This is a genomic window from Pseudomonas sp. ICMP 8385, assembly GCF_002699915.1.
Classification (GTDB): Bacteria; Pseudomonadota; Gammaproteobacteria; order Pseudomonadales; family Pseudomonadaceae; genus Aquipseudomonas; species Aquipseudomonas gessardii.
In genome coordinates, this window is the sequence record NZ_LKBY01000113.1 from 57,172 (window position 1) to 111,296 (window position 54,125).

At 60.7% G+C, this 54,125-nt stretch carries 64 protein-coding genes (2 of these 64 only partly in view); 44 read left to right on the forward strand and 20 right to left on the reverse strand.

Going from position 1 to position 54,125, the window contains the following annotated elements; genetic code table 11:
• The 8 genes from AO268_RS20675 to AO268_RS20710 all read left to right on the forward strand — a co-directional run.
• Window positions 1–700: the 3' end of a sigma-54 interaction domain-containing protein gene (locus AO268_RS20675; protein ID WP_099169681.1), read on the forward strand. The gene continues 827 nt to the left of window position 1, outside the view; the window shows 700 of its 1,527 coding nt (coding positions 828–1,527); the start codon falls outside the window, past its left edge; the stop codon is at window positions 698–700.
• A gap of 39 nt (window positions 701–739) precedes the next feature.
• A complete protein-coding gene (locus AO268_RS20680; RefSeq protein ID WP_076963320.1) occupies window positions 740–877 on the forward strand; it encodes a type VI secretion protein TagU in 138 nt (45 codons plus the stop codon).
• 15 nt (window positions 878–892) lie between these two features.
• Window positions 893–2,020 (forward strand): type VI secretion system-associated FHA domain protein TagH, encoded by a 1,128-nt coding sequence (tagH, locus tag AO268_RS20685; RefSeq protein ID WP_099169682.1) that lies wholly within the window; start codon window positions 893–895, stop codon window positions 2,018–2,020.
• A 5-nt stretch (window positions 2,021–2,025) separates the two neighbouring features.
• The gene (tssJ, locus tag AO268_RS20690; protein WP_099169683.1) at window positions 2,026–2,511 is read left to right on the forward strand and encodes a type VI secretion system lipoprotein TssJ; all 486 of its coding nucleotides are present in this window, start codon (window positions 2,026–2,028) and stop codon (window positions 2,509–2,511) included.
• 1 nt (window position 2,512) lies between these two features.
• Window positions 2,513–3,844 (forward strand): type VI secretion system baseplate subunit TssK, encoded by a 1,332-nt coding sequence (gene tssK / locus AO268_RS20695; protein ID WP_099169684.1) that lies wholly within the window; start codon window positions 2,513–2,515, stop codon window positions 3,842–3,844.
• A gap of 4 nt (window positions 3,845–3,848) precedes the next feature.
• Window positions 3,849–4,715 carry a type IVB secretion system protein IcmH/DotU gene (icmH, locus tag AO268_RS20700; RefSeq protein ID WP_176561399.1) on the forward strand — a complete coding sequence of 289 codons (867 nt, stop codon included), beginning with the start codon at window positions 3,849–3,851 and terminating at the stop codon, window positions 4,713–4,715.
• A 15-nt stretch (window positions 4,716–4,730) separates the two neighbouring features.
• Entirely contained in the window at window positions 4,731–8,138 is a 3,408-nt protein-coding gene (tssM, locus tag AO268_RS20705) for a type VI secretion system membrane subunit TssM (protein ID WP_099169685.1), read from the forward strand.
• Between the two features lie 64 nt (window positions 8,139–8,202).
• Window positions 8,203–9,099 (forward strand): serine/threonine-protein kinase, encoded by an 897-nt coding sequence (locus tag AO268_RS20710; RefSeq protein WP_099169686.1) that lies wholly within the window; start codon window positions 8,203–8,205, stop codon window positions 9,097–9,099.
• Window positions 9,100–9,141: 42 nt separating this feature from the next.
• Here the strand turns inward: AO268_RS20710 and AO268_RS20715 are convergent, their stop codons facing one another.
• Window positions 9,142–9,369 carry a hypothetical protein gene (locus AO268_RS20715; RefSeq protein WP_236309728.1) on the reverse strand — a complete coding sequence of 76 codons (228 nt, stop codon included), beginning with the start codon at window positions 9,367–9,369 and terminating at the stop codon, window positions 9,142–9,144.
• A 419-nt stretch (window positions 9,370–9,788) separates the two neighbouring features.
• Here AO268_RS20715 and AO268_RS20720 point away from each other — a divergent pair, with 419 nt between their 5' ends.
• From AO268_RS20720 to AO268_RS20730, 3 genes are all read left to right on the forward strand, one after another.
• Window positions 9,789–11,888: an EAL domain-containing protein gene (locus tag AO268_RS20720; RefSeq protein WP_099169687.1), complete on the forward strand. Its 2,100-nt coding sequence runs from the start codon at window positions 9,789–9,791 to the stop codon at window positions 11,886–11,888.
• Window positions 11,889–12,352: 464 nt separating this feature from the next.
• Window positions 12,353–12,859 (forward strand): alkane oxidation protein activator PraB, encoded by a 507-nt coding sequence (gene praB, locus AO268_RS33255; protein ID WP_099169688.1) that lies wholly within the window; start codon window positions 12,353–12,355, stop codon window positions 12,857–12,859.
• Between the two features lie 129 nt (window positions 12,860–12,988).
• The gene (locus tag AO268_RS20730; protein WP_099169689.1) at window positions 12,989–14,428 is read left to right on the forward strand and encodes an outer membrane protein transport protein; all 1,440 of its coding nucleotides are present in this window, start codon (window positions 12,989–12,991) and stop codon (window positions 14,426–14,428) included.
• 42 nt (window positions 14,429–14,470) lie between these two features.
• Here the strand turns inward: AO268_RS20730 and AO268_RS20735 are convergent, their stop codons facing one another.
• The 11 genes from AO268_RS20735 to nirS form a co-directional block, all read right to left on the reverse strand.
• Window positions 14,471–15,931, reverse strand: a complete 1,461-nt coding sequence (locus AO268_RS20735; RefSeq protein WP_099169690.1) for a cytochrome D1 domain-containing protein — start codon at window positions 15,929–15,931, stop codon at window positions 14,471–14,473.
• The gene (gene cobA / locus AO268_RS20740; protein WP_099169691.1) at window positions 15,928–16,761 is read right to left on the reverse strand and encodes a uroporphyrinogen-III C-methyltransferase; all 834 of its coding nucleotides are present in this window, start codon (window positions 16,759–16,761) and stop codon (window positions 15,928–15,930) included. The genes AO268_RS20735 and cobA overlap by 4 nt, the downstream gene beginning before the upstream one ends.
• A 67-nt stretch (window positions 16,762–16,828) precedes the next feature.
• Window positions 16,829–18,007 (reverse strand): heme d1 biosynthesis radical SAM protein NirJ, encoded by a 1,179-nt coding sequence (nirJ, locus tag AO268_RS20745; RefSeq protein ID WP_099169692.1) that lies wholly within the window; start codon window positions 18,005–18,007, stop codon window positions 16,829–16,831.
• 14 nt (window positions 18,008–18,021) lie between these two features.
• Window positions 18,022–18,540 (reverse strand): siroheme decarboxylase subunit beta, encoded by a 519-nt coding sequence (gene ahbB, locus AO268_RS20750; RefSeq protein ID WP_099169693.1) that lies wholly within the window; start codon window positions 18,538–18,540, stop codon window positions 18,022–18,024.
• Window positions 18,515–18,958 (reverse strand): Lrp/AsnC family transcriptional regulator, encoded by a 444-nt coding sequence (locus AO268_RS20755; protein ID WP_099169694.1) that lies wholly within the window; start codon window positions 18,956–18,958, stop codon window positions 18,515–18,517. The genes ahbB (AO268_RS20750) and AO268_RS20755 overlap by 26 nt, the downstream gene beginning before the upstream one ends.
• Complete coding sequence (gene ahbB, locus AO268_RS20760; protein WP_076963277.1) at window positions 18,951–19,466, reverse strand: siroheme decarboxylase subunit beta; 516 nt, start codon at window positions 19,464–19,466, stop codon at window positions 18,951–18,953. Before ahbB (AO268_RS20760) ends, AO268_RS20755 begins: the two co-directional genes overlap by 8 nt.
• Complete coding sequence (locus AO268_RS20765) at window positions 19,463–19,921, reverse strand: Lrp/AsnC family transcriptional regulator (RefSeq protein WP_076963276.1); 459 nt, start codon at window positions 19,919–19,921, stop codon at window positions 19,463–19,465. The genes ahbB (AO268_RS20760) and AO268_RS20765 overlap by 4 nt, the downstream gene beginning before the upstream one ends.
• Window position 19,922: 1 nt before the next feature.
• Window positions 19,923–21,095, reverse strand: a complete 1,173-nt coding sequence (locus AO268_RS20770; protein ID WP_099169695.1) for a cytochrome D1 domain-containing protein — start codon at window positions 21,093–21,095, stop codon at window positions 19,923–19,925.
• Window positions 21,092–21,418 carry a c-type cytochrome gene (locus tag AO268_RS20775; RefSeq protein WP_090412681.1) on the reverse strand — a complete coding sequence of 109 codons (327 nt, stop codon included), beginning with the start codon at window positions 21,416–21,418 and terminating at the stop codon, window positions 21,092–21,094. Before AO268_RS20775 ends, AO268_RS20770 begins: the two co-directional genes overlap by 4 nt.
• Before the next feature lie 16 nt (window positions 21,419–21,434).
• The gene (locus AO268_RS20780; protein WP_099169696.1) at window positions 21,435–21,749 is read right to left on the reverse strand and encodes a c-type cytochrome; all 315 of its coding nucleotides are present in this window, start codon (window positions 21,747–21,749) and stop codon (window positions 21,435–21,437) included.
• A gap of 24 nt (window positions 21,750–21,773) precedes the next feature.
• Window positions 21,774–23,342: a nitrite reductase gene (gene nirS / locus AO268_RS20785; protein ID WP_257154423.1), complete on the reverse strand. Its 1,569-nt coding sequence runs from the start codon at window positions 23,340–23,342 to the stop codon at window positions 21,774–21,776.
• 302 nt (window positions 23,343–23,644) lie between these two features.
• Here nirS and AO268_RS20790 point away from each other — a divergent pair, with 302 nt between their 5' ends.
• From AO268_RS20790 to AO268_RS20815, 6 genes are all read left to right on the forward strand, one after another.
• Entirely contained in the window at window positions 23,645–24,421 is a 777-nt protein-coding gene (locus AO268_RS20790; protein ID WP_099169698.1) for a CbbQ/NirQ/NorQ/GpvN family protein, read from the forward strand.
• Window positions 24,405–24,971 carry a cytochrome c oxidase subunit 3 gene (locus AO268_RS20795; RefSeq protein ID WP_099169699.1) on the forward strand — a complete coding sequence of 189 codons (567 nt, stop codon included), beginning with the start codon at window positions 24,405–24,407 and terminating at the stop codon, window positions 24,969–24,971. The genes AO268_RS20790 and AO268_RS20795 overlap by 17 nt, the downstream gene beginning before the upstream one ends.
• 2 nt (window positions 24,972–24,973) lie before the next feature.
• On the forward strand, window positions 24,974–25,189 hold the full coding sequence (locus AO268_RS20800) for a cytochrome C oxidase subunit IV family protein (RefSeq protein ID WP_099169700.1): 216 nt from the start codon (window positions 24,974–24,976) through the stop codon (window positions 25,187–25,189).
• A 107-nt stretch (window positions 25,190–25,296) separates the two neighbouring features.
• Window positions 25,297–25,815, forward strand: a complete 519-nt coding sequence (locus AO268_RS20805; protein WP_099169807.1) for a sigma-70 family RNA polymerase sigma factor — start codon at window positions 25,297–25,299, stop codon at window positions 25,813–25,815.
• Complete coding sequence (locus AO268_RS20810; RefSeq protein WP_099169701.1) at window positions 25,812–26,747, forward strand: FecR domain-containing protein; 936 nt, start codon at window positions 25,812–25,814, stop codon at window positions 26,745–26,747. The genes AO268_RS20805 and AO268_RS20810 overlap by 4 nt, the downstream gene beginning before the upstream one ends.
• Window positions 26,748–26,969: 222 nt before the next feature.
• Window positions 26,970–29,360 (forward strand): TonB-dependent receptor, encoded by a 2,391-nt coding sequence (locus AO268_RS20815; protein ID WP_099169702.1) that lies wholly within the window; start codon window positions 26,970–26,972, stop codon window positions 29,358–29,360.
• A gap of 20 nt (window positions 29,361–29,380) precedes the next feature.
• Here the strand turns inward: AO268_RS20815 and sctU are convergent, their stop codons facing one another.
• From sctU to sctN, 8 genes are all read right to left on the reverse strand, one after another.
• On the reverse strand, window positions 29,381–30,439 hold the full coding sequence (gene sctU / locus AO268_RS20820) for a type III secretion system export apparatus subunit SctU (protein WP_099169703.1): 1,059 nt from the start codon (window positions 30,437–30,439) through the stop codon (window positions 29,381–29,383).
• Window positions 30,436–31,224, reverse strand: coding sequence for a type III secretion system export apparatus subunit SctT (gene sctT / locus AO268_RS20825; protein WP_076963265.1), 789 nt, complete (start codon window positions 31,222–31,224; stop codon window positions 30,436–30,438). Before sctT ends, sctU begins: the two co-directional genes overlap by 4 nt.
• Entirely contained in the window at window positions 31,221–31,487 is a 267-nt protein-coding gene (gene sctS / locus AO268_RS20830) for a type III secretion system export apparatus subunit SctS (protein WP_076963264.1), read from the reverse strand. Before sctS ends, sctT begins: the two co-directional genes overlap by 4 nt.
• Window positions 31,488–31,489: 2 nt before the next feature.
• Window positions 31,490–32,143: a type III secretion system export apparatus subunit SctR gene (gene sctR, locus AO268_RS20835; protein ID WP_076963263.1), complete on the reverse strand. Its 654-nt coding sequence runs from the start codon at window positions 32,141–32,143 to the stop codon at window positions 31,490–31,492.
• Window positions 32,140–33,072: a type III secretion system cytoplasmic ring protein SctQ gene (gene sctQ, locus AO268_RS20840; RefSeq protein WP_099169704.1), complete on the reverse strand. Its 933-nt coding sequence runs from the start codon at window positions 33,070–33,072 to the stop codon at window positions 32,140–32,142. Before sctQ ends, sctR begins: the two co-directional genes overlap by 4 nt.
• Window positions 33,069–33,506: a type III secretion system needle length determinant gene (locus tag AO268_RS32780; RefSeq protein WP_176561400.1), complete on the reverse strand. Its 438-nt coding sequence runs from the start codon at window positions 33,504–33,506 to the stop codon at window positions 33,069–33,071. Before AO268_RS32780 ends, sctQ begins: the two co-directional genes overlap by 4 nt.
• Before the next feature lie 689 nt (window positions 33,507–34,195).
• The gene (sctO, locus tag AO268_RS20850; protein ID WP_099169705.1) at window positions 34,196–34,663 is read right to left on the reverse strand and encodes a type III secretion system stalk subunit SctO; all 468 of its coding nucleotides are present in this window, start codon (window positions 34,661–34,663) and stop codon (window positions 34,196–34,198) included.
• On the reverse strand, window positions 34,660–35,982 hold the full coding sequence (sctN, locus tag AO268_RS20855) for a type III secretion system ATPase SctN (RefSeq protein WP_099169706.1): 1,323 nt from the start codon (window positions 35,980–35,982) through the stop codon (window positions 34,660–34,662). The genes sctO and sctN overlap by 4 nt, the downstream gene beginning before the upstream one ends.
• A gap of 193 nt (window positions 35,983–36,175) precedes the next feature.
• Here sctN and sctW point away from each other — a divergent pair, with 193 nt between their 5' ends.
• The 27 genes from sctW to AO268_RS20990 all read left to right on the forward strand — a co-directional run.
• Complete coding sequence (gene sctW / locus AO268_RS20860) at window positions 36,176–37,051, forward strand: type III secretion system gatekeeper subunit SctW (protein WP_099169707.1); 876 nt, start codon at window positions 36,176–36,178, stop codon at window positions 37,049–37,051.
• Complete coding sequence (locus tag AO268_RS20865) at window positions 37,032–37,307, forward strand: TyeA family type III secretion system gatekeeper subunit (RefSeq protein WP_076963255.1); 276 nt, start codon at window positions 37,032–37,034, stop codon at window positions 37,305–37,307. Before sctW ends, AO268_RS20865 begins: the two co-directional genes overlap by 20 nt.
• A gap of 9 nt (window positions 37,308–37,316) precedes the next feature.
• Entirely contained in the window at window positions 37,317–37,688 is a 372-nt protein-coding gene (gene sycN, locus AO268_RS20870) for a type III secretion chaperone SycN (RefSeq protein ID WP_076963254.1), read from the forward strand.
• Window positions 37,685–38,050, forward strand: a complete 366-nt coding sequence (locus AO268_RS20875; protein WP_076963253.1) for a YscX family type III secretion protein — start codon at window positions 37,685–37,687, stop codon at window positions 38,048–38,050. The genes sycN and AO268_RS20875 overlap by 4 nt, the downstream gene beginning before the upstream one ends.
• 11 nt (window positions 38,051–38,061) lie before the next feature.
• Window positions 38,062–38,400, forward strand: a complete 339-nt coding sequence (locus tag AO268_RS20880) for a type III secretion protein (protein WP_269668759.1) — start codon at window positions 38,062–38,064, stop codon at window positions 38,398–38,400.
• On the forward strand, window positions 38,384–40,510 hold the full coding sequence (gene sctV / locus AO268_RS20885; RefSeq protein ID WP_099169709.1) for a type III secretion system export apparatus subunit SctV: 2,127 nt from the start codon (window positions 38,384–38,386) through the stop codon (window positions 40,508–40,510). The genes AO268_RS20880 and sctV overlap by 17 nt, the downstream gene beginning before the upstream one ends.
• Window positions 40,507–40,941 (forward strand): LcrR family type III secretion system chaperone, encoded by a 435-nt coding sequence (locus AO268_RS20890; RefSeq protein WP_076963250.1) that lies wholly within the window; start codon window positions 40,507–40,509, stop codon window positions 40,939–40,941. The genes sctV and AO268_RS20890 overlap by 4 nt, the downstream gene beginning before the upstream one ends.
• A gap of 42 nt (window positions 40,942–40,983) precedes the next feature.
• Window positions 40,984–41,262, forward strand: a complete 279-nt coding sequence (locus AO268_RS20895; protein WP_099169710.1) for an LcrG family type III secretion system chaperone — start codon at window positions 40,984–40,986, stop codon at window positions 41,260–41,262.
• Window positions 41,263–41,272: 10 nt separating this feature from the next.
• Complete coding sequence (locus tag AO268_RS20900) at window positions 41,273–42,202, forward strand: virulence-associated V antigen (RefSeq protein ID WP_176561401.1); 930 nt, start codon at window positions 41,273–41,275, stop codon at window positions 42,200–42,202.
• Between the two features lie 9 nt (window positions 42,203–42,211).
• The gene (locus AO268_RS20905) at window positions 42,212–42,718 is read left to right on the forward strand and encodes a SycD/LcrH family type III secretion system chaperone (protein ID WP_076963248.1); all 507 of its coding nucleotides are present in this window, start codon (window positions 42,212–42,214) and stop codon (window positions 42,716–42,718) included.
• On the forward strand, window positions 42,699–43,865 hold the full coding sequence (gene sctE, locus AO268_RS20910; protein WP_076963247.1) for a type III secretion system translocon subunit SctE: 1,167 nt from the start codon (window positions 42,699–42,701) through the stop codon (window positions 43,863–43,865). Before AO268_RS20905 ends, sctE begins: the two co-directional genes overlap by 20 nt.
• Before the next feature lie 10 nt (window positions 43,866–43,875).
• On the forward strand, window positions 43,876–44,766 hold the full coding sequence (locus tag AO268_RS20915) for a YopD family type III secretion system translocon subunit (protein WP_306474143.1): 891 nt from the start codon (window positions 43,876–43,878) through the stop codon (window positions 44,764–44,766).
• A gap of 122 nt (window positions 44,767–44,888) precedes the next feature.
• Window positions 44,889–45,332 (forward strand): type III secretion system chaperone, encoded by a 444-nt coding sequence (locus AO268_RS20920; RefSeq protein WP_076963246.1) that lies wholly within the window; start codon window positions 44,889–44,891, stop codon window positions 45,330–45,332.
• A 7-nt stretch (window positions 45,333–45,339) separates the two neighbouring features.
• Window positions 45,340–45,585, forward strand: coding sequence for a T3SS regulon translocated regulator ExsE family protein (locus AO268_RS32450; protein WP_141562834.1), 246 nt, complete (start codon window positions 45,340–45,342; stop codon window positions 45,583–45,585).
• Window positions 45,582–45,992, forward strand: coding sequence for a YscW family type III secretion system pilotin (locus AO268_RS20930; RefSeq protein WP_099169712.1), 411 nt, complete (start codon window positions 45,582–45,584; stop codon window positions 45,990–45,992). The genes AO268_RS32450 and AO268_RS20930 overlap by 4 nt, the downstream gene beginning before the upstream one ends.
• A gap of 347 nt (window positions 45,993–46,339) precedes the next feature.
• Window positions 46,340–47,155 carry a helix-turn-helix transcriptional regulator gene (locus AO268_RS20935; RefSeq protein WP_076963316.1) on the forward strand — a complete coding sequence of 272 codons (816 nt, stop codon included), beginning with the start codon at window positions 46,340–46,342 and terminating at the stop codon, window positions 47,153–47,155.
• Window positions 47,156–47,273: 118 nt separating this feature from the next.
• Window positions 47,274–48,107, forward strand: a complete 834-nt coding sequence (locus AO268_RS20940; protein WP_076963243.1) for a T3SS regulon anti-activator ExsD domain-containing protein — start codon at window positions 47,274–47,276, stop codon at window positions 48,105–48,107.
• 22 nt (window positions 48,108–48,129) lie between these two features.
• Window positions 48,130–48,552, forward strand: coding sequence for a YscB family type III secretion system chaperone (locus AO268_RS20945; RefSeq protein ID WP_076963242.1), 423 nt, complete (start codon window positions 48,130–48,132; stop codon window positions 48,550–48,552).
• Window positions 48,540–50,369, forward strand: a complete 1,830-nt coding sequence (gene sctC, locus AO268_RS20950) for a type III secretion system outer membrane ring subunit SctC (protein WP_099169713.1) — start codon at window positions 48,540–48,542, stop codon at window positions 50,367–50,369. The genes AO268_RS20945 and sctC overlap by 13 nt, the downstream gene beginning before the upstream one ends.
• Window position 50,370: 1 nt before the next feature.
• Window positions 50,371–51,675 carry a type III secretion system inner membrane ring subunit SctD gene (gene sctD / locus AO268_RS20955; RefSeq protein ID WP_099169714.1) on the forward strand — a complete coding sequence of 435 codons (1,305 nt, stop codon included), beginning with the start codon at window positions 50,371–50,373 and terminating at the stop codon, window positions 51,673–51,675.
• On the forward strand, window positions 51,638–51,844 hold the full coding sequence (locus tag AO268_RS20960; protein ID WP_076963239.1) for an EscE/YscE/SsaE family type III secretion system needle protein co-chaperone: 207 nt from the start codon (window positions 51,638–51,640) through the stop codon (window positions 51,842–51,844). The genes sctD and AO268_RS20960 overlap by 38 nt, the downstream gene beginning before the upstream one ends.
• Window positions 51,844–52,098 (forward strand): type III secretion system needle filament subunit SctF, encoded by a 255-nt coding sequence (gene sctF, locus AO268_RS20965; RefSeq protein ID WP_076963238.1) that lies wholly within the window; start codon window positions 51,844–51,846, stop codon window positions 52,096–52,098. The genes AO268_RS20960 and sctF overlap by 1 nt, the downstream gene beginning before the upstream one ends.
• A 2-nt stretch (window positions 52,099–52,100) precedes the next feature.
• A complete protein-coding gene (locus AO268_RS20970; RefSeq protein WP_083743067.1) occupies window positions 52,101–52,451 on the forward strand; it encodes a YscG family type III secretion system chaperone in 351 nt (116 codons plus the stop codon).
• Window positions 52,448–53,029, forward strand: a complete 582-nt coding sequence (locus AO268_RS20975; protein ID WP_099169715.1) for a YopR/YscH family type III secretion effector — start codon at window positions 52,448–52,450, stop codon at window positions 53,027–53,029. The genes AO268_RS20970 and AO268_RS20975 overlap by 4 nt, the downstream gene beginning before the upstream one ends.
• Window positions 53,029–53,367, forward strand: a complete 339-nt coding sequence (gene sctI / locus AO268_RS20980) for a type III secretion system inner rod subunit SctI (RefSeq protein ID WP_076963235.1) — start codon at window positions 53,029–53,031, stop codon at window positions 53,365–53,367. The genes AO268_RS20975 and sctI overlap by 1 nt, the downstream gene beginning before the upstream one ends.
• Complete coding sequence (gene sctJ / locus AO268_RS20985) at window positions 53,364–54,113, forward strand: type III secretion system inner membrane ring lipoprotein SctJ (protein WP_099169811.1); 750 nt, start codon at window positions 53,364–53,366, stop codon at window positions 54,111–54,113. The genes sctI and sctJ overlap by 4 nt, the downstream gene beginning before the upstream one ends.
• Window positions 54,113–54,125, forward strand: the beginning of a protein-coding gene (locus tag AO268_RS20990; RefSeq protein ID WP_099169716.1) for a Yop proteins translocation protein K. Its footprint extends 629 nt past the window's final position; 13 of the gene's 642 nt are visible here — the first part of the coding sequence; its start codon is at window positions 54,113–54,115; the stop codon falls past the right edge of the window. Before sctJ ends, AO268_RS20990 begins: the two co-directional genes overlap by 1 nt.

Consider the following 54,125-nt stretch of genomic DNA (forward strand, 5'->3'; position numbering starts at 1 on the left):
TGCCGACCGGGATCGTCCCGGTCTGTTCGATACCGCCGACGGCGGCACGTTGCTACTCGATGAAATCGGCGATATGCCGATGTCGCTGCAAGCCAAATTGTTGCGGGTCTTGCAGGAGGGCGAAATACGTCCGCTGGGTGCCAGTACCGCCCATAAAGTGAATGTGCGGATCATTGCGGCAACTCACCGTGACCTTGGCGCAATGGTCGCCCAGGGGAGTTTCCGTGAGGACCTCTACTATCGATTGGCCCAGTTCCCGATCGAACTGCCGGCCCTGCGCCAACGCGAGGGCGATGTACGGGCGCTGGCTCGGCATTTCGCAGGCAAGGCCTGCGCCGCCCAGGGGCGAGCGCCGGTGTCCTGGTCGAACCAGGCCCTGGATCAGCTGTCCAGCCACAGCTTTCCCGGCAACGTGCGCGAGCTCAAATGCCTGGTGGAACGTGCCGTGTTGTTGTGCGACGACGGGGTGATCCTGCCGCAACACCTCTTGCTACCACTGGCGTCACCCGCACAGGCCACCGACGCAACGCTGCGCCAGCGCCTGGAGCGTGTCGAGCGGGGCTTGCTGATTGATTGCCTGCACAAGAACCGTGGCAATCGCACCCGTGCTGCCCGTGAGCTGGGGGTCGCCCGGCGCACCCTGTTGTATCGCCTGGCACGGCTGAATATCCCCTGCGGTGACGTCAAGGGCGAGTGCTGAATGTTCCGCGCGCGAATTTATTTCAATGGGAGAGGCGTGATGAGTGTTTTTCGATGGCCGGCAGTGGGGATGGTTCTACTGATGTGGGCGCTGAGTGGTTGCGCGGCGAACTACGTGTTTGACGACGATGACTATCGGCCGCTGGGTGACCCGCGGTCCAACCAGCGCGGGCAATAAGCCAGGAGTCCCTGTATGCAGTTGGTATTTGAGGTCTGTGGCAATGGGCAAGACATGCCCGGCTCGACCCGCAGCAAAATCTTTGATGGCGCTGGAGGGGTGATCGGCCGTGGTGCCGATTGCGATTGGGTGATTCCCGATCCCAGTCGCCAACTGTCCAATCATCATGCCTTGGTCAGCTTTCGTGACGATCAGTACTTTCTGACTGACATCAGCACTAATGGCATTCGCCTGGGAGACGGCACCGTGCGCTTGCGCAAGGGCCAGGCCCGGCCGATCAGCCAAGGCATGGTGTTGCGGATGGGGCCGTTTGATCTGCGCACGCAGTTGCTGGAGGCCGCTGACACGTCGAATCATCACGACAACCTGATCCCCGATGACGCGTTCCTGCAGTTGGATCCTGTGCGTGCCCTGGATGACCAACAGGCCCGGCCACTACCGGAACCGAGCTGCGCGCCCTCGAACTGGGCGGACACCAGTACGGTGGAACGTCACCATGTGCCTGTGCCGACCCTGGTCGAGCCTGCTGTGCAGGTGTCTGCGCTTGTAGAAACTACCCCGCCAGCCCATGACCATGGGCTGTTCTGGGAGGCGTTTGCCCAGGCGCTGGGCGTGTGCCTGGACCCTCTCGACGAGCCTGGGCGGCAAGCGCTGGCCATCAAGGTCGCGGGCTTGCTCAAGCAGGCAATCGAAGGGCTGCAACAGAACCTGCACACCCATGCAGAGCTGAAAAGTGCGCTGGGCGCCTCGCTCGGTCATACGCCAGCCCGCGACCTGGGGCCGTTGAGCGAGGGGGGTCAAGCGCTGGAGGCCATGTTGCAGGGGGCTGGCGAACTGACGATTACCCAGGCATATCGCGATTTACAGGTGCACCAGGTTGCACTGCTCGCCGGCTGTCGGGCGGCCATGCGCGGCGCCCTGGCGGCATTTGCACCTGGCCAGTTGCTGGTCCGTTTTGAACAGCAGGGCAACACCCCGCGAATCCCCACCAGCGGTGCTTATTGGCGGGCCTATCTGCGCCATTATCAACGCCTGGTCGAGGACGACGATTGGGAAGAGCGCCTACTGAACGAAGACTTTGCCAACGCCTACAGGGAACAGGTGCGCCTGGTTTCCACCCTTCATAGCCCTTGTTCTGGATGAGCCCCATGCCACGCGCCACCTCTGTTCTGTTATTGGCTGTGATGGGGCTGTTGCCCGGTTGCAGCAACCTGTCTCCCTATTCGACGCTGACCAAGCTGGACCTGACGCTGACCGCCAGCGATCGGGTCAACCCGGATGTGAATGGCCGGCCGTCACCGATCGTGGTGCGCCTGCTGGAACTCAGAAACCCCGTGGCCTTCGAGAATGCCGATTTCTTCAGCCTGTATGGGCGTGCCGAAAACACCTTGCCCAAGGACCTGGTCAGCAGCGAAGAGTGGGAATTACGCCCTGGCGAGCAGGTCGCGCTGAAGCTCCGTGCAACGCCAGGCAGCCGTTACCTCGGCGTGCTGGCGGCCTACCGGGATTTGCCCCAGGCACGATGGCGCCATGTGGTGCCGCTGGCCGTCGAGTCGCGGACCCAGGTCGATCTGCTGCTCGACGAAGCCGGCGTGCGTGCAACGGCTTTGCAGACCGCCAAGGCAGGTGACTGACATGCTGATCGATAAAGTGATCTGGCAGGAGGGCATGTTGTTGCGCCCTCAGCATCTGCAGCACAACGACCGCTACTACCACCAGCAACTGGCCCGCCGCAGTCAATTGGCACAGGGCTATGCCTGGGGCTTCCTGACGTTGGAAATCGACCCGCAATACCTCGATATGGGCAAGGTAGTGGTCAGCCAGGCCAGTGGTGTACTGCCTGACGGCACCCTGTTTGAACTGCGTGAGCCGGCCTCGCCGCTGGTACTGGAAATCCCTGCCAATAGCGGCAGCCAGGCGGTGTACCTGGCTTTGCCGATGGTCGCCGGCAATGCTGTCGAGGTGCGCCAGCCGGCGCAGGCTGACGTCGTGGCACGCTATACCGCGTACGAAGCCGAAGTGGGAGACGCCAATGCCGGCGAAGACACGCGCTGTACCATCACCTGCGCCCGCCCGGACTTCCGCTTGCTGCTTGGCGATGATCCTGGGGGGCAGACCTGCGTCAAACTCAAGGTCGCACAGGTCCAGGATTGCAGCGCCCAAGGCGTTGTTGCGCTTGATAGCGTGTTCTCCCCGACGTTCATGCACCTGCACGGCTCGCCGTTTTTGTTGTCTTGCCTCAAGGAGGTGATCAGCCTGTTGGCGTTTCGCGGTGACGCGATTGCCGAACGCTTGCAGGATGCTGGCCAGGCGGCCGGTGCGCAGATGGGGGATTTCCTGATGCTGCAGTTGATCAACCGGACCGAGTTGATCCTGCGTCACGACCTGGACCAGGCCCGCCTGGGCCCTGACCAGTTGTACCAGGCCCTGCTTGGGTTGTTGGGGGAGCTTTCGACATTTTCCAGCGAGACCAAGCGCGCCTGTTTTGAAGGGCACTACCGGCATAGCGACCAGGGGGCGAGCTTTCGTGACCTGATGGCGGCCATTCGTTCGGTCCTGTCGATGGTGCTGGAGCAACACGCCATTGAACTGGTATTGCAGCCCCGTCAATACGGTGTGCTGGTGTGCCCGGTCAATGACCTGAACCTGCTGGGCTCTGCCACCTTCATTTTGGCCGCCAGTGCCCGCGGCGATTCGGAGGCACTGCGCCTGCGGCTGCCGGCGCACCTCAAGGTCGGGCCGGTGGAGCGGATTCGCGAGTTGGTCAACCTGCACCTGGCAGGTATTAGCGTCAAACCGTTGCCCGTGGCGCCACGGCAGATTCCGTTCCATGCCAGCAAAACCTATTTCATGCTCGAACTCAGTGCCCGTGACCTGGAGCAGTTGGAGCATTCAGGCGGATTCGCCTTCCATGTCAGCGGCGAGTTTGCCGATCTTGAATTGAAATTCTGGGCTATCAGGAACTGAATCTATGACGATGGACAAGGCATACCCACAGGATGACAAGACGGTCCTGCTGGATCGGCATGGATTCGGCCCGGCGCAGGGCGCCATGACCGATTTCGAGACGCCACCGCGCTTTGAACAGCTTGAAGACCGGATGATCCATGCTGCCCATTTGCAGGGCGCGCAGCCCTTCAGGCTTGGCCTCAACCCCTTGGTGACGGCGGCCTGGGACCTGTTGTCGGAGGTGGTCCGGCTCAAGGGCGGCTCGGCCCGTGAAGGCCTGCACTCGCTCAATGACCGACTGTCCTCGGGCATCACGCTTTTTGAACAGCGGGCCCGCCACGACGCAATCCCCGACAGCCAGATTATGGCGGCCCGCTACGTGTTGTGCAGCGTCATTGACGAGGCCGTGGGCACCACGGCGTGGGGGCGCCAGAGCGACTGGTCGCAAATGAGCCTGTTGAGCAGCTTCCACAACGAAACCTTTGGTGGCGAAAAATTTTTTGAGCTGCTGGAGCGACTGTCCAGGGACCCGTTCAAGCACCTGGCGATGCTGGAGTTGATGTACCTGTGCCTGGCACTGGGCTTTGAAGGTAAGTACCGGGTGATGGAACGCGGGTTGCTGCAGTTGGAGGGCATTCGTGACGCCTTGTACCGGCAGATCATCCATGTGCGTGGGGACGCGCCGCCGGCCACGGATCCCCGGCCACCGTCCAGCCGCAAGCCGGGGCCGGCGCTGCGTATTGTTCCGGCCACCTGGGTCTGGGTATTTGTCGGGGTGGGCCTGGGCATGATGTATGCGGGGTTCGCCTGGGTGCTTGGGGAGCAACGCGAGAGCGTGCTCCAACCCTATCTTCAGACCACCCCAGACATCACCCGGACACCGAAGTAACGCAGGGAGCGAATCATGAAACCTCTATTCAAAACGCTGGTTGCGGCCCTGGCGCTGACCTGGGTCTGGAGCCTGCTGCTGGTGCTGTTACTGGCCTGGGCCGTGTGGTGGTTCGGGCCGCTCCTGGCGGTCGACGACAAACGTTTCTGGCTCGGTGCGACTTCGCGCTTACTGACCATCAGTGGCTTGTTCCTGGCCTGGGGCCTGTTGATGGTCTTCGTCAATCGGCGTAACCCTGGGCAACTGCCTGGCGATGATGGCGGCCCGGAGCAGGCACCGCCAAAACAGCGCAAGGGGTTGGTCGAGCATGAGCAGAACAACGTGCGTGGCCGCTTCAAGGAGGCGCTGCAAGCCCTCAAGACATCGCGCCGCTATGGCAAGCGCAGCGAACGCTGGCGCAGTGAGTTGCCCTGGCACCTGGTGATGGGATGCAGCGCCAGTGGCAAGACCCGTCTGTTGCAGGCCGGCGGGCTACAACTGCCATTGGACCGCACGGATGCCGGCGACCCACACGCAGCTGGCGGCATACGTCATTGCGAGTGGTATTTTGCCGAGGAAGGGGTACTGGTCGAAACCCCGGCGCGCTACCTGGCGCACACCGACAGTGAGGTCGACAGCAGTGGCTGGGCGACGCTGTTGAACCTGTTGAAAGCCCGTCGCCGTGCGCGCCCGCTCAGCGGCGTACTGCTGACAGTTTCGGTGGACACCTTGCTCAATGGCAGCGAGCAGGCACTGAGCGTTATGGCGCGCCAGTTCAACAGTCGCCTTCACGACCTGCAGCAGACCTTACATGTGCAGTTGCCGGTCTACCTGGTACTGACGCAGGCGGATCATTTGCCCGGGTTTGTCGAGTTCTTCGAGCGAACGGAGGGCCAGGCCAGTGATGGCCTGTTGGGCGAGCACATCGTACCTGGCCAGGCGGGAACCGATGTTGGCGAAGTGCGCCAGGCCTTTGAAGCCTTGCTGCAGCGTTTGAGTGGGGAATTGATACAACGCCTGCATCTGGAGCGCAGTGGTGAGCGCCGGGGGCGTATGTTGGATTTCCCCCGGCAGGTGGCGCTGATCGGGGAGCGGTTGTGCCTGTTTATTGAACTGGCGTTTTCTGCCCATCGTTACCAGCGCGTCAACGCCTTGCGCGGTTTTTACCTGACCAGCTCCGGCAGTGAGTCGGGCGCCGGGCAAAGCCGTCCACGGTTTATCCAGGGGCTGTTCAGCCGGGTGGTGTTCGGTGAGGTCGACCTGGCCGGCCTGGACCACCGGGAACGGGTGCGCATCCGTCGGCGTCAGCGCGGCTTGGCGCTGGCGGCCTTACTGGTACTCGGCGCCGCAGGTTCACTGTGGATGTACAGCTATTCGCAGAACCATCAACGCCTGGAGCAACTGCGTGAATTGGCACGCACGCCTGTCCGTGGCCACGCTGCAGCAGACCAGACCCTGGCGATCGTGCCGCTCCTGGATAGCCGACTGGCAGCCACCCAGGTTTTTGCGTCACCGCAGGGCGCGGGTTGGATGCCGTTCACGGGTTTGTATCAAGGCGACAGGAGCCGCCCGGTGCTGGACACGGCCTACCAACAGGCATTGCTACAACACTTGATGGCCCGGGTCCGCGAGCTGTTGGGGCAGCAGGTGCGCAGCAGCTTGCACGACCGCCAGCAGCTACTCCTCAGCCTGCGCGCCTACCTGATGCTCAACCTGCCAGAGCGCCGGGACAAGCAATGGTTGGCGGATCGGGTCGCCGAATTGTGGTCGTTGCGTTACCCCACAGACCCGTCGCTGCAGAAGCGTTTGAACCTACATTTTGCCCAATTGCTCGAACAGCCCTTTGCAATGCCGCTCGACGAAACGCTGGTCGCCCAGGCTCGCCAGGTGTTGAAAGCACAGCCCCTGGCTGGCGTGGTCTACCGTCTGCTGCGTGAGCAGGGCAGCGAGCTTGAGCCCTATCGTTTCACTCAACACCTGGACCCGCAGGAGCAAGTGTTCACCGGCATCGACCAGGCCATTCCGGGCTTTTTCACCCAGCGGGGCTACCGTCAGTTCTTTGCGGTGCAGGGTAGCCGGATGGTCGATAGCATCGTGCGCGACAACTGGGTGCTGGGGGAGGGCACGGAACTCAATGCCCTGGGCCTGCGCCAACTGCTGGTCGAACTGGAGCAATGCTATTTCAGTGACTATGCCCAGGCCTGGAGTGCCGCATTGGCCCAGGTGCGTTTACAGGACAGTGAGACGTCGCGGCAAATGGCCGAGCAACTGGCGAGCCTGACCTCACCCCGTTCGCCGTTATTGCAGTTATTGCAGCAAATCAGGGAAAACACCCGTTTCTCAAGCCCTGTCGAGCGCCTGGACGCACTCCAGCCGGATTCGCCAGTGGCCCAGGCCGCCTTGGACAATGCCACGCAACGGCTGCCCGACACCGCACAGCGCGCTTTGCAGCGTCGGTTTGAAGCCCTGCATCAATTGCTCGATGAACAGGACAACCCAGGGCCTGAGTTGTCGCAGGTGCTGCAAACCCTCAACCCGTTGCAACTGCAATTGGCCGCCCTTGGCCGGGATAACCAGCCTGACCGGGCGGCCTTTGAGATGGTCAAGCGGCGCATGCAGGGGCAACGGGACGCCCTGGGTAACCTGCGCAATGCCACGGAGCGCCTGCCGACGCCCCTCAACGGCTGGTTGGCGGGCGTAGCGGATGACAGTTGGCGCCTGGTGCTCGACGCGGCCTACCGGCACCTGAACCGGCGCTATCAGAGTGAGGTGTATGGGTTCTATTCCTCGGCGATCAAGCAGCGCTATCCGTTCAGCGCCCATGCCAGTAGCGATGTCGCGCTCAATGATTTTCGCGAGTTCTTCAAGCCGCAAGGGTTGATGGCGCGGTTCCTTGACGATGACCTGCGGCCCTTTGTCATCGGCGATGGCAACCGTTATCGGTTGCGCAGCCTGGATGGCCGCAGCCTGCCGATGTCACGGGCGTTGCTGGACCAACTGGCCAAGGCTCGCACCATACGCGAGGCGTTCTTTGCCGATGATCCGGGGGAGCCGGGGGTGCGCTTCACCCTGGCGCCCTACAGCCTGGACCCCACGGTCAGTCGGGCGATCCTGCGGTTCGGCGACCAGCAGATGGAATACCGCCATGGGCCGATTGTACCGATGCTGTTCCAGTGGCCCACCGATGTCGAGGGCGGCCGTAGCAGCCTGGTGCTCGAAGGCATGGCGCAACAGCCATTGGGCATTGAAAAAAACACCGGGCCATGGTCGCTGTTCCGCCTGTTCGATTTGCTGCAGGGCGAACCCTTGAATGGGCGTGATGCGCGCTTGCTCAAGGCCGATATCGGCGGCCTGCGCGCCCACTACCTGTTGACCAGCCAGCGGACGCCGAACCCGTTCGAGATGGCGGCGTGGCGGACCTTCCGCATACCGGAGCAACTATGAGCCCACGGCAAGATACCTGTCGCAACGCCGGGCGTACGGCGCCAATCACGGCGGCCCGACGCTGATGGAACAGCTCCCCCAGTCCTGCGATCCGCCCCCGGGGCCGCCACTGCCGGCGTTATTGGCTGGGCGCTATCGTCTTGAACGGGTGCTCGGGGTGGGCGGCATGGGGGTTGTCTATCGCGCCCGTGACTTGCTGCATGAGCAATTCGGTGAACCGAGGTCCCAGGTGGCCCTCAAGGTTCTCGGCGAGCACCTGGCCCCGTCACAGGACGCTCACCTGTTGCTCTACAGCGAGTTTTCCCTGACCCGCTACCTGCGGCACGAGCGTGTGGTGCGAGTGTTTTCATTTGAGGTGGATACCACGGGCGAAGTGGCATTCTTCACCATGGAGTTGATGAGCGGCATGACCCTGGACCAGTTGCTGCTCAACTGCCCGCGCGGGGTGCCTTGGCAGGCATTGCGCCCTATTGCCTTGGGGCTGCTGGAAGCGTTGGGTTATATCCATCGGCAAGGTGTATTGCACGGCGATGTGAAGCCCGGCAATGTGATGTTGGGCGCTGACGGGGTGCGCCTGTTTGACTTTGGCCTTGCCCAAGCGCTCGGGCCGCCGCTGTCCGAGCTGCCGGCCTTGAGTCCACAGCGTTTCACGGCCTGGACACCGGCCTATGCCGCACCGGAACTGCTGGAGGGCGCGCCGCTGTCAGCCAGTTCGGAGGTGTATGGCGCAGCATGCCTGTTGTATGACCTGGCACTGGGTGGGCGTGCGGCGCAAGGGGCGGGCCCGAGGCCGCGACTGGCGCCCCCTCGGCAACTGCCCCGGCGTTGCTGGCCAGCGTTGCGGGTGGCGCTCAGTGTCGACCCGCAGCGCCGAACCATCACCGCTGACGAATTGCAGGCGGCCATGCAGTGTGAACATTCGGTGGTGGGTCGTTGGTTCGCGGATCGTGCCGTTAGATGACGGGGTGATCAGCGGCAGCGTCAGTTCCCAGGCAAACAGATTCTAGGACGACGCTTGTTCGTAGCGGCTTTTGCGCCGGGCGCGTTTACGCAGCCGATTGGCCGTCCACTGTTGCAGTGGGTCCAGCAGGAAAAAGAACAGGTAGGCGGCGAGTACCAGGGTCAAGTCGATCCAGGTCTTGCTGATAGGCCCTTCCACGGCTTCGACGCCAGCCTTGATCAAAAACAGTACGGCGACCCCGCACAACCACAGCACTACGGTGAAAACCAAAGGTCGCGCGCGATTTGAAAACCTGCCTTGCATGTTCAATCCATCTCCCTGAGAACGCTGGGTCAGTCGGTGTACCGACCCCCATGGGTGTAAAAGTGGTCTGCGGATCGAGTCATTCGATACCGGCCTGTGGGTCGACAGACCCGTACAGCTCATGACCTGTCTGCGGTGCAGTTGGTTCCGAAAACCTGCGGCACCCGCGTGGGCGGCAAGGCCCTGAAGGGCAGTATTGTTTCAAAAAGCCTGGAACATTACACCCTCATCTGCATGCCTGCTGACGCCCAGGGGCAACGCCTCGACGCCAAATGTGGCAAACCCCTTTCATTGGCGGGGCCTGGGCGTGTAGCGTTAAGCCCTCGTCGCAGGCTCCGGTTGAGGGGGGGCCCCCGGTGTGACGGCCCGCGGGCAAGGAGACAATCATGGCGCAAACGCTGTTCAAGCTCTTCTTTACCCAACGCCTGGCCGCCCTGGCGAGCACGGAGTCGCTGCGAGCCATCCGTGAAGGCCTGTTATGGATCTTGCCGTGCCTGCTGGTCTCGGCAGGGTTCCTGCTGTTATCCGAATGCGCCCGGATCCTGGGGTTTTCATCGCCAATGGTGGCATTCCTGGCGGGCCTGCATGCCAAGATCAGTTCTGTGATCCCGCTGCTGGTGGCGGCTTCCATCGGCTATATGCTGGCGGTCCAGCACCGATTGCCACAGTTGCCGGTGGCGTTCCTGTGCCTGATGTACGTGGTCATTGCCACCTTTGTCCTGCGTGACTATCCACGTGCGGCGGCGACCTTCATCCTGTTTATTGCCATTGCCTCGCCGCTGATCAATGTGCCAGCGATTGCCTGGTTGCATCGCTACCGCTGGACCCGCCTGGTCAACGAGGACCTGGTGGGGCACAACCTCAAGGGCACCATCAATATGGTGGTGCCGGGGGCAATCACGGCATTGCTGCTGGTGGTGACGTTGTCGTTGCTGTTGCAGGTGCCCCCGGTGGCGCAATTCCAGGGCCCACAGATGCTCGAGGCGCTGCAGTCGCCCTATGGCAGTGGCCTGTTTGTCACGGCGATCAATTCGCTGCTGTGGTTTTTTGGTATTCATGGGGTGTATGCGCTCCAGCCGCTGTTTGATGCATTGGACCAGGCGGTGGTGCTCAACGGCATGGCGCAGGCGGCGGGGGAGCCTATCCGCTACGTGCTCAATGGCGGCCTGCTGGGCAGCTTTGCCTTTATTGGCGGGGCCGGCGGTTCCCTGTGCCTGCTGCTGGCGATTCTGCTGTTTTCCAAGAGCCAGTCCATGCGCCTGCTGGCTATGGCCAGCCTGCCGCTGTCGCTGTTGAATGTCAGTGAAGTGTTGCTGTTCGGCTTGCCGATCATCCTCAACCCGCGCTTGTTTATCCCTTTTTTGGCGGTCCCGGCGCTCAACACCCTGCTGGCGTTGTTTGCGGTGCAGGCCGGCTGGGTCTCGCCAGCGGTGGCCAGCGTGCCGTTTACCGCGCCGGTGCTGCTCAATGCCTACCTGAGTACCCAGGGCGACCTGGCGGCGGTGGCCCTGCAACTGCTGTTGCTGGGGGTCGGGACCTTGGTCTATGCGCCCTACGTCTGGGCGATCCACCAGCAGGCGGTGGAGGGCGGCACCGTTTACCTCAAGTCATTCGACATGACCTTTCGCGGGCTCGAAGAAAAAGGACGCCTGCAGGAGTTGGACCCGGTGCTGACCTCTCACCGGGCCTTGGCACGGCAGGCCCGTGAATTGAGCCGGATCCAGCAGATCAGCGACTACGAGTTCTACCTGGAGTACCAGCCCCAGGTGTCCTCCCTGACCGGCTTGTGCACGGGCTGCGAAGCGCTGATGCGGGCCCGGGATAGCCAGGGCAAGGTGCACTCGCCCTGGGAGTTCCTCCAGTGGCTGGCCCAGGCCCGGTTGATGCCGGATGTGGACTTGTGGGTGGCCTCCCAGGCGGTGCGTCAGTACCAGCAGTGGCAGAAAACCGGTTTTGCGCTGCCGATCACCATCAATGTCTCCAGCGCCACCCTGACGACCCCGGCGTATGGCCGGCAATTGGTGGACATCCTGTCCCAGGCCAACGGCCAGGTGTCGGTGGAGATCACCGAGGATGCCCTGGTGGGGGATATCCAGGTGACCCGGCAGATGATCGAAAAACTGCAGGCCATTGGGGCCAAGGTTTATATCGACGACTTCGGTACGGGCTTTTCCGCGCTGAGTTACCTGCACCAGTTCCCGGTGGATTTCATCAAGATCGACCGCAGTTTTGTGGTGGCCCAGCAAGACCCCAAGGGCGCGCAGGTCTTGACCGGCATGCTGCGCTTTTGTGAAGCGCTGAACCTGGGGGTGGTGGTGGAAGGGGTGGAAACCGCCGAGCAATTGGCCTTTCTCCAATCGGGCGGGGGCCATGGGGGGGCAGAGCTGATTATCCAGGGTTGGTATTTCAGTCAAGCGCTGCCCGGCGATGCACTCCAGCGTTTCGTTCTGGAGCGGGCGCTCAAGGCGAATGGGGCCGGTATGTAGCCTCTTTTACCCGTCTCTCAATGGCAACGTAGGACTTCTCGCAAATGGAAAATGCCCTCTGGCGCGGGGGCTTTTTTCATGTAGATTATTTAATACGAGTTATGAAAAATCTTTTTGAAAATATATTCATCATAGTGTGATTGACGCTTCTTCTTTTGCTCCTGGCAGGATATTTAATCGAACTTTTAAATGTTTATTTGGGAGTTAAACCGATGGCTGCGCTGCGCTTTTTTATTGGCTATGGCTTCCCTATATAAGTCAGATAGTTCGCGATGCTTTAAATCTATTCGAGCCTGTAGTTGCAAGAAACTGTTGGCTTAAAAGTTATCCAGATAAATGCACTCTATTGTGCAGTTGATTGAATTGAAGTTTGGCTTGAAAGAGCGGGCTACGGTTTAACCGTGACTTCTCGATCATGGCCATTACCCCGGCGAAATAACTCGCCATCCATGTGAGGAAAAATAATGAAAAGCTTGAAAAACCTTATCTCGCTGTCTGCTTTTGCTATTTGCCTGGGCGCCGCCTCGATGGCCAGTGCTGTGACCGTTGCCCCAGCGGGCGCCGCGTTCAGCACCCCGGCGGGGGCCATTTCGGTTTCCTCGCCGGCCTCATTTGGTGTTCCGGTGTCCTGCACCATCAACTTCTCCGGCTCGGTTGCCTCCAATGGGGCTTCCGCGACGATTACAAACGCTACCGTCAGTGGCAGCAACCCTTTATGCGGCCTGCCTACTATGTTGGGCTTGCCTTGGACCCTGACCCCAACCGGTACCGGCTCAAACGTGTTTGCCGGGACCGTGTCGGGTGTCAACTTCAATATTTTGGGTAATTGCGCAAGTTCGCCTACCACGATTGCGGTGACGTTCAATAACTCCACCAACACGCTGAGCATTCCTTCGACGCAGACCGTTGGCAAGTGCAAGATCAGCGCACTTAACGTGAAGCCAACCCCGGCCTTCACGGTTTCTCCATAAGTCTCACCCGATACGGAATGTTATGAGCATCCGTTGAAAAAGACAGGTGCCTTTTATAGGCACCTGTTGCTGTCGTTCATATCGAGATCGTCAGCCATGGGTGAATAACAATAAATAGGAGTCGCGTGCATGAGTCATAAGAAACAACCGATCCAAGTATTGCTCGGCCTGATACTGTTAGGGGGGCTTATGGTCGCAGGGTCTATCCAGGCGGGCGGCTTTTTGACACCCACTTATGGCGCTTCAGGATGGGGGCGCGCATTTGGCGGAGGCTCGCTGTTCCAGAACGATCCATCGGCAGCCTATAACAACCCGGCGGCCATGGCGTTCATTGATAAACCCCTCTCGCAGTTCACCATCACCTACGCCAATATCGACATCAAATACAGCGGCGCTGCCTATGACTACGCAGGCAATCCCGGCTCCAGCATCGTCTACGATCCCGATACCGACCTCACGACCTCGACCCTGCGCACCGGTAACGGTGGCCAGGGCGGGTTCGAGGCCTGGGCCCCGACCGGCTTTATGGTGGTCCCGATCAACGAGCGCTTTGCCTTTGGCCTGAGCCAGGTGGTGCCCATGGGCGCCCGTACGACCTGGGACGAGGACTGGAAAGGCCGCGACTTTGCGGTAGACACCAAAATCGAAACCGTGGGCTTGACCGGCTCGCTGTCGTTCAAGGTCAATGACCAGTTTGCCGTGGGCGGTGGTGCCATTGTTCAGCACACCAAAGGCTTTGTGAGCCAGAACGTCGATCTGTATGCCGCCGCCGCACAGTCGCCAGACCTGGGCTATCTGCCGTTTCCGGCAGGCCAGGGCCACGCCTTGATACGCGTCAAGGTCGACAACACCTCCCTGGGCTGGTTTGCGGGAACGACCTGGAAGCCCACGTCACAAGACACCCTGGGCCTCAACTATCACGCCAAAATCAAGAACCGACTGGAGGGGCAATACAACATTTACGCCGACCCCCTGTCGACCGACCTGATGACTCTCCCCGTGTCGGATGGCAAAACCCTGGTCGAACTGGCGTATCCCGGCCTGCGTCTCTACCCCGGTGGCGCCAATGCCTCTGCTCAGTTGGACATTCCCGCCCATGCCTCCCTGGACTGGGTCCACCAGTTTTCTGAGCGCCTGACCCTGGGGGCCAGCGCCACCTGGATCCAGTGGTCATCGTTCAAGGCGCTGACCTTGAAGTCCGATGGCAGCACCCTTGTGTCGATCCCGTACAACTACAGGAACAGCTGGATGTATGCCTTCGGTGGCGACTACAAGCTTACCGACGACTTTACCGTGCGCACCGGGCTGGCCTTTGACCAGACGCCGACCCGTAACGCGACCCGCGACCCACGTATCCCGGATGGTGATCGGATCTTTGCCTCCCTGGGCTTTAGCTACAACATCCGGGCCATTGCGGGCTTGAGTATCGACGGTGCTTATTCGCGGCAGTTTGTGCAGACGGTGAAACTCAAGAGCAAGAACGTTGACCGCCTCGGCGCGGCCTCGCTGGATGGCAAGTCCGAGGCCAAGGGCGAAGTGGTCAGCGTGTCGGCCACTTACGCCTTTTGACCAGCCACGGGGCCCCTGGCAGGAGCCGGCCGGGCTCCTGCATCAATGGGAAGTCCCTTCGGCAAACTCGATCTTGTTGCCCACGTTGTACTTGCCCGAAGGTTTGTTCATGGGCAGACGCTTGACCTCCTGCAACGTCTGGCTGTCATACACAATCAACGCGCCCTCGCGGTCCCAGATGCTCAACAGCAGATAACGCCCATCCTGGGTGAATTCCACATGCGCTGCGGTCTTGCCCGGCATGGGCCGCAGGGTATGGGCGATTTCCAGGGTCTGCTTGTCGATCAAGTGAATGGCATCATTGCCCGGCGCAAAAAACACATCACTCCACACATAGCGCGAGTGGCTGTGGCTGCGCATAAAGAACCCCGGTCCAAGGGTGGGAATCTCCTTGATCAGCTTCCAGGTCTTGAGGTCCAGCACCGAGATCTGCCCCTTGCTGATATTCGGCGTGGCAAACACCCACTGCCCGTTGCGTTGCCAGTAAGTCCCCGAGCCCAGGTGCGGCATGCCCGACAGCGCGATATCGGTGACCACTTTGCCGCTATCGAGGTCGATCACTTGCCCGCCACCGGCCTTGCGCGAGGTGGCGAGCAGTTGCCGGTAGTCGGGGGAAAAGGAAAAGTCATCGAGTACATCCTGGGCCTGGATGCGCCGGGGCTCGAAGTTCGGGGTAGGGGCTGCGTAGGACAACTCCCAGACCTCATTCACATCCTTGAGGGCGACGATAAAACTGTTGCGCGGCGGCGCGGTGTACACCGCGCTGACCCGCGAATGCGTCGGCAGGGTCTTGACCAGCGACAGGTCGCGCGCGTCCAGCACCACCAGGTTGCCTGGCAGGTAATTGCCCACCAGCACCCAGCGCCCGTCCTTGCTCACCGCCAGGTTGCGGGTATTGAGGCCGGCGCGGACCTCGGCGATCAGCTTGAGGTTGTGCAGGTCATACAGGCTGATCCAGCCATCGCGTGAGGCGAAGTACACAAAGCGCCCGTCCGGGGAGAACTTCGGCCCGCCATGCACGGCAAAGTGCGAGGCAAAACGGTCGAGCACTTCAAAGCGGTCGCCGTCGAGAATAGTGATGTGATGATCGCCGGACTCCACCACCACAAACAGGTTCAGCGGGTCGGCGTGGTGCTGCGGGGTGCTCGGCAGTTGGCTGAGGTCGGCCAATTGGCGATGGCTGCTACGGATATCCTGTTCGTTCCAGGTCGCGGGCGTGGCGGGCGGCTGTTGCAGAAAACTCACCAGGGCGTCGATCTGTTGCGCCGTCAGCAGCGGGGCGAATGCCGCCATCTGGCTGGCCGGGCGGCCATGTTCGATCACTTGGCGTATCTCGGCCGGCTTGATTCGCCCCAGGCTCTCGGGCAACAACGCCGGGCCGCTGCTGCCGACCCGGTTGACGCCATGGCAGCTCTGGCAGTGCTGCTGGTAATCGGCGGCGGCATCGGTTGCACCATGGGCGGCGCTGGCCCAGAGCAGCGGCACCAGCCACAGGCGTTTCATACCGCCACCCTGGACACCGCCAGGTGCGCGGGCGCGAGGCTGGCGGGGTAGTGCAGGGCGGCGTCGGCAAACAGGTCGACCACCTGCCCGATCACCGTCAAGGTCGGCACGCCGGGTTCGCACATCAATGCCAGGGCCGGTAGCAGGCGCAGGGTGCCGCGATGTACCTGCTGGTCGGCGCGGGCACCGTTGCAGATCAGCGCCGCCGGTGTATCAGCGGGCAGGCCGGCGCCGATCAGGCGCTCGGCGATCATCGCCAGGTTCGACAGGCCCATGTAGAACACCAGGGTCTGGCTGCTGTCGGCGAGGCTGTCCCAGGGCAACTTCAATTCGCCGTCGCGCTGCAAATGCCCGGTGACGAAGCGGCACGAGTTGACCAGGTCACGGTGGGTCAGCGGGATGCCCGCGTAGGCGCTGCAGCCGGAGGCCGCCGTGATGCCGGGCACCACCTGGCACGACACACCTTGGGCCAGCAGGTATTCCAGCTCTTCGGCACCGCGACCAAACACGAACGGGTCGCCCCCCTTGAGCCGCACCACTCGCTGGCCCTGCTGGGCCAGTTCGGCCAGCAGCTCGTTGATCTGTTCCTGGGGCAGGCTGTGATAGCCGCTGGCCTTGCCCACGTAATGCCGGGCACAGGTCAGTGGGATCAGGGTCAGCAGTTCGGCGCTGATCAGGCGGTCGAACACCACCGCATCGGCCTGCATCAAAAGGCTCCAGGCGCGCAGGGTGAGCAGGCGCGGGTCACCGGGGCCGGCGCCGACCAGGGCGACTTCGCCGGGGTGGAAGGGGCTGTGCAGCACGGAGGGTAACGCGTGGGATGAGTGCATGAGACTTCCTTGGTTCATCATCAGGTTGGCGGCCCCCGGTTGTGTCACCAGGTGGCCGGCCGGTGGTTCAGCGTGCCGAGCAAGGAATCAGGGTGGGTGGCGTTCGGGCGATTTCCGCGTCGCTGAGGTAGCAACCGGGGTCCGGGCCCCAGAGGTCGCCACCGGCCCAGGCGCGGGTACGCGTGTTGCCGTTGCAGATGCCCAGCCAGCGGCACTCGGTGCAACGGCCACCGATCTGGCGTGGGTATTGGCGCAGGCGCAGCAGCAACGGGTCGGGGCGCTCCAGCCAGATCTCGCGAAACGAGGTATGGCGCACATTGCCCACCGAGTGTTGCCACCAGTACGTGTCCGGGTGCACTTCGCCGGTGTTGTCGATATTGGCGATGCCGCTGCCCGAGGCATTGCCACCCCAGGCGTGCAGCAGGTGTTCGAGTTGCGGGTAGTGTTCCGGCAAGTGTTGGTGCACCCATTGCAGCAACAGCACGGCGTCGGCGTCGTTGTTGCCGCTGACAAAATCGCTGGCCACCCCGTTCTGGATGTCCTCCCAGGCCTGCTGGAAAATCATCAGCATGGCCTCGCGGCTCATCTGCTGGTGCGCATCCAGTTGCCGGCTGCGTTTGCCGCGCCCGCTGTAGTTGAGGTGCGAGAGGTAGAACTTCTGCACATCGTATTCACGCATCAAGGCCAGCAATTGCGGGAGTTGCGCGTGGTTTTCCTGGGTCAGGGTGGTGCGCAGGCCCACGCGGATACCGGCCTGGCGGCACAGGCTGATGGCATGCATCGAGCGCTCGAAACTGCCCTCGCTCTGGCGGAACGCATCATGGGTGGCCTTCAAGCCATCAATGCTGATACCCACATAGTCAAAACGCGCCTCGGCGATCTGCTGGATATTGCCTTCATCGATCAGCGTGCCATTGCTCGACAGGGCGACAAAAAAGCCCTTGGCGCGGGCATAGGCGCTGAGCTGGAACAGGTCCTCGCGCAGCAAGGGCTCGCCGCCCGAGAGGATCAACACCTTGACTCCGGCCTCGTGCAGGTCATCGATCACCTTCAGTGCCGCCTCGGTGTCCAGCTCATCGCGGAACACGCTGTCGGCGCTGGTGGCATAGCAGTGCTTGCAGGTCAGGTTACAGCGGCGCAACAGGTTCCAGATCACCACCGGCGCGCGCGGGCTGCCGGGTTTGGCGCTGCGTGGAGGCGGGCATTGGCCGGCCAGGGTGCGCAGGTAATGACTGATCCTAAGCATAAGAGGTTCCTTCTTCAGCGCGCACGTGCAGGAGCGAGGGGAGAGCTCAGGCGCAAACCGGTTTTTTTCAGGATGCGACTGCTCACCAGCATCTCGTCCGCCCGGCTGGCATCGCCCAGCAGGAAGCGCAGGTGTTCGCGGTAACTGTCGATTTCTTCGCGGCTGCGACCATGGACCATGGCGAACAGGTTGTACGGCCAATCCGCGCGCCGGGGGCGGCGGTAGCAGTGGCTGACAAAGGGTTGGGCGCCGATCAGCTCGCCCAGACGCGGCATCTGTTCGTCGCACACATCCCACACGGTCATGCCGTTGTGGCGGTAGCCCAGGCGATAGTGATTGGGCACGGCAGCGATCCGGCGGATCGCGCCTTCACCCTGCAAGCGCTTGAGCAGGTCGAGGGTGGATTCGACGCTGATGCCCAATTGCTCGGCGAGCCAGGTCCAGGGGTCTTCCACCAGGGGCAGGCCGGTTTCGGTCAAATGGATCAGGCGCTGGGCCAGGGTTTCGTCAAACCGGGAAGTACAGACCGACATGGTAGGTGTGCTCCTTGGGCAGGTTAAGCACCTCAAGCCCGGTGATGGCGTGGATGTGTGACAGGGTCTGGTCGAGGTCGTCGCAGGTGCCGCAGGCCAGCACAAACCACATGTTCCAGGGATGCTCGCGGCGGTAGTTGTGGGCCACTTGCGGCAGGTCGTTGAGTTGCGCCGCGACCTGTTCAAAGCGGGCTTCGGGCACCGCCAGGGCGGCCAGGGTGAACGCGCCGCCCAGGCGCTCGATATCGAACATCGGCCCGAAGCGCGTCAGCACGCCGTCTTCGAGCAGCAGGTGCAGGCGGTCGAGCAGTTCGTCGGGCGTGCTGTGCAGCTCTGCGGCCACCGCCTGCCATGGGTGGCGCACCAGGGGGAGGCCCCGTTGCAGGCGGTTGATCAGTTGCCGGTCGAGTTCATCCATGGGCCCATACCTGTGACGGCGGCGGTGCGAAACGCCCGCCGCATTGCTTGAACATGCGCGTGCTGAACAGCAGGTGGTGGGGCAGGTCACTGAGCAGATGCTGTTGCAGCAGCTCTTCGACCTGCGCCTGTACCGCTTCGCGCTCACGGCCATGGACCATGCAGAACAGGTTGTAGCGCCAGTGCGGCAAACGCCGTGGCCGCTGGTAGCACAGGGTGATGCCCGGCGCGTGGCCCAGGCGCTGGCCAACTTCATCGATCAGCGCATCGGGCACATCCAGCACCAGCATCGCATTGGCCACATAGCCCAGGGCGCGATGGTTGAGCACCAGGCCGACCCGACGGAACAGGCCCTGCTCCTGCCACTGTTGCATCTGTTGCAGCACTTGCAGGTGATGGGCGCCGATCTGCTCGGCGAGGTTTTCATAGGGCCGCGAAACGCGCGGCAGCCCGCGCTCCAGGCACTGGCGCAGGTCAAGCAATTGTTCATGGTTCAGCGGGGCGATCACGGATGGACTCCCAGGGCAAAACCCAGGTCGATGCGATAAGAGGTGAGCATGGGCAGGTCCAGGGGGATCAGGCCGGTGTCCTTTTCCAGCTCCTCCAGAATCTGTTCCAAATGACGGCGATTGGGCCCGGTCAGTACAAACCACAAGTTGTAGTGATGCTCGCGGGCGTAGTTGTGATTGACCTCGGGGTAGCGGCTGATGCGCGCCGCCACCTGCTCCAGGCGCTCGGCGGGCACCGCCAGGGCGGCCAGGGTACTGGCGCCGGCGCGGCTGTGATCGAACACCGGCCCGACCCGCGACAGCGCGCCCGCCAGTTCCAGGCGTTGCAGGCAGGCCAGCAGCTCGCGTTCGCTGCAACCTAAGGTCTGGGCCATTTCCAGGTAGGGCTCGGCACACAGCGGCATGCCGTGTTGATAGCGGTCGATCAGGCGTGCGGTCAGTTCATCCAGTTCCATCTCAGTACCCCATTTTTTGCGCGCGGCTGCTGAAGAAGATGCCGCTGGGGCTGTCGGCCGGCAGGGTCTTGAGCAAGGTCAAACGATAAGGATCCCAGACCTGCACCTGCTGGCCGTCGCGAACCGACAGCCACAGCTGCTCACCGCGCCCGGTGAATTCCATGTGCAGCACACCGGGGCCGGGGCGCAGGTCCGCGACCACCTGGTGGGTTTGAGTGTCGAGTACCTGCACCCGGTCGTTGTCCGGGTAGGCGAAGTTGACCCACAACTGGCGCCCGTCGGGCCGTGCGGTGACAAAAATCGGCTGGCCGGCCACGGCGATGGCAGCGGTCTGTTGCCAGGTGCGCGCGTCCATCACCAGCACCTGGTGGCGGCCCACGGCGGGCACGAAGGCCTGGTTGCTGGCCACGGCCCAGCCTTCCAGGTGCGGCATCTTGTACACCGGCAGTTTTGCCTGGCCGCGGCCGTAGTCGGCGAGCACGCGCTTGACCCCCAGCTCGGGGTGCCATAGGTCGAGCTGGGCCATGCCGTCCTCGCCAAACAACCCGGCCATGTAGTAACGGCCATCGGCGGTGATCAGCGCGTCATAGGGTTGGCGGCCAATGCCGGTGAAGCGGGTGATGGCCGGGGTGTTGCCCTGGCTGAAATCGGCGCTCCAGATCTCGTCGGTATCGAACAGGCTGAACACAAAGCGTTGCCCCGGCGCATCCACCAGGCCCACCACCCGCGAGCGCTTGCCATCGGCCAGGGGCGTGGCCGGGATATCGGCGACCTGTTGCAAGGTCGCGGCGTCGAACACCTTGACGCCGCCGGGCTGGTAGTTGGACACGGCAATCAGACGCCCATCCTGGCTGATCGCACCGCCGATGCTGTTGCCGCCCTGGATCAGGCGTTTGTCGATGCGCTGGGTCAGCAGATCGACCTTGGTCAGCCCGCCGTCACGGCCAAACAGGTAGGCGTAGCGCTGGTCCCGGGAAAATACCGCCGAGGCATGGGACAGGTCGCCCAGCCCCTCGACCCGGGCCAGGCGGGCCTGGTTGCTGCTGTCGATAATCAGCAGGCTGCCGCTGGCGCGTTCTATCACCAGGCCCAGGTCGCCGCTGCCGCGCAACGGTGGCTGGACACAAGCGGTGAGCAACAGGCCGGCAACGCAGGCAAGCAGGGGACGGATCATGGTGCGGGGGTTCCTTGCAGGAGGCGATCGACCAGCCAGGCAATATCGCCGGCATCGAGCAACGGCGCCCAGCCAGGCATCGCCAGGGCAGGGCGGCCATAGGTCACGGTGGCAATCAGGGTGTCGCGGGTTTGCCCGGCCAGGGCTTGCGGGGTCAGGGCCGGGCCCAGGCCGCCGGTCAGGTGCAGGCCGTGACAGGCGCCACAGTCCTGGGTCAACAGGTGTTCCAGCTGGACCTGGCGCGCTGGCGCCGGTGCTCCGTGCACCGGCGCGGGAATGAGGAAGAGCAGCGCCATGGCCGAACCGATCATCGAGACTTGCATGGCGTGCTCCTTGTGCTTATTTCAGGCTCAACACCCATTGGGCGAGGGTCAGGGCTTCGGCATCGGTGACTGGGTTTGGCGGCATCGGGATCGGCCCCCAGTTACCCTGGGTGCCGTTCTTGATATGGCCGGCCAGGGTCTTGTCAGCGTCCTTGACCCCGGCGTTCTTCGCCGCGACGTCCTTGAGCGCCGGCCCCACCATCTTGCTGTCGATGGTGTGGCAGGCCGCGCAGGGTTTGCTCTTGAACAGCGCCGCGCCATCGTCGGCGACAGCGGTGGGCAGGCTCAGTGCCGCGCCCAGGGCCACGAGTGCAAGCAGGATATTTTTCATTGGGTTACCTCTTGTTGATGAAGCTCAATAAATGTCGAATTGGGTGTTGTAGACATTGAACTTGCCGGTCGGGGTAATCAGGCGCTTATCTTTGATCACGTTCTTGAGCTTGAGGGTCTTGTCATCGACCACCACCAGCGCCGACTCCTCTTCCTGGCCGTTCCACACCGAGAACCACACTTCATCGCCCGCCTTGTTGTATTCCGGCTGCACCACGCGCAGGGCGCCTTGCTTGATGCCCGACCACTGGGCAATCGGCAGCACGGTGTAGCCGGCGTCGAGCTTGTCGATATTGAACACGGCCACCGACTGGCTGAGCTTGGTGTCGGGGTTGAGGGTGGTGTCGACGTACAGGTGCCGCGAGTTGGGGTGGGTCTTGATAAACAGCGAGCCACCGCCCTGGCCATTGAGCGAGGTCACCTTCTTCCAGGCGTACTGCGGGTGCTTGACCGGGTCGGTGCCGATCACCGAAACCCCACCGTCCCCCAAGTGGCTGGTGGCCCATACCGGACCGTATTGCGGGTGCACAAAGTTGGCGCCACGGCCAGGGTGCGGGGTCTTGCCCACATCCACCAGGGCGGTGAGCTTGCGCTCCTTGGAGTCGATCACCGCGACCTTGTTGGAGTTGTTCGCCGCCGTCATGAAGTAGCGGTGGGTGCTGTCCCAACCACCGTCATGCAGGAACGGCGCGGCGTCGATGGTGGTGATGGTGAGGTTCTTGATGTCCTGGTAATTGACCAGCATCACCTTGCCGGTTTCCTTGACGTTGACGATGAACTCCGGCCATTCGTGGGAGGCGATGATCGCCGCCACACGCGGCTCGGGGTGGTACTCCTGCTTGTCCACGGTCATGCCACGGGTCGAGACGATCTGCTTGGGCTCCAGGGTCTCGCCGTCCATGATGGTGAACTGCGGCGGCCAGTAGGAACCGGCAATCGCGTACTTGTCTTCATAGCCCTTGAACTTGGAGGTCTCCACCGAGCGGGCCTCGATGCCCACCTTGATCTCGGCGACTTTGGTCGGTTCGGCGGGCCACAGGTCGATCATGTCGATCTTGGCGTCACGGCCGATCACCAGCAGGTAGCGGCCCGAGGCGGAAATCCGCGAGATATGCACGGCGTAACCGGTGTCGATCAGCTTGACGATTTTCTTGCTGTCGCCGTCGATCAGGGCGATTTTGCCGTCGTCACGCAGGGTCACGGAGAACAGGTTTTCCAGGTTCAGCGTGTTGAGTTGCTTCTTCGGACGGTCTTCGGGTTTGACCAGCACCTTCCAGGTCTTGAGCGTCTCGGCCATGCCCCATTCCGGTGGCGTCGGCGCGGTGTGCTGGATGAAGGTGGCCATGCTGGTGATCTGCGCCTTGGTCAGCGCATTGGAGGTGCCCCAGTTCGGCATGCCGGCGGGGGAGCCGTAGGTGATCAAGGCTTCCAGGTACGCCTGGCCCCGGGCCTGGGTGATGTCCGGGGTCAGCGGCTTGCCGGTGGCGCCTTTGCGCAACACCCCGTGGCAGCCGGCGCAGCGCTCGAAGTAAATCTGCTTCGAGGCATCGAACTCGGCCTGGCTCAAATCGGGAGCGCCGGGGCTTTGGACCATGGCCGCCGCCGGCGCGGGAGCCGCGGCGAAGGCCTGTGTTGAAAGGGCCAGGGCCAGCGCGCAGCTGAGCCTGGCCAGCGTCAGTACGTAGGGTGTTTTGTTGCGAGTCAGCATTCCATATCTCCTCAGGCAAGACCTTTGCGATCTGGGTAGAGCGCAGGTTCTTAGTGCCAGCAGAGACTATGTCGCGGCGGGTGGATGACCGCTTGACGGCGATCAAGTTTGCCTTGAGTACGGCTTGCCAGGTTGTCGCAGGCCCCCGTAGCGTGGCCGTCAAACCCGTTGTCCATGCAAGGTGCCCCATGAGCGAACCCTTCTACCAAGCCGTCAATAACGAACACGAGCTGTTCGAGCACGCCTGGCGCCACCGCATGCCGGTGCTGATCAAGGGCCCGACCGGCTGCGGCAAGACCCGCTTTGTGCAGCACATGGCCCACCGCCTGCAATTGCCGTTGTACACCGTGGCCTGCCACGACGACCTCAGCGCCGCCGACCTGATCGGCCGTCACCTGATCGGCGCCCAGGGCACCTGGTGGCAGGACGGCCCGCTGACCCGCGCGGTGCGTGAGGGGGGCATCTGCTACCTGGACGAAGTGGTCGAGGCCCGCCAGGACACGGCCGTGGTCCTGCACCCGGTGGCCGACGACCGTCGCGAGCTGTTCCTGGAGCGCACCGGCGAAGTGCTCAAGGCGCCGCCGTCATTTATGTTGGTGGTGTCCTACAACCCCGGTTACCAGAACCTGCTCAAGGGCATGAAACCCAGCACCCGCCAGCGTTTTGTGGCGATGCGCTTTGGCTATCCTGCGACAGTGGAAGAAGAGCGCATCGTCGCCCGCGAAGCCCAGGTGGACAGCGCCTTGGCGGCCCAGGTGGTGCGCCTGGGGCAGGCCTTGCGCCGGCTTGACCAACATGACCTGGAAGAGGTGGCGTCCACCCGCTTGCTGATCTTCACCGCCCGCCTGATCGCCGCCGGCATGCCCCCGCGCCAAGCCTGCCTGGCCTGCCTGGCCGAAGCGCTGAGCGACGACCCGCAAACCGTCGCGGCGCTGATGGACGTGGTTGATGTTCACTTCAGTTGAACGGCGGCTGCCGGGTGACCTGGCGATGTGGTTGTTCATCCTCGCCGAACTCTCGGTGTTCGCGATCCTGATCCTCGCCTTTGCGGTGACCCAGGCACTACGGCCCGAGGTCTTTGCCGAAGGCCGCGCACAGCTGGACACCTCCAGCGGCCTGGCCATGACCCTGAGCCTGCTGACCGCCGGCCTGTTGGCGGCGTTGGCACAGCAACAGGCACTTGCCGGCCACCCACGGCGGGCGGGCGGGTTGTTGACGCTGGGGCTGTCGGTGGCGATGGGGTATGTGTGGATCAAACTCGGCGAGTACGGGCACCTGGCCGCTGCCGGGCTGGGCCTGGAGCACAGCACATTCTTTACCCTGTACTGGATTCTGACCGGGTTTCATTTTTTGCATGTGCTGCTGGGGATGGTGATCCTGGCGTGGTTGGGCTTGCGCTGCTGGCGTGGAGCTTATGGGCCGGGGCGCCAGGCGGGGTTGGAGTCCGGGGTGTTGTATTGGCATATGGTGGATCTGGTGTGGGTCGTACTGTTTCCGTTGGTGTACGTGTTGTGACGATGCTGGCGTGCTGGGCCGCGTTGGTGCTGCTGAGCGTGGGCACCGTCATGTCCGGCGCTGCGGGGTGGTGGTGGATCGTGCTGCTGGCAGCGGTGGCCAAGGCCTGGGTGATTGCTGATGGGTTTATGGAACTGCGGCATGCGCCCTGGGGATGGCGCGCCGCGATGTGGGCGTGGCCGGTGGTGTTGGTAGGGGGGATTGTGGTGATGCGTTGAGGCGCTCCACCCGTCTACCCGGCAAAAAGAACATGGTGCCGCGCAGGGATATTAAATAGAATGAATCTCATTTGGGACTCACTCGCGCCGCCCAGGGTTCGCTTGCCATGACTGATGCTGTATCGCCAACGACCACCGCCGAACCCAGCCTGAGCACCTTGTACCGCGACCACCGCAGTTGGCTGGAAAGCTGGCTGCGTCGGCGCCTGGGCAATGCCTGGGATGCCGCCGACCTGAGCCAGGACACCTTCCTGCGGGTGCTGGCCAGCGCCCAGCCGGTAGCGCAATTGCAGGAACCACGGGCCTATCTGGTGACGGTGGGCAAGCGCTTGCTGGTCAATTTTCATCAACGCCGCAGCCTGGAGCAGGCCTATCTGAATGCCCTGGCATGCCTGCCTGAAGCATGCGTGCCCTCGCCGGAGCAGCGCTGGTTGCTGCTGGAAACCCTGCAGGCCCTGGATGAATTGCTCGACGGCCTGGCGCCGGTGGTGCGCCGGGCGTTTCTCTGGAGCCAGCTCGAAGGCCTGGGCTACCGGGAGATTGCCGAGCGCCTCAAGGTCTCGCAGCGCACGGTCAAGCGCTATATGGCCCAGGCCTACGAGCATTGCCTGTTGGTGGAACTGTGAGCCGTACCCCAGCGGATGTGGCGCGGGCCGCGGCGCACTGGCTGGCGCTGTTGGAGTCCGGCACCGCTGGCGAGCGCGACCACACCGGCTTGCAGCAATGGCGCGACAGCCACCCCCAGCACGAACAGGCCTGGCAAAAGGCGCAACTGCTGCGCCAGCGCTTTGCCGACCTGCCGGCCTCCCTGGCCATGGCCAGCCTCGACCGCCCGCAACCGGGCCGGCGTGCCGTGCTCAAGCGCGCCCTGGGCGTGGCGGCACTGGTGCCGGCGGCCTGGCTGCTCAGTCGCCAGCTCCCCCTCGACGTATGGCGTGCTGACCTGCACACCGCTACCGGCGAGCGCAAACGTGTGCCATTGGCCGATGGCAGCGTCCTGCAAATGAACACTGCCAGTGCCGTGGATGTGGACCTCGCCCGGCGACGCCTGACCCTGGTCGATGGGGAAATGGCGCTGAACGTGCCAGGGACGGCGGCGCTGACGGTTCACACCCGTTATGGCCAGGTTATCGCCAGCCAGGCTGAGGTTTGTGTGCGTCAGTGGGCAAACGCTTGCCTGGTGTCGGTGCTCAAGGGCCAGGTCCACGTGCTCGATGGGGCTGGGCGTAGCGCCCGGGTCCAAAGCGGGCAACAGATACGCCTACAGCCCACAGGGCTGGGCGTACCAATGCCATTCGACGTGCTGCAACCGGGCTGGCGCGACGGGGTACTGACCGCGCAGAACCAGGGGCTGGGTGATTTCCTGCGTGAGCTGGACCGCTATCGCCCGGGCGTCCTGCGCTGGGATCCGAGCCTGGAAGGCTTGCGCGTCACCGGCAGTTTCCGCCTGGACGACACCGACCGCATCCTCAGCCTGCTGGCCACCACCCATGGGCTGCAGGTGCAGTTTCGCACGCGGTATTGGGTCACGCTGGCACCGCGTAGACCCCTGGCTTGACCACGATTTAATTGTTGATGCAGATCCAATGTGGGAGCGGGCTTGCTCGCGAAGGCGCAGGGTCAGCCAACTCATTTATGTCTGATACACCGCTATCGCGAGCAAGCCCGCTCCCACACAAGCCCGCCCCACAGGGGATTCCACAGGTTTTGCAATCCCGTGTCCCCTTTTTTCGGCTCGCCTGTCATCCAAGGCAAGTGAACGAAAACAGAGAGCCTTTTAATGCCCGTCGTCCCGCCATCGTTGTTGCGCCTGAGTTTGCTGCTGAGCCTGAGTGCCAGCCCGTTGTTGATTCCTGTGAGCTGGGCCGAGGACGCGGCCCGACGCAGTTATCAGGTGCCCGCCGGCAGCCTGGGCAGTGCCTTGACTCGCTTTGCCGGGCTGGCCGGGGTCAATCTGTCGGTCGATCCGGCCCTGGTCAGCGGCCGCCAAAGCGCCGGGGTCTGGGGTGAGTTTGCCGTCGAGGAAGGCTTCGCGCGCCTGCTGCAAGGCTCGGGCCTGCAATTGCGGGCGGTGGGGGAGCGCGCCTACACCCTGATCCCCGCGCCACAGGGCGGTGTCTACCAGTTACCGGCCACCTCGATTCTCGGGGCGGCGGCCACACCGGTCGCCGAAACCTACGCCGGTGACCAGGTCACACGCAAAGGTGCCCAGGGTATGCTCGGCGACGGCGATTTTATGGATACGCCGTTCAACCTCACCTCCTATACCGCCAAGGCGGTGAAAAACCTACAGGCGCGCACCCTCGGCGAGATGGTTGCCAGCGACCCTTCGGTACGCATCACCAACCCGGCCGGTGGGCGTTTCGAGCAGTTCTCGGTGCGCGGGTTCAGCCTGTTCAACAGCGATGTGTCCTACGGCGGCCTGTATGGCGTGTTGCCGACCTACGCCATCGACATGGAAATGGTCGAGCGCGTCGATATCCTCAAGGGCCCCGGCGCCTTGCTCGGCGGCATCGCGCCTCGGGGCAGCATCGGTGGCGGGATCAATATCGAGCCCAAGCGCGCCGCCGACACGCCGCTCAGCGAGTTCACCGGCAGCTATGCCTCGGCCGGGCAGTTCGGCGGTGCGGTGGATATCGGCCGGCGGTTTGGCGATGAGCAGCAGTTTGGCGTGCGCTTCAATGGCGTGAAGCAAGCCGGCGATACCGAGTGGGATCACCAGGAGGTGGACCGCGAAATGACCGTGATCGGCCTCGATTATCGCCAGGAGCGGGTGCGCCTGTCCCTCGACCTCGGGCGCCAGGAACGCACCGCCGATGCACCCCAGGAACGTGTGGAAGTCGCCAAGGGCAGCGTGATGCCCAAGGCCCGCGAGATCCGCGACAACTTCGCCCAGTCCTGGACCTACTCCCATACCAAGGACACCTTTGGTGCGGTGCGTGGTGAGTTCGATGTCAGCGATTCACTGATGGTCTATGCCGCCGCCGGCGCACGCAAAGGTAACTACGACTTCCTGCGTCATGGCGTGCAGGCAACCCAGAGCAATGGCGACTTCACCGTGGTGCCGCGCAGTTTCCGCCGTGACGAAGACGTCAAGACCGTCACCGTCGGCGCGCGCAGTTGGTTCGACACTGGCCCCGTAGGGCATACCCTCAATGTCAGCCTCAATCAGTTCAATATGGATTTCGACAATGCCGGCGAGCGTTACACCCCCGGCAAGAGCAACCTCTACAACCCGGTAGTCTTGCCCCACCCAGGCCAGGCCGTGCGCTGGGACACCAGCACCCACACCGAAAACCGCTTCACCAGCCTGGCCCTGGCCGACACCCTGGCGTTGTTCGATGAACGGGTGCTGCTGACCCTTGGCGCGCGCCTGCAAAAGGTCCAGGTCACCTCCTGGAGCAATGGCATCAAGGATCAGCCGGAGTACGACGAACAAGCGACCTCGCCAGCCCTGGGCCTGGTGGTGAAAGTCACCGACCAGCTGTCGCTGTACACCAACTACATGGAAGGCCTGAGCCAGGGCGAGACCGCACCGTCGAGTGGGGTGCGCAATGAAAACGCGATCTTCCCGCCGACCAAGAGCAAGCAGGTGGAAGTCGGCGCCAAGTACGACATGGGCAGTTTTGGCCTGACTGCCAGTGTGTTCCAGATCAAGCAGCCGGCCTATGGCATCGACAGCCAGGGGTTCTTCAAACCCAATGGCCAACTGCGCAACCAGGGCGTTGAGCTGAACATGTTTGGCGAGCCGCTGGCCGGCGTGCGCCTGCTGGGCGGGGTGATGCTGCTCGACAGCGAGCAGACCAAGACTGCCCAGGGGCTCACGGATGGCAAGCGCGGCACCGGTGCGCCGATCGCCAATGTCAACCTGGGTGCCGAATGGGATGTGCCACGCCTGCAAGGCCTGACCCTGACCGCCCGCGCGATCCACACCGGCGCGCAGTACCTGGATGCGGCCAACCAGCAGAAAATCGACAACTGGGAACGCTATGACCTGGGCGCGCGCTACACCTTCAAGGTCAAGGAAAACCCGGTGACCCTGCGGGCCACTGTGGAGAACGTGCTGGATACCACGTATTGGGCCTCGGCAGCGACCTCCAGCGACAGTGCGCCAGGCCTGACCCTGTCTACGCCGCGTACGTGGCTGGTATCGGCTACCGTCGGCTTCTGAAAGCTTCCCAGGGCGCCGGCTTACAGCACTGACGGTGGTATCTGTTGCTGGCTGTCGAGCCAGCGCAGAACCTCGGCGGTGGTTTGAATCAGGTCGGCGGGAATGTACTGGTCGACATGGCCATCCTGATACAACGCCCGAGCCAAGGGGACACGCTGCAACACCGGGATGCCTTCTTCCTCGGCAATACGACGCACTTGCAGGGCCAGGGCCTCGGTGTGTTTCAAGGTGACGACGGGCAAGGGCGTCTCGCCTTTCACGTAGCGAAGGCCAATTGCAATGTGGGTGGGGTTGGCGACAATCACCGAGGAGCGTTTGACGTCTGCGCGCAGGTTGCTTGACTGCAACTCCTGATGAAACTGACGTCGTTTGCTTTTGATCTCTGGGCTGCCTTCCATCTCTTTGTATTCGCGTTTGATTTCGTCCTTGCTCATGCGCAACTGCTTGTTGTGCTCGTAGCGCTCGAAGGCATAGTCGAGCGCCGAGATCACCACAAACCCCACGCCGCAAATCAGCATCAATTGGCCAAGCAATAAACCGATCACCGGTGCAATGCAACTCAGTCCGCAGGCGGGCAGCCTGATCAGGGTGTCCAGGTTGCCGGCCAGGGTTGTCCAGACCAGCACCGACAACAGGGTCACCTTGATGAGCGACTTGAGGAAGTCGACAAGGCTGCGCATCGAGAAGATCTTCTTGGCGCCCTCTATCGGATTGATCTTTTTCAGGTCGGGCATGATCGACTCGCCGCTGAGCAGAAAGCCGTACTGCAACAGGTGGGCGGCGATGACGGCCAATGCGGCAACGACCAAGAATGGCAGGCAGAGGTAGACCATTTCCTGGAACAGGTTTTCCACCATTAACTGCAGGGCCAGCCCGAACGGCAGGTTGAGATACGACTCGGGCATCAGCATCAGTTGCCCGAGGTGCTCCATGTAGTAATCGCTGAAGCTGGCGAGCGTGGCAATCAGAGCCAGAATCAGCACCGTGGACACCACTTCCTTGCTTTTGACCACCTGGCCTTTGGCTCGCGCATCGCGGAGCTTCTTCGGCGTGGGCTGTTCACTTTTCTCGGCGCTCATGGCGTTTCCAGCACTGGGCGTAGATGACGGAGCGGGTCGATGGCGATCAGCAAGCTGTCATAGGCGTGCGCCATCAACACGTTCAGGTAAATCACCAACAACAGACTGGCGACGATACTTTTGATCGGCATGGCGAGGATGAACACATTCAAGGACGGGGCAAAGCGACTGATCAGGGCCAGGCCGAACTCGGCCAGGAACATGGCGATCAGCAGCGGAGCCGCCAACAACAGGCACAGGCGTAGCAGTTGCGAAAACTGGGCGTAGAAAAAGTCCACCCACTGGCTGCCGATATAGGGAAAGAAGGTTGCGACCGGCCAACTGACGTAGCTCTGGAACAGTGCCCCGATCAACGTCAGAAACGCGCCACCGGTAAAAAACAGGGTGATCATGGTTTGTGTCAGCAACAAGCCGGTAGGGCTGGTCTGGCTGCCCAATGTGGGGTTGAGCGTAGAGGCGATGGAGGCGCCGCGCTGGTTGTCAATGATGAACCCGGTGGCCTCGATGGCCCAGAACGGGATCGTGGCGACAAACCCGATCAGCAGGCCGAGCAAGACTTCCTTGCCGATCAGCATGGCCAGGTCTATGCCGTTAAGTGTCATTGGCAGCGTGCCGGCGACTGTCGGGTAGGCAAACAAGGCGAGCGAACAGGCCACGCCGTTACGAACCAGGCCACCCCCGAGCATTTGTTTGCTCAGAATTGGCATGACCACAAAACAACTGATGATTCTGGGCAGCAGTAGGGTGTATGCCAACAGGAGTTGTTGCAGATCCTGAATGCTCATCGCACGAGAGGAATCTTGAGCAGGGTCAATTCGGCAAATGCGTAGAGTTCGTTACCCATCCATCCCGCCGTGGCAAACAGGGTAATGACAACGGCGATCAGCTTGGCGACAAAGCCCAGGGTCTGCTCCTGAATTTGGGTCAGTGCTTGTACCAGTGACACCAGCGTGCCGACGGCGGCCGCCATGAGCACGGTGGGCATGGACAGAATCAGGACCAGCCACAGGCTCTGGCTGGTGAAATGGAGGATTTCGGCGTTATTCACTCTCAGCCTCCGTAACTGATGACAAGGCCGTGGGTCAACCGCGCCCAGCCGTCCAGCAGGACAAACAACAACAGTTTGAACGGCAAGGAAATGGTCATCGGTGAAACCATCATCATCCCCATGGCCAGCAGGATGTTGGAAATGATCAGGTCAATGGCAATGAAGGGCAGGTAAATCAGAAAGCCGATTTCAAAGGCGCGCGTCAGTTCACTGACCGTGAAGGCGGGCAGCAAGATGAGCAAACTGTCGGGTTCGAGTCGATCGGCATACTCGCTGGGCCAGACCTGGCGGGTACTGTCGACGAAGAACGCATGTTCACGGGCCTGGATCTGTCTCTTCAGAAAGGACCGATAAGGCTCCATGCCTTCATCGAGGAACTGTTCCACCGACTGGCTGTTGTTCAGGCTGACATCGTGGGTGCGCAGATAGTCGCGGGTCGCGAAACCGACAGGAGCCATCACGTACAGGCTCAAGATGATTGCCAGGCCATACATGGCCATGTTCGGTGGAATCTGTTGTACGCCCAGCGCGTTGCGAAGCAGTGAGAAGACCACCGTCATCTTGATAAATGAGGTGGCCATGACCGCAATGAAAGGTAGCAATGCCAGCAGCGCCAAGCCAAAGATCAGACTGAGTTCGTCAGGCAATTGAATCATGCGGGCAGATCCTGCAGCAGGCGGTTGACCCGCACACCAAGGCGATCCTGAATACTCACCAGCTCACCCGTTCCCACGCAGCGATGGTTGACCAGGATCCGCACTTCGCCGTCGAGCGGCGAGGCGAGGTCAATCAGTGACCCCGGTTGCAGGGTCGCGAGGCTGTGCAGATCGAGCGTCTGACGACCGACTTCGAAGCTGACCTGAACGGGCAGTTGATCAAGGTGGGTCAGCTCATTGGGGGTTTCGAGGGGGGCATCATTGTGCATGGCAAGCAGTTCCAGTTGAGATTCATGGTGGCGAAAGTGCGCCCAGGGGCGATCTTCGACGACACCGAGCAAAGGGCTCGTAGCGTCGTGGCGTGCAGGCAGCAAGAGCAGGTCCCCGGTAGCCAATGAGTGCAGTTGCGCGGGGAGTAGACTGATCGGCCCCCATTGCAACGAAAGCCGCAACAGAACCGCGTTCAGCTCTGCGAGCGGGCGGGCGGGCACGCAGGCAAGTACCGCGCTTGGGTCACTCTCCAGCCATACAACCAGGTGTTGTGTACCGCGTGTCAGGGTTAATGCCAGTGTGGGCGTGCCGAGATCGGGGTCGTCGGTGCACGGCTGTATGCTCTTCCAGGTGAGTCCTGGCAAAACGACGCTTTCCAACTCCAGCAGCGCCAATTGCAGTGGCAATGGCAGGCTGCTGAGCGCCGCTTCTTGCAGGTGGGGTTCAAGCCACGCGGCCAGGGGGGCGCTGTGGCATCGCCAATGCAACAGCAAACCTTGCCAGTGGAGGCTCAGTCGTACATCCAGCGAGTCGGGCGGCACAAGGATCGCCAGGCGGGCCTCCCCCTGCGCGAGTGGATAGCGGCGGCGGCAACGACTGAGTTTTTGTTGCAGGGCCAGTTCCCGGGGGGCGGCCCGAGGAAGTGTCAGGCTGCTCATGAATCCTGCTCCCACTCGTCATACACATGCCGGCGTTGTCGTGAGCCCTGATCACCGCCATGTTGCTGTTGAGCAAAAGTCAACTGGATCGGTTGGCCCGGGTGCAGGCGTTGCAAGCGTTCCATCAGGTCGCCACGGGCAAGTTGGAGTTGCAGCAGGCTACCGGGGCTGGCATGTATTTCGACATGCAATTGCCCGCGTGAGTGGTTGAGCTGAACATCGACCTGGCCCAGTTGTGCCAGATTTACCTGAAGCCGCGTACTGCTGCCATTACGGGACTCGCCAGCCTGGATGTGCACCTGCAGGGTTTGCGCCAGTTTGTCGAGGTCCCTGCTGAACGACGGTTGCTCAGTGGTCTTCAGCAAGCGTGCCAGCAGTTTGTCGCCCGGGGTCTGGTGGGTGCCTGAGGCGAGCTTGGGGTCTTCGTCCGCCACATCGAAATGTGCCTGTTCATCTTGTTCGCCAGAGGGGTTTTGTTGATCAGCAGGTGTTTGGACGGGGGCTCTATTGGCAGGAGCGTTTGGTGCTATGGACAGATTTTGCTCCGGGCTCTTCAGAGGCGCTGTGGTGTTGTCACGCTGGTTTGTAGCCGTCAAAGGTCGGTCGGTCGCTGGTACAGACGGGGTGGTCGCCGCTGTGGGAGACGGCTTGGTAGTTTCTGTGGAAGACGGTGTGGTCGCCGCTGTGGACGACGGTGGGGTAGTCGTCGTGTGAGACGGTTTGGTAGTGACTGTGGAAAACGGTGTGGCAATGGCTATGGGAGACTGCAGCATGCAGGCCTGGTCAGGCTCACGGTGTTCGCCGCTTTCCTCATTCGTGGCCTGCCCGCCCGGCGTGTCGGGTTTCGGTGGCAGATCAGGGATGGTCTCGCGCCCCTTGGTATTGGCCGGTTCAGCTGTTCTGGCGTCCTCATCCTGCGGGCTGCAATTGTCCTCAAGCGTTTTTTCGGGTGCGCGGTTACCGAACTTACGCGATGCGTCGATCAGGCGTCGCTCTATCACATCGGGTCTGCTGCCCAGGGCCCGCTCGAATTCGGCCTGGCAATTTTTGTCCGAGGCTACGAGTGCCGGGAGCGATGATGGTGTAAAGACATCTTGTGGCCTATCTGGTGGAGAAATTCTGCTCATGAGGCGGCCTCGGTGCGACGGAACTCTTCGAGTTCTTGTTCTTCTTTGAACTCAAGCAGCATCAACGCCTCAGCGAGGGCGTGGGCGTTCAGCTCGTTGAATTTTGCGACTTGCTGCTGAGCCTCCTGCAACTGGCGCCTGCTCAGGCGCAGGCGTTCGCGCTCCTGGGCCAGGGTTTGCGCCTGTTCGGCGATGGTCTGTTCCAGTGCTGCTTCCTTTTCTCGCAAGCGGGCAACCTGCTGCTGCCATTGCTCCAGTGTTTTGCGGTTTATGGGTTGTGCCTTGCATTGCTCGAACAAACGGGTTTCTTGCGCCTGGCGCCACTGCCGGTATTGTTTGTGATCAGCCAGTGTCGTTTGATGGAGGCGCTGCGCCTCGCCGACCCGCAACTCCTGGCGCTGCAATGCCTGTTCCGCACGCTCGACGCGCAAGCGCTTGATGCGCAACAAAGTAGGGAGTGTCATCGGGTCAGGCTCGCCAGTTGTTCAAGGCAATCGGGCAGGTCACTGGGTTCATGGGTGCCTTGGCGCAGCCAGGCACGAATGGCGTCCATTTTTTCGATGGCCCGATCGGCGACCGGATCCTGACCTTTCTGGTACTCGCCGATCTTGAGCAACAACTCGACTTCTTCGTATCGGGCCAGCCACTCGCGCAACTGGTTGGCGGCATTGCGATGCTCAGGGGTCACTATCTGGTTCATGACTCGGCTCACCGAGCGCAGTACATCGATGGCCGGGTAATGGTTGGATGCCGCCAGCTTGCGCGACAGGATGATGTGCCCATCGAGAATCGAGCGGGTTTCATCCGCTACCGGCTCAGTCATGTCGTCACCTTCGACTAGCACGGTGTACAGCGCGGTGATTGAGCCTTTGTCAGATTGGCCGGCGCGCTCCATCAGCCGCGGCAGGGCGGCGAATACCGAAGGTGGAAAGCCGCGCCGAGTCGGCGGCTCGCCAGCGGCCAGGCCGATTTCGCGCTGGGCCCTGGCAAACCGGGTGACGGAGTCCATCAGCAGCAGCACACGTTTACCCTGGTCGCGAAAGTACTCGGCAATCGTGGTGGCAACAAAGCCGGCCTTGGCGCGCTCCATTGCTGGTCGGTCAGAGGTGGCGACTACCAGTACCGAGCGTTTGAGGCCTTGCTCGCCCAGATCAGACTCGATGAATTCACGCACCTCACGCCCGCGCTCACCGACCAGCGCCAGCACAATGACGTCGACGTCCGCGCTGCGCATCAAGGTCGCCAGCAGAGTGCTTTTACCGCCGCCGGCCGCGGCGAAAATCCCCATGCGTTGTCCTTCGCCGCAAGTCAGCAGGCCGTCGATGGTGCGAACACCAAGGGAAATGGGGCGCTCGATCAGATTGCGGCTCATGGGGTCAGGCGCATCGCGGTAAACCGGGTACCACGCAGCGGGTTCACCCAGGTTGCTGCCATTGAGCGGCTGGCCCAGGCCATCGAGTACCTGGCCCAGCAAGTGATCGCCGACGCCTACCTGGTGCATGGTGCCGGTCGGGCTGACCTCGGTGTTCGAGGAGACACCAAGCATTTCGCCCAGAGGGGTCAGGAGTGCCTGATGTTGCTGGAAACCAATGACTTCAGCCATCAGTGACAGCGAGTGGTCGGGGTTGCGCAATTGGCAAAGCTCACCGATGCGCGCACCGGGCACCACTGCTTTGAGCAGTGTGCCGGTGACTTGCGTGACCCGGCCGCGGATTTGAATCAGCCGACATTTATCGATGGCCTGCAGCATCTGGCCGGTGATGTGTTCGAGTGAGAGGTGCATGGTCGACTTGGGTATGGGGCTAGCGGCCACTATAGATAAAGGCCCGCTTCGGTAATTTCAGTCCCGGTCGCAAGTTTTTAGAAATTGGTTGGTGTAATGCCTAAAAAAAAGCGACCGATTTTGGCAGAGGCAACCGTAGTCCCATTCCTACAATGCCTGTCATGCGTATGTTGTCGGCAAGTGAGTACCCTGTATGGCCATTATTCAGAGCGTTATCCCCGCAGTGTCAGTGCCGGATCGACAGGCTGAGCCGGTCATTGCACGCGAGAGTCGACTGACCGGGAATTTCCAGGGGGAGCGCGTGCAATACATCTCCACCAGTCAGGCGATGGCCGACGCGGCGGAAGAGCTGACCTTCGTATTCTCCGAACGAGTAGAAAAATCTCTGGCCAAGCGCAGCGTCAGTGATGGTCAGGCGCGCCTGAGCGAAATCCTTGAAATGCTTGAGGAGTACCTCAAGAAAGTGCCTGACCTTGAGGCCCGACAAAAGCTCGAAGCGTTGGTTGCGCACCTCGGCAGTGGCCAGTTAAGCAACCTCGCGCAGCTTAAGGCTTATCTCAAGGGATTCTCGCGCGAGGTCAGTCACCAGTTTGTTGCACTGACCTATGCACGCCAGGAACTGGCCGGTAAAACCGCTGCCCGGGCGATGGTCGAGCTTATCGACCAGGCGTTACTGGAAATGGCCCAGGAGCATGGCCAGGCCATCGAGCTGGGCTTGCAGATCGGGCCGTTGGCAAAGGCGGCGGCGGAGCAGGGCGTGGGCGATATCCAGTCACTGCGTGACACCTATCGCGATGCCGTCATGGACTATCGCGGTCTGAGCGCGGCGTGGAACGACATTAATGCGCGGTTCGGCAGTTCGATGCTCGAAGGTGTGGCGGGATTCTTGATGAAAGCCTTGAGCGCCGACCTCGATAGCCAGCAGACCCGGCTCGACCCGGTCAAGCTTGAACGGGTGATGAGCGACATGCACAAGCTGCGGGTGCTGACGAGTATGTCGGATCAGGTCAATGCATTGTGGCAGGCACTGGTGACGGGGGAGCGAGGTCATGGCATACGGGCCTTCTGATCTGATGGGCGGGCTGATTGGGCTGATCGACAAGCGCTGGGCGAGTGTCCAGGACGTGCAGCGATTGATCGTGCCGCTGGGGATCAAGGACGCTGCGCGGCAGATCCATTTCTTTCGTGAGATCAAGCGACTGGTGCGCCTGATCCCTACGGAAATTTTCACCGATGAGGAGCAGCGTCAGAACCTGCTCAATGCCTGTCAGCTGGCGCTGGATCTGGCTATTGACCAGGAAGAAGACGAATGGCAAGCACAATGAGTGAGCAGCATGCACTGGATTGACCAAGCATTGGCGCAGTTCTGTCAGGACCTGGGTGTGGTCGTACCGACCCCGTTGGGGGCGCTCATCCAGCTGGAGTTCGAGGAAACCGGCACGCTGCAACTGGAGCAGCACAACCGCAAGTTGACCTTGTGGCTGGCTGTTGATCTGGAGTGGCATCAGGTTCATCAGGGCGCGGTGCGTGCCTTGGCGATGGTATTTAGCCGCACCGGGCCTGAGCTGCCACTGCGTTGTGGATGGGCTGGTGACACGCGTCTACTGCTATTGATTACCCTGGATGAGCGGCGCGTCAGCGCATTGGTTTTGCATCAGGCGTTGCGCACATTGAGTGCGGCGCGCCAAACGGTGCTTGCGCCGTGAGTCGAATCAGTGCCCCGCACATCGGCATTGAGCACCTGACTGAGGTTGGCGACCAGCATTTCGCATCGGGCTTGCCCGAGCGCTATGTGCTGCCACCTGACGGCCATTGCATTGAGGCCCATCTTGATAATCTGTACCCGGCAGATCTCGCCGGACGTCGTTTGCAGGCGTTTGCCTGCCCCCATGAAGGTTTCCACGCATTACTCCGGCCACAGGCATTTCGCCAGGCCCTGACCGACCTCAAACAGCAAGTCTGTTCATCTGATGCGCCCGAGTTTCAGGCGCTCTCGGCGCTGTTGCAAGCGCGTAGCGAAGATGAGTACTTGCTGCAGATGGCCCTCCATTTGCTGCACAAGGTATGACCCCACCGATGATGTTGAAACCGATACAGCAAAGCCTGTTGCTGTTGCTTGGCTGGCTGCAGCTGCAGTGCGGCCAGCCAGCGCATGCGCGGATATTCCTTGAGGCCCTGTTGGCCGTTGAGCCGACTCATCGTCAGGGGCGTCGGGCGCTGGTGATGGCACTGTTGCAACTGGAGGCGGGCGAGCAGGCCGAGCAACAGTGTGATCGGTTGTTGTCTGAAGGCGAGGAAGACTTCGCGCTGTGGGACTGCGTCAGTCGTGCGTGCCATTTGCAGGGGCGTATTGGTGATGCGCGCGTGGCGCACGAGCGCTTCCTGAGCCTGCGGGAGGCCCATGAACCGGCTCGCTGAATTTTTGAGACTGGCGGGCGAGCGCCAGGACATCATGCTGGCGGTGATGCTGCTGGCGGTGGTGTTCATGATGATCCTGCCGCTGCCACCGTTTCTGCTGGATATCCTGATTGCAATCAACATCACAGTGTCGGTGGTGTTGATGATGATGTCCGTCTACATCAGTTCACCGTTGCAGTTTTCGGTGTTCCCTGCGGTGCTGTTGATAACCACCTTGTTCCGGCTGGCGTTGTCGGTCAGTACGACGCGCATGATTTTGCTGGAGGCCGACGCGGGCCAGATCGTCTACACGTTCGGCAACTTCGTCGTGGGCGGCAATCTGGTCGTGGGTTGCATCATCTTTCTGATCATCACCATTGTGCAGTTCCTGGTAATCACCAAAGGTGCCGAGCGTGTCGCTGAAGTGAGTGCGCGGTTTTCTCTGGATGCCATGCCCGGCAAGCAGATGAGTATCGACGGCGATATGCGCGCCGGGGTCATCGATGTCAATGAGGCGCGTGACCGGCGTGCGGTGATCGAGAAAGAGAGCCAGATGTTCGGCTCAATGGACGGCGCGATGAAGTTTGTCAAAGGTGATGCGATTGCCGGCCTGATCATTATCTTCATCAATATTCTGGCCGGTATCACCATTGGTGTTACCCAGAAGGGCATGACTGCAGGCGACGCCTTGCAGCTCTATTCGGTGCTGACCATCGGCGATGGCATGGTCAGCCAGGTGCCGGCCCTGTTGATTGCCATTACCGCCGGGATCATCGTGACCCGGGACTCCTCGGACGGTACGTCGGATCTGGGCAGTGACATCGGTGATCAGGTGGTGGCCCAGCCCAAGGCATTACTGATTGGGGGGGTATTGCTGCTGTTGTTCGGGCTGATTCCCGGGTTTCCCACTGTCACTTTCATGCTGCTGGCGGTACTGGTGGGTGGGGGTGGTTACTTTATGTTGTTGCGTCAGCGCGGGATGGCTGCCGAGGGTAATCCAAGAGATTTACCAACCTTGCTGGCGCAAGGTGCGGGAGCGGCCTCATCGGCCAAGCCCAAGGCCAAGCCCGCGGGCAACAAGTCCAAGGGCACACGGCTGGGGGATAAGGAAGAGTTCGCGATGACCGTGCCCTTGCTGATCGATGTGGGGGCTAGCATGCAGCAGGAGCTGGAGGCGTTCGCACTCAATGATGAGCTGGTCAGGGTGCGGCGTGCGCTCTATCTGGATTTTGGTGTGCCGTTTCCGGGTATCCATCTACGTTTCAATGAAGGCCTGAAAGACGGTGAATACCTGATTCAGCTGCAAGAAGTGCCGGTGGCCCGTGGGCGCTTGCGCAGCGAACGGCTGCTGGTGCAGGAGCGCGCCACTCAACTGGAGCTCATTGGTGTGCCCTTTGAAGAAGGCGAGCCGGTGCTGCCGGGCAAGCCGACCCTGTGGGTGAGTACCGAGCACCAAGGTCGGCTGGAACGATCCGGCTGCGCCTTCCTGAGCATGGATCAGGTGCTGACCTGGCACCTTTCCCATGTGTTGCGCGAGTACGCCGAAGATTTTATTGGCATCCAGGAAACCCGTTATCTGCTGGAACAAATGGAGCACAGCTATTCGGAACTGGTGAAGGAGGCCCAGCGCATCATTCCGCTGCAACGCATGACTGAAATTCTCCAGCGCCTGGTCGGTGAAGACATCTCGATCCGCAACCTGCGCGCGATTCTGGAAGCGATGGTGGAATGGGGGCAGAAAGAGAAGGATGTGGTGCAGTTGACCGAATACATCCGCAGCAGCCTCAAGCGCTACATCTGCTACAAGTATTCGAGCGGCAACAACATCCTGCCGGCCTACCTGCTGGACCAACAGGTCGAAGAGCAGATCCGTGGAGGCATCCGCCAGACCAGTGCCGGCAGCTATCTGGCGCTCGATCCGGCGGTCACCCAAGCCTTTCTCGAACAAGTCCGGCAGACCGTCGGCGACCTTTCGCAAATGCAGAGCAAGCCGGTGCTGATCGTGTCGATGGACATTCGCCGCTACGTGCGCAAGTTGATCGAAGGCGATTATTACGGCTTGCCGGTGCTCTCCTACCAGGAGTTGACCCAGCAAATCAACATCCAGCCACTGGGCCGGGTGACGTTATGACGCGCGACCCTTTGGTGGGCTGGCTACAGGCACACGGGCATGACACCCGGCCACATTTCTTGCGTCACAGCACACTACCGCTGGGCCGCAAGTTTGTGTATGGCGGCTGCGAACTGGCCTGGCGCTGTGAAGGGGGACGGGTCTGGATCGTCATGCTGCGCCGGGTCGACGGGCGCCATGGCCTGGTCAATTCTTTTGCCGCGCTACATGTGCTGGCCGAGGCGGTTCTCGCGGTGTTGGGCGCGCAAGCCAAGCTCTACGGCAAGGTGCAGGCGATGGCGGACAGCCCGCTGGATGGCACGCGGATGGCGCGTTTCTATCGTCGCTGGACTGGCGCAGCCGAACTGCAGAGCGGTTGGTTCGAGCTGGCGGCCGGGCAGGTGTGTTCGCTACGAACCATCAGAAAACGACAAATAATCGACCGTACCTGACAGGAAGCCAGGCGCTCTATCCCTACTATAGGAGCCATGGATATGTACGACGAACCCTACGCAAAAACCCTTCAGGCTGCCGAGCAGGCCATTGAAGACAATGAGCACCGCGAGCGGTTGCTCAGTGAACTGTGGGAAGGCCTGGCGTTGCCTGCCGAGGTCCGTGACCGGGTCTTTCGCTCACCGGACCAGGTACTTGTACAGAGAGCAGAACAAGAGCTGTTGCAGGAAGTGCGGCGGATGCGCATCAGCCGCCCACCGGTTGCCGATGAAGGAAAACGACAACGGCGTCCGGCGTCGATGCGTGGACTTGTGGTGTAAGGAACCTCTTATGGATATCAGGCATTACCAGCAAGACCTGTCGGGGTTCTTGAATACGTTGCAGACGCTTCCAGCCGATCATTTGCGCGGTCGCGCAACGGATGCACTGGCAGAGCTTAGGGCACTGGTCAGTAACCGCAGCGTCAGCTTTACCCATGCCAACCAGACTCTGTCGGATGCCCAGGTAGAAAAGTTGCTGGCCTATTTTCTGCCGCCTGAATCGAACTTGAAGGGCAGCCTGTATGAGTTGCAAATCAAGTCCGGGATCGAGTCGGTCAAGCAACTGATCAACCAGTACGCCGATGCGAAGCCGGGGCAGCCCTGGCCGTTGAAAGAGTTCCTGGCCAAGGCGCATTTCGGCCTGACCAGTGACCGGATCGATGATGACGTGCGGGGCGTTTATGAAGAGGTTCTGTTGATACAGGATGGCAAGCGTACCGCGCTGCGTGATGACCTCAAGGTTCTGACTGCCGAGCTCAACATCTACAGCAAGATCCAGTCGCAGATCAACGCGAATCTGGCCGCTAAAAAAGAGATCACAATCGAGCCGGGACTCAACCTGTTCGATCGCACCTTATACGGCTACCCCGACGACAAGAGCTGGCAGGCCAGTGCGGAATACACGCTGCTGACAGGGCTCGACACCTATCGCACCGGCACGCTGAGCATCAGAAGCTTCCTCAGTGGCGCACCGAAGGACAGTGGGGCGATGAACCCCGATGACTTACTCAAAAAGTACGAGTTCAAGGACGAGAACAACCCCATCGCCAACTTCGCCACGACGGTGGGCGACCGCTCCCGCCCGATCAACGACAAAGTCAGTGAGAAAACCACGCTGTTGAACGATGTCAACTCTCGCTACAACTCGGCCATCGAGGCCCTGAATCGCTTCGTTCAGAAGTACGACAGCATGATGCGCGACATTCTAAATGCCATATAGGAACGGTTGATGAGCCAGCAAGAACACGATGTGTCTGAGGAATACGAGAAAGAACTGGAAGCGTTTTTGCGCGATGGCGGCACACTGGCCATGCTCAGGAACATCTCCAGCGACAGCCTCGAGCAGCTCTACTCCCTGGCGTTCAATCAATACCAGGCTGGCAAGTGGGATGACGCCCACAAGATTTTTCAGGCGCTGTGCATGCTTGATCATTACGACGTTCGGTTCTTTTTGGGATTGGGCGCGTGCAGGCAGGCTATGGGGCAGCTAGAGCTGGCATTGCAGAGCTTCAGTTACGGCGCGCTGATCGATATCAACGAGCCCAGATTTCCATTTCATGCTGGCGAGTGTCACCTGCGGTTGGGTGATCTCGACGGGGCCGAGAGTGGCTTCTACTCGGCTCAGGCCTTGGCCGCAGCACAGCCGGCACACTCGGTTCTGGCCGAACGTGCAGGCGCCATGTTGGAAGCCGTACTAGCGAGAAAGGATCAACCTAATGAATCCGATAACGTTTGATCGCGTTGCGCTTGCCACGGGGAGCGTTGCTGCAAGCGATCCCGTGGGGCGCCCACGCAATGATCGTGGGGGGGAGGCGCTAACGGTCTCCCGGGTCGAGTCGGATGGCCGATCGGCCGTCACGTCTCAAGGGGTGCAATTGACTGCGCCGTCGGCGGCCAGTCAGCAGCGCCTGGAGGTCGGGACTCGGGCGGACATCAACCGCCTGGTGCAGTCCGTGCGCCAGGATACCGGGCTGGCCCAGCGTTTTGTCGCTGAAACGGCTCGGTTAGGCGTGGCGCGGCTCAGCTCGGTGGAGGATTTCGAGATTGAATTGGCCAAACTGACTGGCGAGCTGGAGTCCACGCAAAAAAAGCTCAAGCTTGAAGAAATCAAGATGGCGCGTGAGCAAAACCTGCAAAAGATCGAGGAAAACCAGAAGAAGATTCTGGAGGCGACCGAGGCTGCAAAAGAAGCCCAGAAGTCTGGCTTGATAGGTAAGATTTTTGGCTGGATCAGTGCCATTGCCTCGATCATCGTGGGTGCCATTCTGGTAGCGACGGGTGTCGGCGCGGCCGCCGGAGCACTGATGATCGCCGGGGGCGTAATGGGTGTCGTTTCCCAGGCTGTGCAACAAGCGGCGAAGGACGGATTGATCAGTAAAGAAGTGATGGAAAAGCTCGGACCGGCTCTGATGGGGATCGAAATCGCCATCGCTGTGATGGCTGCGGTAGTCAGTTTCGGGGGGGCTGCCGTCGGGGCGGTCGCCAAGGTGGGTGCAAAAATCGGTGGCAAGGCTGCCGAGCTCACTGCCAGTCTAGCCGGCAAAGTGGCGGATTTGGGGAGCAAGTTTGGCAACGTGGCCAGTCAGTCTCTGTCCCATGGTGCCAAGCTCGGGATGCAGATTTCCGACATGACCCTGGAGGTCGCCAACGGTGCGGCGCAAACCGCCAACTCGGCGTTTCAGGCCAAGGCTGCCGATAAACAGGCCGATGCCCTGGAGACGCGCTCCGAGCTCACGCAGTTTCAGGCCGTCATGGACAAGCTCAAGGAAGAACTCAGTCGCATGGTCGAGTCTTTTTTGCAGGTCATGGAGCAGATTTTCCAGATGATCAATGCGAAGGGCGACACCCTGCATAACCTTTCCAGCCGTCCTGCGGCTATCTGAGGAACACATCATGATGATTGAAACAGGCTATGGCGCTCACGGGCTGGGTCAGATTGGCAATACTCAGTCGCTGGAAAAAACTCAAGCAGGCGTACGAACCGAAACAGTTCACAGCGCGAATACGGCACTGCCCGGCGAATCGAAGAAGAGCTCGGGTGTCGACCTGATAGCGCCGAGGCAAGTGTTCAAGCCCGAGGGGCTGGGCAGGGTCAGCAGTGAACTCAATGGCAGTGTGGAGCTGATGGTGCTGTTGTTTCGCATCGCGCAGAAGGCCCGCGAGCTGGGGATTATCCAGCGCGACAGCGAGAACACCTCGATCATCAATGCGCAGAAGTCCCAAGTGGACGAAATGCGCAGTGGTTCGAGGCTGATGATTGCGATGGCAGTGATCTCCGGTGTGATGGCCCTGGCATCGGCGGTTACCGGTGCCATTGGTGCGGTCAAGAATGGCAAGGCGATCAGCCAGGAAAAGGTCCTGGAGGGCAACATTGGTCGGCGCAACGAGCAGATCGACGCGAAGATGCAGGAGCTGGGCAAAACCTCGAAGGCCGATCGCATTGAGGTTGGCCGGGAATGGGCCAAGGAGCAGGCGGCCGATACCCGTGCGCTCAAGCTGGCTGGGCAGGGCGTGGATAACCGCAATGCCAAGCTGCAAAGCATCAATGGCGTGAATCAGGCACTTGGGCAGATGTCCAGCAACTCGGTGCAAGTCGAGCAAACGGCTATTCAGGCCAATGCCAAGGAAGATGAAGTCAGCGCGTCAATTGCCCAGAGCGAAAAGCAGAAGGTCGAAGACCAGTTGAGCTACAACGCCAACTTTATGAAAGAGATGCTGCAACTGCTTGCGCAGTACACCCAGAACCACAATCAGGCCTGGCGGGCCGCCGCTGGCGTGGCTTGATCTGATCTTGATATAGGAAAAAAGCCACAGTGATGTGGCTTTTTTCTTAAAAGAAAAGCCCGTCAGTGACAAAACCCGCTCATGTCAGGGTGCTAGCATTCGCCTAGTTCGAGGGGACGTGCATGGATTTGAGGATCAGGGTCAACCGGCTGCTTGCCGAGTTTGCCAATCGCAGTGGCCTTCCCGCTTTGTCGCTGGATGAAGAGGGAATAGCCAGTCTGCTGTTTGACGATAAGTTGGGCGTGACGCTGGTGTTACTGGCAGGACGCGAGCGCTTGGTTATGGAAGCGGATGTGGCGGGAATCGAAACGTTCGGCGACGCAATCTTCCGGCAGTTGGCGAGTTTCAATCGGTACTGGTATCGCTTCGATCTGCATTTTGGTTTTGATGAGGCAGCAGGCCTGGTGCAGCTATACGCCCAGATACCCGCGGCTGAGTTGACCCTGGAACGTTTCGAGGCCACCTTGGCCAACCTGCTTGATCACGCCGAGTTTTGGCAGCAATTGCTGCCGGGATATGAGGGTGGCGACCAAACAATATCCAAGCCCGCCGGTATGAGGGTTTAAGTGAGTCATGAAGATAGAAAGCACTGGCATTTCACCAGCGGCCACGAGTGACGGTGCGCCAATATCTGGAAGCTTTGCCGGGCGCTCGTTCAGTCAGGTGCCCAGTCGCCAGGAGGGAGGCATCAGCGTTGCGCAGTTGGGTCGCTGGCTGGCGGTACAGGTGGAGGTCGATCAACAGAGTGAGCAACATTTGCAGCGTTTGGTCGATGGCGAGATTGCCCCTCTTTATGAGCGCAAGGTTCGTCAACCATGAGGAAGACGCTGCTATTCAGCGTTTTTCTTGCCTTGGGGGGCTGCGTCAGTGTGCCTTCGCCGCCGGCACCGTTGATTGATGTGAGAGGGCAGGTGCGCACGCCTTCACCGATTTCACAACCTGCCTACGTCAGTGTGCGGCTCTACTCGGTGACCCAGCAGCAGCTGCGGCTGGTTGCCCAGGCTCGTTATCGGGTGACGGCGTTGCCGTTGCACTTTGCTTTTCGTCTGATGCCGACGCAGGTGGTCGGTGACAGCTTGCTGGTGCGCAGTGAACTGGCCTGGTCAGATGACGGGGCTGTGCAGTCGAGAAGTTGGCAGTCGGTGGTGCCTGGTGAAAGTATGAATATGCAGCTTGGGCAACTACCCTGCTATCCGAAGTGCACTATTTCGGCGGCGACGAAATGATCTTGAAATATTTTGTATTTATTTAGCGCCTATTGAAATAGAAGGGTGTTTCGATAGGTGGGTAACTAAATAAATTTATCGGGGCTTCGTCTAGTTAAGAGTAATTACTCTAGTGGCTATGATTAATTGCAAGGACGGTTGTCATTGAGTTAGTCATCCTGACTTCATAGAATCAGTGCAGTGTTTGAGCCAAGAGATAGAGAATCCGCCACTGCTAGATTCCAGGCTCTCGCGTCACAGGATTCAAGCGCAAAATCGTCGCGCAGCAGTATTTAGAAGTTGAGTTTCGTACGATGCCTACTTGGGCACCGTACAAATGGTATGTGCAGGTTCGGGGTCACAATAAAATGCAAGGTGCCAGCACACGTGCTCGGAAACAGATAAAGCTGTGCCGGTGGTCTATTCCGACGTTTGAGTTTGTATCGAACGGTGAGGAGGGGATTTATATCCTTATCGAGGGGCAGGTCACGGTTCAAGATTGTAATGCGACAGTTTGTCTCATGCCTGGCGAGCTATTGTTTGCGCGCAGAGGTAACTATGTCGTGAGTACGGGCGAACACGATTGTGTTTTACTTTGGATCCCATTATCGGTTCAGTTTTTACAAAAGTTTGTTCAGCGTTTTGGTTCTTTATTGAGTGAAGTAGAGCGCTGGGATGGGCCGGGGGTTAGTCTCATTGCGTTTGCCAGTACGCCGTTGATGGCGGACTGCATAAAGGGGCTTGAAGGGCTGATGGTGCATGAGCACCCACCGATGCTGGCGTTGTTGCGCGTCGAAGAGTTGTTGATGCTGTTTGCTTTCAGCCCCCAGGGCCCGGCGCTGATGTCAGTATTGCGTCAGCAGGGAAGTCGGCACGTCGAGCGTTTACAGGTGTTCATGGAGCAGCACTACCTCAAGGAGTGGCGGCTCTGCCAGTTTTCCCGAGAGTTCGGAATGGGCTTGACCACGTTCAAGGAGTTGTTCGGGTCGGTCTATGGCGTTTCTCCCCGAGCGTGGATCAGTGAGCGGCGTATCCTCTACTCCCATCATCTATTGCTTAACAGCGAAATGAGCATTGTGGACATCGCAATGGAAAGCGGTTTTTCCAGCCAGTCTTACTTCACTCAGAGCTATCGTCGTCGTTTCGGGTGTACTCCCAGTCGTTCAAGACAAGGAAAAGAATAGCGGCGGACTAAAAAAAAATGACGTTTTTTGCAAGTTTGGTCCGTTGCTCCTCAGTAAGATTGGTCGCAGTGGAAGACGCTGACGGGTGTGCTACGAAACGAGATAGTCAAGGCAGAAGATGAGCCAGGAAGACCAAAATCAAACCCCTCAAGCTGGTATTTTTGCTGGTCGTCGGGTGTTTGTAGTAGGCCGGGATGCCCGCGGTCGAGGCCGGGCAGCTGGGTGTGTATCAGTCAGTGTGTACCGTGAGTCGGGAATTATTAGTGTGCGACAGTTGATCTTGTTGCAACGCTTGCTGCCGCGTGTACGGCTGGAGCAACTGTTCCAGTCCAATTGGCTGCAACAACGCTTGGCCCGTGGCATGGCGCTCGAACGCGGGGATATTCAATTGGTACTGCGTCAGGCCCGCGCCCAGGGTGAGGACTGGTGCAATTGGTTGGGCGACCGGATCAATCTGGCCTCGACTCAGGCCCTCATCGATTGGGTTCTGCTGCCGGTATACAGCTGGTGGGAAAGCCTTTTTGATGAAGCGGTATCCAATTGGCGCCTGGCATTGATCGAGTACGAAACACAGGCACGCCAGTTGCGGATCAAGGCCGAGTTCTGGCGCTTGGTCGGAGAAACCAATGCGCAATTAGCCCAACAGGAACTGGCCAAAATCGCTCAATGTCGGGCAAAGACCGACGCTGAAATTGCCAATATGGTACGCAAGCTGGGCGCGATCTCCGAGCAGGCACAGCTGGCCTGGCCCAATTGGCATCAAGGCATGTCCATGTTGCTGGCTGACGGCAAGCTCGATGGTTTTTCTCCTGTCCCGGTGGTGTTGAGCCCTCTGTGGGAGCCGCTGGCCAGGCTTGACGACGACGCGGGTGCCGCGGATGTCGTTCAGCACTGGCTGTATGAACGTAGCCTGTGCCAGGCGAACGACCACTTTTATTGGCAAGGCTCCTGACTGCCGGATACGCCGAGGAATCATGGAACATTTACTGACTGGATTGGCCGCACGCACGGGCCAAGGGGTTTTTGTGGCCGATCAAACAGGTCGATATCACCTGCGGATCGACGGTCACAGTCTGTTTTTACAACGTCAGGGGGCTGATCTTGTGCTGTCCAGCCCGCTGAACTGGCAAGTTCAGCACTCATCTGCGGCTGAACGTGAAGTGTTGCTGAACCTGTTAGGCCAGGTCACCCGATGGAGTCGACGCTATCCCCAGGCGTTGGCCACCGATGAACAGTCAAACCTGATGCTTGAAGCGCGTCTGGAATTCGCCACCCTGGAACTGGACGACCTGGAGAGAGCGCTATCGGCTCAGGTCGCGATTCTGGAAACGATCAAGCCAGAGCTGTTGATTGCAGGCCTGGAACCGCAGTGGAAACAAACTTTATGGCGTCCCTGAGTGTTTCGCGGTCCTTGAGCCTGGTCTTTGCATTGCTATTGACCGGAACCGCCCAAAGCCAGGATCTGGATTGGCCACAAATCCCCTACAACTATATCGCCCAGGGTGAAAGCCTGCGTGATGTCCTGGCCAATTTCGCGGCTAATTACGACGGCTCGGTGATTGTCAGTGACAAGGTCAATGATCAGGTCAGTGGGCGTTTCGATCTCGATGATCCTCAGTCCTTTGTGCAACTGATGACTTCGCTCTACAACCTGATCTGGTACTACGACGGTGCTGTTCTCTACGTATTCAAGGCCACCGAAATGCAGTCGCGGCTGGTCAAGCTGGAGCAGATCGGCGAAACCGAACTGAGGCAGGCACTGGAAGCTGCAGGTGTCTGGGAGCCGCGATTTGGTTGGCGATCGGACATGCGCGGGCGGTTGGTGTACGTCTCCGGCCCCCCACGGTATCTGGATCTGGTGGAGCAAACGGCCCTGGCTCTTGAGCAGCAGCACGCTCTGCGTATTGAGAAGACCGGAGACCTGGCCGTGGAAATTTTTCCGCTCAAGTATGCGGTCGCTGAGGATCGGCGAATCAAGTATCGCGAAGACGATATTGATGCACCGGGTGTGGCGACCATTCTTGCTCGCGTGCTGAGTGACGCTAACGTGGTGTCGGTGGAAGGCGGGCAAGACAGTCCTCGATTACCGACGCAGTCCGGGCGAGCCGTAGTTCAGGCTGAGCCCTCGCTCAATGCCATTATTGTGCGCGATACCAAGGATCGCATGCCGATGTACCGGCGCTTGATCGCGGCGCTGGATCGTCCTTCGGCGCGAATCGAGGTCGGTTTGTCGATTGTCGACATCAACGCGGAAAACCTCGCCGAACTGGGCGTGGACTGGCGCGTCGGTATAGGCGTCGGCCCAAACAAGCTGATCGACATTCGCACCACCAGCCAGAACATTAGCGGTCAGGGCAACGCCAGTCCTGGTACCACGCGCGAGGCCGGTGCCAGCCTTGTGGATAGCCGGGGGCTGGATTACCTGCTTGCCCGCATCACCTTGCTACAGAGTCAGGGGCGCGCCCAGGTCGGCTCGCGGCCGACCGTGCTGACCCAGGAAAACACCCTGGCAGTGATTGATCACAGCGAAACCTATTATGTCAGCCTTCTTGGTGAGCGGGTGGCTGAACTCAAGGCGATCACCTACGGCACCATGCTGAAACTGACGCCGCGGGTCATCCAGTTGGGTGACAAACCGGAAATCAGCCTCAGCCTGCATATCGAGGACGGTAATCAGAAACCCAACAGCTCAGGGGTGGGTGGGCTTCCCACTATCGCCCGCACCGTGGTCGATACCGTGGCTCGCGTGGGACACGGGCAGAGTCTGTTGATCGGCGGTATCTACCGTGATGAGCTCAGCGAATCCATGCGCAAGGTTCCGCTGCTGGGCGACATTCCGTATCTGGGAGCGTTGTTCCGGTTCAAGTCCAGTTTCACCCGTCGCTCGGTGCGGCTGTTTCTGATCGAGCCGCGCTTGATTGACAACGGGCTAGGCCATTTCGTGGCGTTGGGCAGCAAGCGTGGCTATATGGATCCATTGCTCCAGGTCGATGAGCTGTCGAACCAGAGTCTTTCGTTGCAGAAATTGCTCGGGACTGCGCAGTGCCAGGAACTGGGTCAGGCCCGCGAGCTCCAGCACGTGCTGGCACAGGCAGGCAAGGACTCTTCGCTGATGGCATGCAGCCTGGGCAAGGACACCACGGGCTGGCGTATTGCCGAGGGTGCCTGCGTCGAAGGTGTCGAACAGTGCGTCCGCGCACCGAAGAAGCCCTGACATGGGTTGGAAAATTCGTTTCTATAGCGGCCTCAATCAAGGGGTTGAAGTACCGCTGGCTGAAGGGCGGGTAGTGATCGGTTCCGATCCGCTGCAAGCCGATCTGGTGCTGGTCGATGAAGGTATTGCTGCGATCCACTTGGTGCTCGATATCGACCCGCAAGGTGTACGCCTGTTGGAGTGGGCCGAAGGTCATCAGCCACTTCAGGAGGGGCAGCCGCTGGCGGGCGGCAGCGCGTTGCAGGCACTGGTCCGCCAGGCTTGTGGGCCGCTGCTGTGGGCCTATTGTGCTCAGGAGCGGCAGTTCTGCGAACAGCTGCCTCTGGCTGCCAACCCTCACGAACGGCGCATGGCGCAGCCGCGAGTGCGTTGGGGTGGGCGATTGCTGCTTGGTATCAGTGCACTGTTGCTGGCAGGGCTCATTGCTTTGCTTGGCGCCCCCTGGTCGTCTGGCAACGCTGGGATGGCCAGCGAGGACCCGGTCGTGGCCTTGCGCAGTTTTTTACGTGATCGCCAGTATCAGTTTGTGCAACTCGGTGAGCCTCAGGGCAATGGCAGTATTGCGCTCACCGGTTATCTGGAAGACAACCGCACGCGGCTGGCATTGCAGCAGTACCTGGAACGCAGCGGCCTGACGTACCGGCTCGACGTACGCACCCTGGAAGAGATTCGCCAGGGGGTGGAGTTCATCTTGCAGAAATTCGGTTATCGCCAGGTACGCACGGCCAATGGGGACCAACCCGGCTGGATTCGCCTCACCGGTGAACTGGCGCTTGAGGATGAGCATTGGCTGCAAATCGACAGTTTGCTCAAGGTCGATGTACCTGGCTTGCTGGGAGTGGAAAACCGTGTGCGGCTTGCCGGATCGCACCTCAAGCGGCTCGATCAGATGCTTGCCGACTCGGGTCTCGACGCGGTGCTGGCTTATCAGGACAAAGGTGAGCGAATTGAAGTGCGCGGGCAACTTGATGAGCCTCAACTCAGCGCGTTCTACACGTTGCAGCGTGATTTTCGCCAGGAGTTCGGCGCACGTCCGGCCCTGGACCTGGTGAGTCGCAACAAACGTGGCAGCACCGATGATCTGGAGTTCGTGGTGCGTTCGGTGTCCTTCGGCAAAGTGCCGTATGTGGTGCTGAGCGATGGTCAGAAATACCCGGTCAATGCCTCTACTGCGCAAGGCGTGAGGGTGCTGGCGATCAATGTCGACACCGTGATCGTCAGCCGTGGCAAACAACAATTCATCATCAATCTAAAGGGGGAACCGCTCAATGATGACGGTTTTGGAGGAGCGTCTGTGCGCCGCTGACACGGACTTTGAACAGCAGATACACGCGCAACTGCAACAGGCCAGGGCCTGCGTCAAACGTCGTTTGATCGGCGGCAGTGATCCTCAACAGTATCGGCAATGGCAGATGGAAGCTCAGGCAGTCGAGGCCGCCATCAGCCTTCTCAACACCCTCAAGGGAGCTTCATGATGGCATCGATCTTTACCAATGACAGTAGCGTCAACACGCTCGACAAAGTCGCGGAAAACCTCAAGGACCAGGCCAACAACGCCAACAAGGAGGTCGGTGATGCGATTGCCGCTCTCAAGGACTCTGCGGATAACCCGGCGCTGCTGGCCGAGTTGCAACACAAACTCAACAAATGGTCGGTGATCTACAACATCAACTCGACCGTCACCCGTTCGATGAGAGACCTGATGCAAGGCATCCTGCAGAAAATCTGATGATGGACAGTTCATTGAAAGGGCTGATGGCAGAACTAGCCCTGGCCGGTAGCGGTCATCACTGCCACGAAGAAGCACAGCACATTGCCAACTGGCTTGAACAGGTCGAGGGGCAGGAGGAGGCCGCGTGCCTTATCCGTCTATCCAGCCTGATGAACCAGGGACATTACCAGCAGGCGCTGGTGCTGGGCGAGGGCAAGCCGTGGCCGGCACTTGCGCCCTGGCTGGCGTTATGTGAATGGCGGCTGGGCTTGGGCACCGCGTTGGATCGGCGCCTGGCCGAGCTGGCGGCGAGCGAAGACCCGCGGCTGCAGCAGTTTGCCCAAGGCATGCGTGACCCGGAGGGGGGATGAACCGGATCGACTCGGCGCCCGGGCAACTGCCGCCTCATGATGCACGGGACACTCGACCTGCGTTACCCGCCGAGCCCGGTCAGGCACAAGCATTTGACGCGGCAATGAAACCTGCTGCGGTGTCGCCGAGGCCTGTCTCGATTGACGGCCCCTTGCAACTCTGGTTGCACGGTGCGGATCTGACAACGGCACTGACAGGTATGGATGCCCGGCAGCAGCGTGACGCCGTGTGGAAGTGGTATCGCCAGGATCTGCCGGAATCGGCCGAAGGGCGTCGTGGTGAACTGCTCAACTGGCTGATGCAGGGCCTGTCGGATCGCTTGCTCGTGCGCTTTGGGCAACAACAACTGGGGCTTGAACAGGATCGTCTGGCACTCAAGGACATGCTCAAGGAGCAGGCACCGTTCGGCAAGCAACAAGAAACCCTGTTGCTCAACGTACTGAGTGAGGTCAAGGGCGTCGAGGGCAGTGACTACCTGCAGGCGATTGTGCGCCGCGAGTTGCAGATCCTGATCCCTGTGAACGCAATGATCAAAAACATGATGAGCTTCACCCACTCACCCGATTTGGAGTCGTGATGGACGTTAGTCAGATAAGTCAGGTCACTGTCGCCAATCTCGATGATCTCAAGGCACCCCAGGCCAATGCCGGGCAAGTCACCGATTTTGAACGGGAGATGGGCAAGGGCGGTGAGAGCCTGGGAGGTAATTTGCTCAACGAAATCGGGCAGCTCAAGGAACGTTTTTCCCAGGCCAAGCATGAACTTGAGGTCGAGCTTTCGACGCCAGGCGACGACCCGGGCAGCCTTATGCAAATGCAGTGGTCGCTGATGCGTATCAGCATGCAGGAGGAACTGATAGCCAAGACGGTAGGGCGCATGAGTCAGAACGTCGAAACGCTGATGAAAACCCAATAAGGTGCTGTGTGAAGAGACTCAATCGAATTCTGATGGTGCTGGCCGTGTTACTGCTCACCGGTTGCAAAGTCGAACTCTATGCCGGTATCAGCCAGAAAGAAGGCAACGAAATGCTGGCGTTGCTGCGCACCGAAGGAATCTGGGCAGCCAAGCAGCCCGACAAGGACGGCAAGGTCAAGTTGCTGGTCGAGGAGTCCGATATCGCTGAGGCGATTGATGCACTCAAGCGCAAGGGCTATCCGCGCGAGAGTTTTTCCACGCTCAAGGATGTTTTCCCCAAGGAGGGATTGATCTCCTCGCCGGTCGAGGAGCGAGCGCGGCTTAACTACGCCAAGGCCCAGGAAATTTCCCGAACCCTTTCTGAAATCGATGGTGTACTGGTCGCTCGGGTGCATGTAGTGCTGCCTGAAGACCGCGATGGCCTGGGTAAAAAATCGTCGCCTGCCTCGGCGTCGGTATTTATCAAGCATGCGGCGGATATTCAGCTCGACGCCTACATTCCGCAGATCAAGCAATTGGTGAACAACGGCATCGAAGGCTTGAGTTACGACCGCATCAGCGTCGTGCTGGTGCCTTCGGCCGATGTGCGGCAAGTTCCGCTCGCCCCACGTTATGAAACAGTCTTCTCGATTCAGGTGACTGAAGAATCGCGCAGCCGGTTGCTGGGGCTGTTCGGGCTAATGGTGGCACTGCTGTTGGTCAGCAACCTCGGGCAATATGTGTGGCAGCGCAGCAGGCTTTCGTGATGACGTTGCTGT

Bases quoted from the DNA above. Each gene is read 5' to 3' on its own strand.
- AO268_RS20680 (WP_076963320.1), top strand. From the start codon at position 740: ATGAGTGTTTTTCGATGGCCGGCAGTGGGGATGGTTCTACTGATGTGG.
- tagH (WP_099169682.1), top strand. From the start codon at position 893: ATGCAGTTGGTATTTGAGGTCTGTGGCAATGGGCAAGACATGCCCGGC.
- tssJ (WP_099169683.1), top strand. From the start codon at position 2,026: ATGCCACGCGCCACCTCTGTTCTGTTATTGGCTGTGATGGGGCTGTTG.
- tssK (WP_099169684.1), top strand. From the start codon at position 2,513: ATGCTGATCGATAAAGTGATCTGGCAGGAGGGCATGTTGTTGCGCCCT.
- icmH (WP_176561399.1), top strand. From the start codon at position 3,849: ATGACGATGGACAAGGCATACCCACAGGATGACAAGACGGTCCTGCTG.
- tssM (WP_099169685.1), top strand. From the start codon at position 4,731: ATGAAACCTCTATTCAAAACGCTGGTTGCGGCCCTGGCGCTGACCTGG.
- AO268_RS20710 (WP_099169686.1), top strand. From the start codon at position 8,203: ATGGAACAGCTCCCCCAGTCCTGCGATCCGCCCCCGGGGCCGCCACTG.
- AO268_RS20720 (WP_099169687.1), top strand. From the start codon at position 9,789: ATGGCGCAAACGCTGTTCAAGCTCTTCTTTACCCAACGCCTGGCCGCC.
- praB (WP_099169688.1), top strand. From the start codon at position 12,353: ATGAAAAGCTTGAAAAACCTTATCTCGCTGTCTGCTTTTGCTATTTGC.
- AO268_RS20730 (WP_099169689.1), top strand. From the start codon at position 12,989: ATGAGTCATAAGAAACAACCGATCCAAGTATTGCTCGGCCTGATACTG.
- AO268_RS20735 (WP_099169690.1), bottom strand. From the start codon at position 15,931: ATGAAACGCCTGTGGCTGGTGCCGCTGCTCTGGGCCAGCGCCGCCCAT.
- cobA (WP_099169691.1), bottom strand. From the start codon at position 16,761: ATGCACTCATCCCACGCGTTACCCTCCGTGCTGCACAGCCCCTTCCAC.
- nirJ (WP_099169692.1), bottom strand. From the start codon at position 18,007: ATGCTTAGGATCAGTCATTACCTGCGCACCCTGGCCGGCCAATGCCCG.
- ahbB (WP_099169693.1), bottom strand. From the start codon at position 18,540: ATGTCGGTCTGTACTTCCCGGTTTGACGAAACCCTGGCCCAGCGCCTG.
- AO268_RS20755 (WP_099169694.1), bottom strand. From the start codon at position 18,958: ATGGATGAACTCGACCGGCAACTGATCAACCGCCTGCAACGGGGCCTC.
- AO268_RS20765 (WP_076963276.1), bottom strand. From the start codon at position 19,921: ATGGAACTGGATGAACTGACCGCACGCCTGATCGACCGCTATCAACAC.
- AO268_RS20770 (WP_099169695.1), bottom strand. From the start codon at position 21,095: ATGATCCGTCCCCTGCTTGCCTGCGTTGCCGGCCTGTTGCTCACCGCT.
- AO268_RS20775 (WP_090412681.1), bottom strand. From the start codon at position 21,418: ATGCAAGTCTCGATGATCGGTTCGGCCATGGCGCTGCTCTTCCTCATT.
- AO268_RS20780 (WP_099169696.1), bottom strand. From the start codon at position 21,749: ATGAAAAATATCCTGCTTGCACTCGTGGCCCTGGGCGCGGCACTGAGC.
- nirS (WP_257154423.1), bottom strand. From the start codon at position 23,342: ATGGTCCAAAGCCCCGGCGCTCCCGATTTGAGCCAGGCCGAGTTCGAT.
- AO268_RS20790 (WP_099169698.1), top strand. From the start codon at position 23,645: ATGAGCGAACCCTTCTACCAAGCCGTCAATAACGAACACGAGCTGTTC.
- AO268_RS20795 (WP_099169699.1), top strand. From the start codon at position 24,405: ATGTTCACTTCAGTTGAACGGCGGCTGCCGGGTGACCTGGCGATGTGG.
- AO268_RS20800 (WP_099169700.1), top strand. From the start codon at position 24,974: ATGCTGGCGTGCTGGGCCGCGTTGGTGCTGCTGAGCGTGGGCACCGTC.
- AO268_RS20805 (WP_099169807.1), top strand. From the start codon at position 25,297: ATGACTGATGCTGTATCGCCAACGACCACCGCCGAACCCAGCCTGAGC.
- AO268_RS20815 (WP_099169702.1), top strand. From the start codon at position 26,970: ATGCCCGTCGTCCCGCCATCGTTGTTGCGCCTGAGTTTGCTGCTGAGC.
- sctU (WP_099169703.1), bottom strand. From the start codon at position 30,439: ATGAGCGCCGAGAAAAGTGAACAGCCCACGCCGAAGAAGCTCCGCGAT.
- sctT (WP_076963265.1), bottom strand. From the start codon at position 31,224: ATGAGCATTCAGGATCTGCAACAACTCCTGTTGGCATACACCCTACTG.
- sctR (WP_076963263.1), bottom strand. From the start codon at position 32,143: ATGATTCAATTGCCTGACGAACTCAGTCTGATCTTTGGCTTGGCGCTG.
- sctQ (WP_099169704.1), bottom strand. From the start codon at position 33,072: ATGAGCAGCCTGACACTTCCTCGGGCCGCCCCCCGGGAACTGGCCCTG.
- sctO (WP_099169705.1), bottom strand. From the start codon at position 34,663: ATGACACTCCCTACTTTGTTGCGCATCAAGCGCTTGCGCGTCGAGCGT.
- sctN (WP_099169706.1), bottom strand. From the start codon at position 35,982: ATGCACCTCTCACTCGAACACATCACCGGCCAGATGCTGCAGGCCATC.
- sctW (WP_099169707.1), top strand. From the start codon at position 36,176: ATGGCCATTATTCAGAGCGTTATCCCCGCAGTGTCAGTGCCGGATCGA.
- AO268_RS20865 (WP_076963255.1), top strand. From the start codon at position 37,032: ATGGCATACGGGCCTTCTGATCTGATGGGCGGGCTGATTGGGCTGATC.
- sycN (WP_076963254.1), top strand. From the start codon at position 37,317: ATGCACTGGATTGACCAAGCATTGGCGCAGTTCTGTCAGGACCTGGGT.
- AO268_RS20880 (WP_269668759.1), top strand. From the start codon at position 38,062: ATGTTGAAACCGATACAGCAAAGCCTGTTGCTGTTGCTTGGCTGGCTG.
- sctV (WP_099169709.1), top strand. From the start codon at position 38,384: ATGAACCGGCTCGCTGAATTTTTGAGACTGGCGGGCGAGCGCCAGGAC.
- AO268_RS20890 (WP_076963250.1), top strand. From the start codon at position 40,507: ATGACGCGCGACCCTTTGGTGGGCTGGCTACAGGCACACGGGCATGAC.
- AO268_RS20895 (WP_099169710.1), top strand. From the start codon at position 40,984: ATGTACGACGAACCCTACGCAAAAACCCTTCAGGCTGCCGAGCAGGCC.
- AO268_RS20900 (WP_176561401.1), top strand. From the start codon at position 41,273: ATGGATATCAGGCATTACCAGCAAGACCTGTCGGGGTTCTTGAATACG.
- AO268_RS20905 (WP_076963248.1), top strand. From the start codon at position 42,212: ATGAGCCAGCAAGAACACGATGTGTCTGAGGAATACGAGAAAGAACTG.
- sctE (WP_076963247.1), top strand. From the start codon at position 42,699: ATGAATCCGATAACGTTTGATCGCGTTGCGCTTGCCACGGGGAGCGTT.
- AO268_RS20915 (WP_306474143.1), top strand. From the start codon at position 43,876: ATGATGATTGAAACAGGCTATGGCGCTCACGGGCTGGGTCAGATTGGC.
- AO268_RS20920 (WP_076963246.1), top strand. From the start codon at position 44,889: ATGGATTTGAGGATCAGGGTCAACCGGCTGCTTGCCGAGTTTGCCAAT.
- AO268_RS32450 (WP_141562834.1), top strand. From the start codon at position 45,340: ATGAAGATAGAAAGCACTGGCATTTCACCAGCGGCCACGAGTGACGGT.
- AO268_RS20930 (WP_099169712.1), top strand. From the start codon at position 45,582: ATGAGGAAGACGCTGCTATTCAGCGTTTTTCTTGCCTTGGGGGGCTGC.
- AO268_RS20935 (WP_076963316.1), top strand. From the start codon at position 46,340: ATGCAAGGTGCCAGCACACGTGCTCGGAAACAGATAAAGCTGTGCCGG.
- AO268_RS20940 (WP_076963243.1), top strand. From the start codon at position 47,274: ATGAGCCAGGAAGACCAAAATCAAACCCCTCAAGCTGGTATTTTTGCT.
- AO268_RS20945 (WP_076963242.1), top strand. From the start codon at position 48,130: ATGGAACATTTACTGACTGGATTGGCCGCACGCACGGGCCAAGGGGTT.
- sctC (WP_099169713.1), top strand. From the start codon at position 48,540: ATGGCGTCCCTGAGTGTTTCGCGGTCCTTGAGCCTGGTCTTTGCATTG.
- sctD (WP_099169714.1), top strand. From the start codon at position 50,371: ATGGGTTGGAAAATTCGTTTCTATAGCGGCCTCAATCAAGGGGTTGAA.
- AO268_RS20960 (WP_076963239.1), top strand. From the start codon at position 51,638: ATGATGACGGTTTTGGAGGAGCGTCTGTGCGCCGCTGACACGGACTTT.
- sctF (WP_076963238.1), top strand. From the start codon at position 51,844: ATGGCATCGATCTTTACCAATGACAGTAGCGTCAACACGCTCGACAAA.
- AO268_RS20970 (WP_083743067.1), top strand. From the start codon at position 52,101: ATGGACAGTTCATTGAAAGGGCTGATGGCAGAACTAGCCCTGGCCGGT.
- AO268_RS20975 (WP_099169715.1), top strand. From the start codon at position 52,448: ATGAACCGGATCGACTCGGCGCCCGGGCAACTGCCGCCTCATGATGCA.
- sctI (WP_076963235.1), top strand. From the start codon at position 53,029: ATGGACGTTAGTCAGATAAGTCAGGTCACTGTCGCCAATCTCGATGAT.